Genomic DNA, 56593 nt, shown 5'->3' on the forward strand with positions numbered 1-56593 from the left:
AGCTCCGCGCACTCGTCCGCGAGGCGTCCGTGGCCGATCGTGCCACCCGCGTCCGTGCCCACGAGGATCTGGATGCCCGCCTCGTACAGCGCACGCGCCTGGTCGTACCGCCGCGCGTGCAGCCGTCGCATCCGGTCGGCGAACCGCGGGTACTTCCCCTCGGCCTGCCGCGCGATCGCGTCGAACCGGCCGACCTGCAGGAGCGTGGGCGTCACCGCGATCCCCCGCTCGGAGATCTCGTACATCAGGTCGGCGTCGATGCCCGTGCCGTGCTCGATGCAGTCGACGCCCGCCGCGAGCAACGAGGGGATCACCTCGTCGGAGAACGCGTGCACCGTGACGCGCGCAGCCTCGGCGTGCGCGGCGGCCACCGCCTCTGCGAGCAGGTCGTCGGGCCACAGCGGCCGCAGGTCGGCGTCGGCCCCCAGGTCGCGGTCGATCCAGTCGCCGACCAGCTTGACCCAGCCGTCGCCGCCGCGCGCCTCGCGTGTCACGGCCGCGGGCAGCTGCGCGATGTCGTCCAGCTCGAGCCCGTAGTGACGCAGGTAGCGCTTGGGGCGCGCGACGTGCCGGCCCGCGCGCACGAGCCGCGGCAGGTCCGGCCGCGACCGGACCCAGCGCGTGTCGAGCGGCGAGCCGGCGTCGCGGACGAGGAGCACGCCGCTGTCCCGGTCGGCGATCGCCTGCTCCTGGGCGGTCGCCGGGTCGACCGCACCGTCCGCGCCCAGACCGATATGACAGTGCACGTCGACGAGGCCGGGCAGCACCCAGCCCTCGAGGGAGACCATGTTGGTCCCGTGGGCGGACGGACGCGTGAGCGTGACGTTGCCGTCCTTCACCCACAGGTCGCCGACCTCACGGTCGTCGCCGACCAGGACGTGACCGCGCACGTGCAGCGTGGGGCCTGCCAGAGCGGACATGCGTCTCCTGGGTGGGTGCGACGGGGACGGTCAGCGGCCGAGCAGCTTGTCGAACCCCGGCGGGAGCTGGACCTCCTCGGCCGGCGTCTGCGGGGCGTCCGGGCGTCCGACGCCGAATGCCGACCCCGTGGGCGCGGCGGTGGACCGCTCGCCGGCGGCGCGGGCCGCCGCGGCGCGCTCCTGCTGGGCCCGCTTCGCCGGGTTGCCGGACTTGCCGCGCACCTTGCGCTGCGGGGCCTGCTTGCCGCGCGACTTCTTGCCGCCCATGCCGGGCAGGCTCCCCATCCCGGGCATCCCGGGCATGGAGCCCCCGCCCTTGTTCATCTGCCGCATCATCTTCTGCGCCCCGGCGAACCGCTCGAGGAGCTGGTTCACGTCGGCGGTCGTCACGCCGGAGCCGCGGGCGATGCGCGCGCGACGCGAGCCGTTGATGATCTTCGGGTTGTCCCGCTCCCCCGGTGTCATCGACCGGATGATGGCCTCGATGCGGTCGACCTCGCGCTCGTCGAAGTTCTCGAGAGCCTCGCGCATCTGACCCATGCCGGGCAGCATGCCCAGCATCTTCTTCATCGAGCCCATGTTCTTCATCTGCTGCATCTGCACCAGGAAGTCCGCGAGCGTGAAGTCCTGGCCCGACTCGAGCTTCTGGGCCATCTTCGCGGCCTCGTCGGCGTCGAACGCCTTCTCGGCCTGCTCGATGAGCGTCAGGACGTCGCCCATGTCGAGGATGCGCGACGCCATCCGGTCGGGGTGGAACGCCTCGAGGTCGGTGAGCTTCTCGCCCGTCGACGCGAACAGGATCGGCCGGCCCGTGACGCCGGTGACGGACAGTGCCGCACCACCGCGCGCGTCGCCGTCGAGCTTGGTGAGCACGACCCCGGTGAAGTCGACCCCCTCCTCGAACGCCTTCGCGGTCGTGACCGCGTCCTGTCCGATCATCGCGTCGATGACGAAGAGGATCTCGTCGGGCGTCACGGCGTCGCGGATGTCCGCGGCCTGCTGCATGAGCACCGAGTCGAGACCGAGACGGCCCGCGGTGTCGACGATGAGCACGTCGTGCTGGCGCTGGCGCGCGGTCTCGAGCCCGTCGCGCGCGACGGCGACCGGGTCGCCGATGACGTCGTCGACCTCGGTCCCGCTCTGGTTCCCCGGGTGGGGTGCGAAGACCGGGACGCCTGCGCGCTCTCCCACGACCGAGAGCTGCGTGACGGCGTTCGGGCGCTGGAGGTCGGCGGCGACGAGGAGCGGCGTGTGCCCCTGCTCGCGCAGGTGCAGCGCCAGCTTGCCCGCGAGCGTCGTCTTGCCCGCGCCCTGCAGGCCGGCGAGCATGATGACGGTCGGGCCGGTCTTCGCGAACCGCAGGCCGCGGCTCTCGCCGCCGAGGATCGCGACGAGCTCCTCGTTGACGATCTTGACGACCTGCTGTGCCGGGTTGAGCGCTCCGGACACCTCGGCCGAGAGCGCGCGGTCGCGCACGCTGGCGGTGAACTCGCGCACGACGGGCACGGCGACGTCGGCGTCGAGCAGCGCGCGACGGATCTCCCGGATCGTCGCGTCGATGTCCGCCTCCGACAACCGACCCTTCGAACGCAGGTTCTTGAAGGTCGAAGTCAGTCGGTCCGACAGCGTGCTGAACACCGCGTCATCCTCACCATTCGTCGGTCGTCTCGGGGACGGCGCGCGGGACCTCCACCGACCCTGGCCGGCTCCGGTCGTGCCCTGGTCACGCTCTGGCAGGGCTCGCCGGTGCGATCACGCGCATCCGCGAGGGTCCAGCCTACCCGGCGTCTCCCGGCGCACCGTCCGCGACCGCGGCCGTGCCGCCGTGACGGTCCGCCCCGGCGCCCGCGACCTCGGGCTGCAGGGCTCGCCGAGCTCCGTCGACGAGGCCGTCGACGAGCCGGGCACGCCAGGCGGTCCAGGCGCTCGGGCCCAGCGACGAGGAGTCGGCCTCGGTGAGTGCGCGCAGCACCTCGAGCAGCTCGACCCGGTGGTCGACGGCGTCCAGCAGCGCGGCGAGCGTGGCCGGGTCGTCCGGGTCCTCGCTCACCGCGAGACGCGACAGCGTGAGGTGGTGACGCACCAGGCGCTCGACGTCGGCCGCGACGTCCGCGGGGAAGCCCATGCGACCCAGCACGGCGGGGACGATCCGCGCACCCTCCACGGAGTGGTCGGCCGCCCCGGCGCGCTTGCCGATGTCGTGCAGGATCGCCGCGAGCAGCAGCAGGTCGCCGCGTGCGACGTCCTTGCGGTCCCTCGCGGCGCGGGCCGCGACCTCGACCAGGTGCCGGTCCACGGTGTGCCGGTGGATCGCGGCTCGCTGCGGCCGGTTGCGCACGCCGGCCCACTCGGGGATCCAGGTCGTGACGACCCCGGCGAGGTCGAGCGCCTCCCACACCGCGATCTGCGCCTGCCCCGTCCCGAGCAGCGCGAGGAAGGACGAGCGGGCAGCGCTCGGCCACGGCTCGGGCAGCGGCGGGCACTGCGCGAGGCTCGCGACGGACACCGGAGACAGGGTGAGCCCGGTGCGTGCCGCCGTGGCAGCCGCCCGCAGGGACAGGAGCGGGTCGTGCTCAGGGTGCGCGTCCACGGCGAGCACCAGCTCGCCGTCGTGCTCCACGAGCCCGTCGCCGACCGGGCGCAGCCGCGGCGCCGCGCGCCTGCCCCGGATGAACACCGGCCGTCGCGAGACGGGCCGCTGCAGCGCCTGGCGTGCACGACGCACCGTGGTGTCGAGCGCGTACGTGATCTCCCGGCCCGCCGCGGCTAGGCTCGCGAGAAGCTCGTCCGGGTCGTCGTACCCGGAGAGGTCGGCGACCTCCTCCAGGTCGGCGAGCACGAGTCGGCTCGTGTGGCGCCCGGTCACGACCTGCACCGTGTCGCGCACGTCCAGCAGGTGGGCGTACGCACCGTCGACGGAGCCGTGCGGACGGTCCGTCAGCCAGGTGGCGGCGAGCGCCGAGAGCACGACGGCGTCCCGGATGCCGCCCCGCGCCTCCTTGAGGTCCGGCTCGATGAGATAGGCGAGCTCGCCCGACCGTTCCGCCCGCTCGCGCGTGGACGCGAGCAGCTCGGGCAGCCGCCGCCGGGACGCGGACCGCCAGTCGGTCAGGACCGCCGACGACGCGCGGTGGACCACCAGCGCGTCCCCCGCGACAGCCCGCACGTCGAGCCACCCGACCGCGGCGGGGACGTCCTTGGACGCGACCTGCCGGCACTGGGCGAGGGAACGCACCGCGTGGTCGAGGTCCACCCCGGCGTCCCACAGCGGGTACCAGAGCCGCTGCGCCACCTGGCCGATCTCGTCGGTCGAGTGCGTGCGCCCGTCGTGGACGAGGACCAGGTCGAGGTCGCTCGCCGGTCCCATGTCGCCGCGGCCGAGGCTCCCGACGGCGGCGAGCGCGATGCCGGTGGGCGCGACGTCGGCGGTCGCCTCCGCCCAGAGCGTGGCCAGGCTGCTCGTGGCGAGGTCCACGACGGCCGCCCGGCGGGCGACGCCGCTACGGCCCCGACCGCTCATCGATCGTGCGAGGTCGAGCGTCCGCGCGCGGAGGTCCCGCACCCCGTCCGGGTGCGGGACCTCCACGCCGTCCGCCGATCCCCCTGCGCCCCCGTGCGTCGACGGGGTTCCGGCGTTCTCGCTCATGCGCTGGTCGACCGCCTCACAGCGCGCCGGGGCCGTGCTCGCCCGTGCGCACGCGGGCGACGTCGTCGACCGGGACGGTCCAGACCTTGCCGTCACCGATCTTGCCGGTCTGCGCCGCCGTGACGATCGCGCCGGTCACGGCCTCGGAGTCCGCGTCGTCCACGAGGACCTCGATACGGACCTTGGGGACGAGGTCGACCGTGTACTCGGCGCCGCGGTAGACCTCGGTGTGGCCCTTCTGGCGCCCGTACCCGCTGGCCTCGCTGACGGTCATGCCGCGCACGCCGGCTGCCTCGAGCGCCGACTTCACGTCGTCGAGACGGTGTGGCTGGATGATTCCCGTGACGAGCTTCATGCTCGCACCTCCCTGACGACGCTGCCCTGCTGGATGGTCTCGTACGCGGTCTCACCGTGCACCGCGAGGTCGATGCCCGCGACCTCGGTGTCCTCGCTGATCCGCCAGCCCATGGTGGCCTTGAGAGCGAGCCCGACGACCGTCGTGACGACGAGCGAGAAGACGACCGCGATGGCAGCGATGATGGCCTGGACCGCGAGCTGGTTGATGCCGCCGCCGTAGAAGAGCCCGGTGTCGGTCGCGAGGAACCCGATACCGATCGTGCCCCAGAGCCCGGCCACGAGGTGGACGCCGACCACGTCGAGCGAGTCGTCGTAGCCCCACCGGTACTTGAGTCCGACCGCGAGGGCCGAGAGCACACCGGCGATGGCGCCGAGGATCAGCGAGCCGACGGGGTTCAGCGCGCCCGCGGCAGGGGTGATGGCGACGAGGCCGGCGACGACACCCGACGCGGCACCGAGCGAGGTCGCGTGACCGTCGCGGATCTTCTCGGTCAGCAGCCAGCCGAGGATCGCAGCGGCGGTCGCGGCGGTGGTGTTGACCCAGGCGAGGCCGGCGAACCCGTCCGCCGTGAACGCGGAACCCGCGTTGAAGCCGAACCAGCCGAACCACAGCAGCGCGGCACCGAGCATCACGAACGGCAGGTTGTGCGGGCGCATCGGCTCCCTGCCGAAGCCCTTGCGCTTGCCGACGATGAGCGCCAGGGCGAGCGCGGCCGCACCGGCGTTGATGTGGACGACCGTGCCGCCCGCGAAGTCGATCGGCGTGGCGATCGAGGCGAAGGGCCCGTCACCCGACAGGAGGCCACCGCCCCACACCATGTGGGCCATCGGGAAGTAGCAGAGCGTCACCCAGATCGCGGAGAAGACCATCCAGGTGCCGAACTTGACGCGGTCGGCGATCGCGCCGGAGATGAGCGCGGTGGTGATGATGGCGAAGGTCGCCTGGAAGCCGACACCGACGATGCCGGGCACGCCGTAGTCGTCGATCGCGAACTCACCCGCGTCGTCGTAGATCGCGCCGGACAGGCCGAACTGGTCGAACGGGTTGCCGACGATGCCCCCGACGTCGGCACCGTAGGACATCGACCAGCCCCACAGCACGTAGACGACGCCGACGACCGCCATGGCGCCGAACGACATCATCATCATGTTCAGTACGGACTTGCCGCGGACCATGCCCCCGTAGAACAGCGCAAGCCCTGGTGTCATCAGGAGCACGAGCGATGCTGACGTCAGCATCCACGCGGTAGCTCCGGTGTCCAGCTCCATGTCATTCTCCCATCGCCAGCCGGGCGGCCGGTCGGGGACAACGTTGGTGGTCCGGGGTTTCCAGGGGTGTGTCTTCGTGTTACAGCCGTGTGACAGGGCCCGCAGCCACGTAAACGTTGCGTTACCCCGGGTGTGCCCGGGGTCACCCCGGGCGTGCCCCCCGTCCCGGGAGGCTCAGTCGCCGAGCAGCCCGTCGACGAACTGCGTGGGCTCGAACGGGGCCAGGTCGTCGGGTCCCTCGCCGAGGCCGACGAGCTTGACGGGCACCCCGAGCTCGCGCTGCACGGCCACGACGATGCCACCGCGCGCCGTCCCGTCGAGCTTGGTCAGCACGATGCCCGTGACGCCGACGACCTCGCCGAAGACCCGCGCCTGGGCGAGCCCGTTCTGGCCGGTCGTCGCGTCCAGGACGAGCAGCACCTCCGACAGCGGCGCCTCCTTGGTGATGACGCGCCGGATCTTGCCCAGCTCGTCCATCAGGCCCGCCTTGTTCTGCAGACGCCCCGCGGTGTCGACCAGCACGACGTCGGCGCCGTCCTCGCGGCCGCGCCGGACGGCGTCGAACGCGACGGCGGCCGGGTCGGCGCCGTCCCGGTCAGAGCGCACCGTCGGCACGCCGACCCGGGCTCCCCAGGTCTGGAGCTGGTCGGCCGCCGCGGCGCGGAACGTGTCGGCGGCGCCGAGGACGACGTCGCGGTCCTCCGCCACGAGGACCCGCGCGAGCTTGCCGACGGTCGTCGTCTTGCCCGTCCCGTTCACGCCCACGACCAGCACGACGGCGGGGAGGGTCGCGCCGTCGTCGGCCGTGTGCGGGGTCGTGGCGAGCGAGCGGTCCAGCGACGGGTCGACCAGCGCGACGAGCTCGTCGCGCAGGAGCGTCCGCACGCTCGCGGCGTCACGGACCCCGAGCACGCGAACCTTGGTCTGGAGGGAGGCGATGAGCTCCTCGGACGCGCTCGCGCCGACGTCGGCGACGAGCAGCGCCTCCTCGAGCTCGTCCCAGTCGTCCTGCGTGAGGTGGTCGCGCGAGAGCACGGACAGCAGCCGCGCGCCGAAGGGGGATCCCGAGCGCGCGAGCCGCTCGCGCAGCCGGACGAGGCGCCCGCCGACGGGTTCCGGCCGCTCGACGGTCGGGGTCGCCGGTGCCGCCGGCTCGACCACCTCGGTGCCGGCTGCGGTGGACGACGCCGGAGGTGCCGCGCCGTCGTCCGTCTCGACCGGGGGCGGCTCGAGGGTGCTCGTGCCGCCACCCCGCCGGCCGCGGACGCCGAGCGTGATCGCGGTGGTCAGGGCGCCCACGAGGACGACGCCGAGAAGTATCCAGATCCAGAGGAGATCGCTCACCGGGGCAGTCTCTCAGAACACGCCGCTCGTGGCGCCGGGTCGGCGGCGACGGCGACCGGAGCGCACGCCCGCCCGCGGCTCAGGAGCGGTGCCGGTTGCCGTGCAGGTGCAGCGGACGGGCCGCGCGCTCGCGCGCCCGGTGCAGGACGTCGGTCAGCTCCTCTGCGTCGACGTACGCCGGTGTGCTCACCTCGGTGGCGGCGAAGAAGTCGTCCATGCTCGTCTCGACCGGCCTCGGCCGCCGGACCGTCCCGACGTACAGCGCGCGCTCCTCGCGGCGCGCACGCCGGCCACCCAGCCGCAGGCCCGAGCGGAAGTCGCGCCAGAAGGCCCGGAGCCCCTGGTCGTCGGTCGTGTCCGACTCCGAGCGCGCGACGACGCTCGCGAGCAGGAACACCACCGCGGCAGCGCCGAGCGCCAGCCCGAGCCACACGAACATCCAGACCATGGCACAAGTATCGCCGCGCGGGAGGATCGCGCGCGCCGATTCGCGGCGCGCCGCGCAGTCACCACCAGACCTTCACAAGCCGCGGGATTGCAACGATCCTGGACGATCGTCCAGCCAGGGCCACGGCACGGCACGGGCGGGGTCGCACGTCACACGACGGCAGGGTCGCGGGAGTCGTCCGTGCCGTGGGCGCCCCGCGCGTCGCGCGTCTCGCGCAGCCGCTGGCTGATGACCGTCGTCACGCCGTCCCCCCGCATGGTGACCCCGTACAGCGCGTCCGCGATCTCCATCGTGCGCTTCTGGTGCGTGATGACGATGAGCTGGGAGTCCTCCTGCAGCTCGCGGAAGATCTCGAGCAGGCGACCGAGGTTGACGTCGTCGAGGGCCGCCTCGACCTCGTCCATCACGTAGAACGGCGACGGCCGCGCCTTGAAGATGGCCACGAGCAGCGCCACGGCCGTCAGCGAGCGCTCCCCCCCGGACAGCAGCGAGAGCCTCTTGACCTTCTTCCCGGCGGGGCGCGCCTCGACCTCGACCCCGGTCGCGAGCATGTCGTCGGGCTCCGTCAGCACGAGGCGCCCTTCGCCACCGGGGAACATGCGGGCGAAGACACGCTCGAACTGGACGGCGGTGTCCCGGTAGGCCTCGGAGAACACCTGCTCGACACGCTCGTCGATCTCGCGGACGATCTCCAGCAGGTCCGCGCGCGACCTCTTCAGATCGGACAGCTGCGTCGCGAGGAACGTGTGCCGCTCCTCGAGCGCCGCGAACTCCTCGAGCGCCAGGGGGTTGACCTTTCCCAGGCGCGCCAGGTCGCGCTCGGCCTCGCGCAGCCGCTTCTCCTGCGTCACCCGGTCGTAGGGCACGCCGGCCGGGGCCCGGTCGTGTTCGCCCGCCTCCGCACCCGGTCTGGAGTCCGACCCGCGGGTGCGCGTCTCGGCGCTCCCGTCCCGTCCGTCCTCCTCGTCCGCGCGGTCGACCGGCACCGGCACCGGCACGTGCGGTCCGTACTCCTCGACCAGGACCTCGGGGTCGATCCCGAGCTCGTCCACGCTGCGCGCCTGGAGCTGCTCGACCCGCAGCTGCTGCTGCGCGCGTGCGACCTCGTCGCGGTGCGCGGCGTCCGTGAGCTCGCGCGCCCTCGCGGCGAGCTCGTCGGTGCGCGCGCGGGCGGCGACGAGCTCGCCGTCACGCTCGGCCCGGGCCGACTCGGCGGCGTCGCGCTCGGCAGCAGCCGCCGCGAGGGAGCGCTCCAGGACCTCCAGGGCGCGTGCGGCACCGTCGTGCACGACGCGGGCGCGGGCCGACTGCCGGACCCGTACCGCCTCGCGGCGTGCAGCCCGCGCCCGCGCGTCGCGTTCCGCCTGCGCCGCACGCGCGAGCGACTGCGCCCGGCCGGCGACGGCGCGAGCACGCTCCTCGGCGGTGCGCAGGCCGAGCCGGACCTCGGTCTCGCGCGCCCGCGCGGCACGTGCGTCCTCGAGCGCCCGGTCGCGCTCGCCGGTCGCCTCGGCGACGGCGTCCTCCGTCTGCTCGGGGGACGCCTCTGCCACCTCGAGCCGGTCCGTGAGCCCGGCGAGCTCCTCACGCGCCTCCTGCAGGCCCTGCGTCGCCCGGCCGAGCGACGCCCGGACGCGGTCTGCCTCCGCCGCGGCGGAGCGCGCGCTCGCCCCCAGGTGGCCGAGCTGCTCGGCCACTGCCGCGAGCCGCGCGTCGGACTCGTTGAGCCGCTCCAGCGAGTCGTCGTAGCGCTCCTGCGCCGCGGTCCGTGCCTCACGTGCGCCTACCAGGCCGAAACGCGCGCGCTCGACGCGGGCCTCCGCCGCCGCCTGCTCCTCACGGGCTTCATCGAGCGCCGCCTGCAGGTGCAGCACCCCCGGTGCCGACGCCGAACCGCCCCACGCACGCGTCGCGCCGAGCAGGTCGCCCCCGCGCGTGACGGCGACGACGTCCGGCCTCGTCACGACGAGCGCGCGCGCCGCGGCGAGGTCGTCCACCACGACGACACCGCCGAGCAGCACCCGCACCGCCCCGCCGAGGCCCTGGGACGCCGTCACCACGTCCGCGGCCCAGCACGCGCCGTCGGGCAGTGCCGCACGAACGGTCGGCTCCCGGTCGGCGTCGCCGCCCGCGACGAGCAGGCCCGCCCGGCCGGCGTCCTGCGACCGCAGGAAGCGCAGGGCGTCCACCGCGGCGTCGACGGACTCGACCGCGACCGCGTCGACGGCGGACCCGAGCGCCGTCGCGACCGCGTCCTCGAACCCGGGCTCGATACCCAGCATCGCCGCGAGGGAGCCGAGCGTCCCCGGGCCGTCCGCGGCGAGCAGCGCCCCGGCGCCGTCCTTGCGGTCGAGGCCGAGCGCGAGCGCCTCGACGCGCGCCCTCCAGGTCGCGCGGTCGCGTTCGGCCCCGGCCTCCTCCGCGGTGAGCGCGGTGAGCGCGGTGGTCGTGCGCTCGAGGTCGTCGGCCGCGGCCTCGTGCTCCGCGTCGAGACCCTCCTCGCCCTCCTCGACCCCCACGACCTGCGTCTCGAGCGCCGTGAACTCCGTGCTCGCAGCCGTCCCGCGGCACTCGGCCTCGGCCAGCGACTCCCGCAGCCGACCGATCTCGGACTCCGCGGCCTCGACGCGGCTGCGCTGTGCCGCGACCTGGCCGGCGAGCCGCGCGAGTCCCTCGCGCCGGTCTGCGGCACCGCGCAGCAACGTCGCGACGTCGCGCTCGGCCTCGCCCGCGCGCTCCTCCAGGTGCTCGCGGTCCGCGACCGCCGTGGTCAGCGCCTGGCGCGCGTGCGCGACGTCCGACTCGAGCTCCGCCTCGGTCGCGCGCACGCGCTCGGCCTGGGCCTCCAGGTCGTCGGGATCCGCCCCGCGAGGCGCCTCCGCGGGCGTGCCGAGGTGCCGCATCCGCTCCTCGGCGAGGGTACGGGTCCCCCGCAACCGCTCGCGCAACGACGAGAGCCGGTACCAGACGTCCGCAGCGGCGGCCGACGCCGGTGCCGCCTGCGTGGCGGCGCGCTCGGCCGCGCCGAGCCGCTCCCGCGCCGCCACGAGCGCTCGCTCGACCTCGTCCTGCTGCTCGCGGACCGCGGACTCGTCCGCGATCTCCTGCTCGAGCGTCGCCGTGAGCCGTGCGAGGTCGTCCGCGAGGAGCCGGGCACGTGCGTCGCGCACGTCGGCCTGGATCGTCGCCGCACGCCGTGCGACCTTCGCCTGCCGGCCGAGCGGTCCGAGCTGGCGACGGATCTCGTCGGTCAGGTCCGACAGCCGGGTGAGGTTGGCCTGCATCGCGTCGAGCTTGCGCAGCGCCTTGTCCTTGCGCTTGCGGTGCTTCAGGACGCCCGCGGCCTCCTCGATGAACCCGCGCCGGTCCTCGGGGGTCGCGCGCAGGACGGCGTCGAGCTGCCCCTGACCGACGATCACGTGCATCTCGCGCCCGAGACCGGAGTCGGACAGCAGGTCCTGGATGTCGAGCAACCGGCACGACGACCCGTTGATCGCATACTCCGAGCCGCCGTTGCGGAACAGCGTGCGAGAGATGGTGACCTCGGTGTACTCGATCGGCAGCGCGCCGTCGGCGTTGTCGATCGTCAGCGTCACCTCGGCGCGTCCGAGCGGTGGCCGGCCCGACGTCCCGGCGAAGATGACGTCCTCCATCTTGCCGCCGCGCAGCGTCTTGGCGCCCTGCTCCCCCATCACCCACGCGAGCGCGTCGACGACGTTGGACTTCCCGGACCCGTTCGGACCGACGACGCACGTCACGCCCGGCTCGAAGCTCAGCGTCGTCGCCGAGGCGAACGACTTGAAGCCCCGGAGCGTCAGCGTCTTGAGGTGCACGCCCCGAGCCTAGTGCGGGGCGTGCACGATCCAGCGCATCTCGCACGCGCGGCCAGGTCCGCTTCCTCCACGCCCGCGTCAGCCCTCGCGGCGGCGGAGGTCACCGGGAGACGAGCAGGCTCAGAGACCGAGCCCAGGGAACCAGAGCGCGATCTCGCGCGCCGCGGACTCGTCGGAGTCCGACCCGTGCACGAGGTTCTGCTGGACCTTCAGACCCCAGTCACGGCCGAGGTCGCCGCGGATCGTGCCGGGAGCGGCCTCGGTCGGGTTCGTCGCGCCCGCGAGCGAGCGGAAGCCGGGGACGACGCCCTGGCCCTCGGCGACGACGGCGAGGATCTTGCCGGACAGCATGAAGTCGACGAGGGGCTGGTAGAACGGCTTGCCCTCGTGCTCGGCGTAGTGCGCGGCGAGGAGCTCAGGAGTGGCGTCGAGCAGGTGGGCGGCGGCGAGGGTGTAGCCCTTGGCCTCGATACGGCGCAGGATCTCGCCGGAGAGCCCGCGGCGGACGCCGTCGGGCTTGACGAGGACGAGGGTCCGCTCGATGGTCTCGGTGGCTGCGGGTGCGACATCGGTCATGGCCGCGAGCCTACCGGCCGGCGCGGCGCCGCTCAGCCGATGTTGGGCGCGGTGTCCGGGTGCTCGGCGTCGTAGGCGGCGCGTTCGCGGTCGATGCGCCCTCCGAGCCGGAGCGAGACGAACCACAGGACGACGAAGATGCCGCCCACGACGAACATCATCGGCACGACGAACCCGACAGCGAGCACGGGGAGCTGGACGACCGACCCCGCGACATAGCCCCCGGGCGAGCCGACCGCGCGCGACAGGATGATCAGCACGAGGGTCAGGACCCCGCCGACGAGCCAGATCGACCCGGCGCCGGGGAGCTCGTACGGCCCGCCCGCGGACGGCACACCGCGCAGCCCGTACGCGGCGAGCGTGGCGAACACCACGACGAACGCCTCGAGCAGGAGCGTCGTCGAGGCGAACTGCGACCGTGCCGACTTCTTCGGCGCGATGCGGTCACCTGGCGAGGGGCGCACCGGGCCCGACGAGCGGCCGTGACGTGACGGCTGCGCGGCGGGTCCCGGGGTCGGGGTGGTCGAGCTCACCCGGTCAGGATACCGGCGTGCCGGTGCGCGCCCTGTCGGTGCCGGGATCGGCTCCTGCTCCCGCGGCGGTCCCGGTCGGCGCGCCGGGACCTTCGCCCTCCGCGTCACGGACGGCGCTCTCGGGGCGCTCGAGGAGATCGTCGGCGGAGGTGACCGCCTCGCCGCGGGCGACCATCCCCGCGACGTCGGAGAGCTTGACCTCCTTGAGGAACAGGGCGAGGACGAAGCCCACGACGACGAGCGGCACGAGGTACCAGAACGACGGCGCGAGCGCGTCCGTGAACGCGTCGACGACGCCGGTGTGCAGCGGCTCCGGCAGCTGCTGGACGGCCTGCGGGGTCAGCGACGTCGCGTCGGAGCCGCCGCCCGCCGTGGACCCCGCCGGGACGACGCCGGCGAGGTTGTCGGCGAGGCGCGACGTGAAGATCGTCGAGAACAGCGCGGTGCCGACGGCGGCGCCGATCTCGCGGAAGAAGTTGTTGGCGCTCGTGGCCGTGCCGATCTCGCGCGGGTCCACGGAGTTCTGCACCGCGAGCACGATCGTCTGCATGACCAGGCCCATGCCGGCGCCCAGGACGACGAGCATCGCGCCGAACAGCCACATCGACATGTCGCCCGTGATCTGGGTGAGCCAGACGAGGCCACCGGCGGTGACGGCGAGACCCACCACGGGGAAGATCTTGTAGCGCCCGGTGCGGGTGATCGCGATGCCGGACCCGATCGCGGTGACCATGAGACCGACCATCATCGGGAGCATGAGGAACCCGGACTCGGTCACGCCCGCGCCCGTGGACATCTGCAGGAACGTCGGCAGGAACGCGAGCGCGGAGAACATGCCCATGCCGAGCACGAGCCCGATCAGGGTCGCGATCGTGAACGTCGAGTTCTTGAAGAGGTGGAGCGGCAGCAGCGGCTCCTCGGCGCGGTTCTCCACCATGACGAACGCGCCGATCGACACGACGACGGCGGTGACGAGACCGATCAGCCACGGGTCGGACCAGTCGTAGCCCTCCGCGGTGGTGAGCGACTCCCAGCTCGTGAGGAACACGATGCCTGCGGTCGCGATGACCATGAAGAAGATCCCGGCGACGTCGATCGCGCGGCGCGAGCGGTGCGAGGGCAGCCGCAGCGCGAACCAGGCGACGGCGAACGCCGCGAGACCGATCGGGATGTTGACCCAGAACGACCAGCGCCACCCCGGGCCCTCGGTGAACCAGCCACCGAGCAGCGGGCCCACGACGGCGGAGATCCCGAACAGGGCGCCCATCGGGCCCATGTACTTGCCTCGGTCCTTCGCCGGCACGATGTCCGCGATGATCGCCTGCGACAGGATCATCAGCCCGCCGCCACCGAGTCCCTGCACGGCGCGCCAGGCGACGAGCTCGGGGAAGGTCTGGGCGAAGCCGGCCCCGGCCGACGCGATCGTGAACAGCCCGATCGCGGCGAGGAACGGCCAGCGGCGACCCCACAGGTCACCGAACTTCCCGTACAGGGGCATGACGATCGCGACCGCCAGGATGTAGGCGGTCACCAGCCAGCCCTGGTGCTCGACGCCGTGCAGCTCGCCGACGATCGTCGGCATCGCGGTGCCGACGATGGACTGGTCGAGCGAAGCCAGGAACATCGACGCCATGAGAGCGCCGAAGATCACCCACACGGTGCGCGGGGTGAGCACGATGGGCGCCTTGTCGGCCGCCGTCGGAGGAAGGGCTGAGGTCGCCATGGAGCATTCCACTTCGATCGGGACGGTGACGCAGCGGGTGGTGACCCGGCGTCGGGTGCGGGGAAGGTGGGGAAGGTCGGTCGGTGTCGGTGGGGAGGTCCGGGGACGCTCAGGAGGTCCCGGGCGCGGCGGGCGCGGCGGGCGCGGGGTCGTCCAGCAGCGCACGCAGCTGGTGGGTGACGGACGGCAGGAGGTCGGACGGCGAGCCCCGCCGCTCGCGCCGGTGCCACTCCTCGCCGACGGCGCGCATCATGGTCAGCGCGACGAGGGCCACGAGCTCGGGGGCGGTGGTGAACGGATGAGCCTCGCGACGACGCACGCACAGGGCCACGAGCTCGACACGGTGCTCGTCGATCCAGGCGATGTGGCGGGCGATCAGCCGCGGCTCGCGCTCGACGAGCTCCAGCGCGCGGTGCATGCGCTCGGGCGAGACGGCCTGCTGACCGATGATGTCCTCGACCAGACGAGCGAGGTCGTCGAGCAGGACGCCGGTGGGGCCGCCGGCCTCGAAGTCCGCGGCGGCGTCGGTCGTGAGGACGAGGTCCTCCAGCCCGAGCACGGCGTCGTCCTTGCTCGGGAAGTAGTTGAAGAAGGTGCGCGGCGAGACGCCCACGGCCTCGCACACGTCCTCGACGGTCACGGCGTCCAGCCCGCGCTCGAGCACGAGCGACTGCGCCGCGTCGACGAGCGCGTCACGGCGGCGCCGCTTCTTGCGCTCGCGCAGACCACCGGGCGAGCCGGTGCCGAGGGACGTGGAGACCATGGATACATTCTTGCAGTCCACGCAATAATGCACCAGATGCATTGTCGGGTGATACCGGTCACACCCGCTCGTCGGACCGGACCACCGGTGCGGAGCGGGCTCAGACCTCCCCGAAGCCCTCGGTGATGGCCGCGACGACGGCGTCGACCGCGGCGTCGGCCTGCCGCCCCTCACCGGCCACGACGAGCTCCTGCCCCTGCGTCGCCCCGAGCTTCATGAGCTCGAGCACGCTCGCACCGTTCACCCCACCGATGGTGACGCTCGCGTCGTAGCCTGCGACGAGACGTGCGAGCACCGCCGCCGGTCGCGCGTGCAGACCGAGCGGGTTCGTCACGACGACGGTCGCACCCGGCGTCGCGCCCTGCCCCTCGCTCACCCTGTCCCCCTCCCGGGGCGCAGTGCTGCCCGCGCCCTCCTGCCCCCCCGCGCCGCCCGCGACGGCGAACGTCCCACCTGCGTGCTCCGCGGAGGTCAGCACCTCGAGCAGGTCCCCGCCGCCGTGGGCCGTGACCGCTGCGGCGACCGCACCCTCGACGAACGGGGCGTCGGCGAGACGCACCCGGCCGTCGAACCCGTCCTCCATGTCGAGCACGGACTCCACGGTCATCACCGCGGAACCGAGGTCGGCGAGCACCACGACGCCCTCGGCCTCCGCGAGCGCGTCGCCCACCGCCGTCGACACCCGCTCGAAGCTGGTCCCCAGACCGTCGTCGTCCGTCCCGCCCGCGGCGTGCAGCGCCACGCCGGGCGCCATCTGCGCAGCGAGCTCGACGGCCCCGCGGGCGAGCTGCTGGGAGTGCGACACGAGCACGAGCGCGATCCGGGCCCGACGGCGCGGGGCCGCGACCTCGTCCCCCGCGGCGCCGTCCACGCCGGGCTCGGCCCCGGCGTCGTGCACCGGCTGATCGCTCACCTGCCGTCCCCGACGTCGACTGCCGCCGCGTCCCGCGCGGCAGCGAGGAGGATGGCCGTCGACGTCGCGCCGGGGTCCTGGTGACCCACGCTGCGCTCCCCCAGGTAGCTGGCGCGTCCCTTGGTCGCCACGAGCGGGACGGTCGCCCGTGCGGCCGCGTCGGCTGCGGACGCCGCTGCGGCGAGCACGTCGACCGGCGAGCCGCCGTCGTTCGCGGCGGCCTCGGCGGCGTCGACCGCGGGCTGCCACGCGTCGACCATCGTCTTCTCGCCCACGACGGCCTTGCCGCGTGCGGTGATGCCCTCCAGGGCACCCTCGAGGAGCGCGACGACGGCGTGCGCGTCGAGCGTCTCGAGGCCGGTCACCTTCGCCGCGCGCAGGTACGCGGTGCCGTAGAGCGGACCGGATGCACCGCCGACCGAGGACATGAGGGTCGTCGCCACGAGCTTGAGGAGGTCTCCCACCTGCGCGAGGTCCCCCGCGTCGTCGAGCTTGGCGACCACCGCCCGGAAGCCGCGGTCGAGGTTCTCGCCGTGGTCCCCGTCGCCGATCTGGCGGTCCAGCTCGGTCAGCTCGTCCTTCGCTCCCGCGATCCGCTCGGCACTCAGTCGCGCCCACCGGTCTGCCCACGCCACGTCCAGCGTCATGCGCCACCTCTCCTCGCCGTGCGCCGGCGCGTCCCGCCGGTCCGGAAGACAGCGCGAGGCATCACCACCGCAGGGCGGCCGTGTGCACGGGCTCGTCCCACAAGGTGGTGAGCTCGTCGTCCAGCCGCAGGACCGTGATCGACGCTCCCTGCATCTCGAGCGACGTCACGTAGTTCCCGACGAGCGAGCGAGCGACGCTCGCGCCGCGTGCCTCGAGCAGTCTCCTCGCCTGACGATAGACGACGTACAGCTCGGACGACGGCGTCCCGCCCATACCGTTAACGAACAGCAACACGTCGTCGCCGTCGGAGATCCCCAGGTCGTCCGCGACCGGGTCGAGGAGCATCCGGGTGACGTCGTCGGCCGCGGCGAGCGGCACCCGGTGGCGCCCGGGCTCCCCGTGGATACCGATGCCGATCTCGATCTCGTCGTCCGGCAGGTCGAAGCTCGGCTTGCCGACGTGCGGCACCGTGCACGCCGTGAGCGCGACCCCCATCGACCGTACGTTCGCGACGACCTTCTCGGCGACGCGCGTGACCGCCGCAAGGTCGTCACCCCGTTCGGCCGCCGCACCGGCGATCTTCTCGACGCACACCGTGCCCGCGACCCCCCGGCGCCCGGCCGTGTACAGCGAGTCCTCCACCGCGACGTCGTCGTTGACGAGGACGCTCGCGACCTGGACGTCCTCGGCCTCGGCCAGCTCGACGGCCGTCTCGAAGTTCAGGACGTCCCCCGTGTAGTTCTTGACGATCGTCAGCACCCCCGCGCCCCCGTCCGCGGCCAGGATCGCGGGCAGGACCTGGTCCGGCGTCGGGGACGTGAAGACGGGACCGGGCACCGCCGCGTCGAGCATCCCGGTGCCGACGAACCCCGCGTGCAACGGCTCGTGGCCCGCACCACCCCCGGAGACGAGGCCCACCTTGCCGCGGGTCACCTCACCGGCCCGCGTGACGTACGGCGGGTCGAGATGGACCTCGACGAGGTCCGCGTGCGCGAGACCGAAGCCCTCGAGGGACTCCGCGACCGCGTCCTGGGGATCGTTGAGCAGCTTCTTCACCGGTCGTCCCTCCGTCGCTGGTCCTCCCATCAAACACCCGCCGACGACGCGCCGCGCGCCGGTCGTGCGACGCACGGCGCGCGACCCGGGCGGGCGCCGCCTCAGCGCCTGCCGAGCAGGGTGCGTGCGTCGGCGACGGTCACGACCGAGCCCGTCACCAGCACGCCCGTCCCGGTGCCGACGCCGACGGGGTCCGCCGCCTCGGCCAGGTCGGTCGCCACCTGGATCGCCTCGTCGAGGCGCTCGGTGCTGCGGACCCGGTCCTCCCCGAAGACCTCGACCGCGATCTCGGCGAGACCCGTCACGTCGGCGGACCGGTCCGAGCTGTTGCGGGTGATCACCACCTCGGCGAGCACGGGCTCGAGCGCCGCGAGCAGCGTCTCCGCGTCCTTGTCCGCCATGATCGACACGACGCCCACCAGGTGGCGCAGGTCGAACGCCTCGTCGAGCGCGGCGACGAGCGCCTCGGCACCCGCCGCGTTGTGCGCGGCGTCCACGAGGATCGGCGGGCTGGAGCGCACGACCTCGAGCCGTCCGGGAGACGTCACGTCCGCGAACGCCGTCTCCACGAGGCCGCCGTCGAGCGCACGCCCGCCGAGCAGCGCCTCGACCGCCGCGAGGCCCAGCAGCGCGTTGTGCGCCTGGTGCGCACCGTGCAGGGGCAGGAAGATCTCGGTGTACAGCGCGGCGGGCGTACGCAGGTCGACCAGCTGTCCCCCCACCGCGACGTGCCGAGCGGCCACCTCGAGGTCGACGTCCTCGCGCAGGACGCGCGCGCCGACCTGGCGCGCACGGTCGAGCACGACCTCGAGCACCTGGGGCTCCTGCTCGGCGACGACGGCCGTCGCGCCCTCCTTGAGGATGCCTGCCTTGTTGCCGGCGATCTCCTCGAGCGTGCTGCCGAGCCAGCGCTCGTGGTCGTGGGCGACGGGCGTGACGACCGCGACCTCGCCGTCGACGACGTTCGTGGAGTCCCACGTCCCGCCGAGACCGACCTCGACCACCGCGACGTCGACGGGCGCGTCCGCGAACGCGGCGAGCGCCATCACCGTGAGCACCTCGAAGAAGCTCAGGCGCGGGCCGCCCGCCTCCTGCGACTCGCGGTCGGCGACCCCCACGTACGGCGAGACGTCCTCCCACACCTCGACGAACCGGCGCGCGGACAGCGGCTCGCCGTCGACCTGGATGCGCTCGGTCACGCTCGTCAGGTGCGGGCTGGTGAACAGCCCGGTCCGCAGGCCGTGCTCGCGCACGAGCCGCTCGACCATGCGCGCGGTCGAGCTCTTCCCGTTGGTCCCCGTCAGGTGCACCACGCGGTAGTTGCGCTGCGGGTCGCCGAGCAGCTCGAGGACCCGCTGCACGCGCGCGAGCGTCGGGTCGATGTCGTGCTCGGGCGCCCGCGACATGATGTGCGCGTACACCTCGCGCAGCGACTCCTGCGCGGCGGCATCCTCGGCGGCCTCGCGTGCCACCGCGCCCGCCGGTCGTCGGTCCTTCGCGCTCATCGCGTCACCTCGTCCGTCTCGTTCGTGGTCGTGACCTTCTCCACGCGCACCGCGCGCGCATCGGTCGGCGAGGTCTCGATGCGGAGCTCGACGGCGAGGGTCTCGCGCGCGACCAGCTCGCGGTGCTCGTCGACGGCGGCGACCCACTCCCCCGGGATGTCGAGCGCCAGCCGGATCCGGTCGGCGACGTCCAGGCCCGCGGCCTTGCGCGCGTCCTGCACGTCGCGGACGACGTCGCGCGCGTAGCCCTCGGCGAGCAGCGCGTCGTCGAGCGTGAGGTCGAGCACGACGAACCCGCCCGCGTGCAGGACGGCGGCCGCGATGCTCGGGCCGCTGTCGGAGGCGTCGGCTCCCGCGCCGGTGGCGGGGGCGGTCGCCGCCACCACGGTGGACAGCTCGTACTCCGTCTCGAGCAGCGCGACGTCCCCGTCGGCCGTCGTCACGACGACGTCCCCGGAGTCCTCGACCCGCCACGCGCCGGCCTTGGCCGCCTTGATGACGGCCTGCACGCCGCGCCCCAGTCGCGGGCCCGCGGCGCGGGCGTTGACCGCGAGGCGCTGCGTGACGCCGAACCGCTCGGCGGCGTCCGAGTCCGTGGACTCCAGCTCGACGGCCTTGACGTTGAGCTCGCGCGTGAGCAGGTCGGTGTACGGGGCGAGCGCCGCCGGGTCGTCCACGACGACCGTCAGGCGCGCGAGCGGCTGGCGCACGCGGAGCTGGTTCGCCTTGCGCAGGCCGAGGGCCGACGACGCGACGGCGCGGACCTCGTCCATCGCGGCGACGAGCGCGGGGTCGGCCACCAGTCCCGCCTCGGGGACGTGCCGGACCGCGACCGCGTACCGTCCGTCGGCGCCCTCGAACCGATCGCCGACCTCTTCGGTGGTCGTCGGCCAGTCGGTCAGGTGCACGGACCGGCCCCCGGTCAGGCCGCGCCAGACCTCCTCCGACAGCAGCGGCGCGAGCGGCGCCATGACGCGGGTGAGGGTCTCGAGCGCGGTGTACAGGGTGTCGAACGCGTCGGCGTCCTCGCCCCAGAACCGGTCACGCTGCGTGCGCACGTACCAGTTGGTGAGCACGTCGAGGTGCTCACGCACCGACTCGCAGGCGCCCGCGATGTCGTACGCGTCGAGCTGGGCGGTCGCCGTGGCCACGAGGTCGTGCGTGCGGGCCAGCAGGTAGCGGTCCAGCGCGCCCATCCCGGCCACCCGCTCGGGGGTCACACGCTGCGCGACGTAGCCCCCGGCGTCGGGCGCTGCGGCACCGGACCTCGAGCTGTTCGCGTACAGGGTGAAGAAGTAGTAGGTGCTCCACAGCGGGAGCAGCACCTGGCGGACCGCGTCGCGGATGCCCTCCTCGGTGACGACGAGGTTGCCGCCGCGCAGGATGGGCGAGGCCATGAGGAACCAGCGCATCGCGTCGGAGCCGTCGCGGTCGAAGACCTCGTTGACGTCCGGGTAGTTGCGCAGGGACTTGCTCATCTTGCGGCCGTCCGAGCCGAGGACGATGCCGTGCGAGATCGCCGAGGAGAACGCCGGGCGGTCGAACAGCGCCGTGGACAGGATGTGCAGCATGTAGAACCAGCCGCGCGTCTGCCCGATGTACTCGACGATGAAGTCGGCCGGGTTGTGGTGGCTGAACCAGTCCTCGTTCTCGAACGGGAAGTGCACCTGGGCGTACGGCATGGACCCGGAGTCGAACCACACGTCGAGCACGTCCTCGACGCGACGCATGGTCGAACGGCCCGTCGGGTCGTCCGGGTTGGGGCGCGTGAGCCGGTCGACGAACGGCCGGTGCAGATCGGGGTTCCCGTGCTCGTCGCGCGGGAGCGTGCCGAAGTCGCGCTCGATCTCCTCGAACGACCCGTAGACGTCCAGGCGCGGGTGCTGCGGATCGTCCGACTTCCACACCGGCACGGGGCTGCCCCAGAACCGGTTGCGGGTGATGGACCAGTCGCGCGCGTTGGCGAGCCACTTGCCGAACTGCCCGTGCTGGATGTGCTCCGGCGTCCAGGCGATCTGCTCGTTGAGCTCGAGCATGCGGTCCTTGAACGTCGTCACCGCGACGAACCACGACGACACGCCCATGTAGATGAGCGGGCGCCGACAGCGCCAGCAGTGCGGGTAGGAGTGCGCGTACGACTCGCGGCGCAGCAGGACCGTGCCCTCGGTCACCGCGCCCATGCCACCGTGCTCGCCCTCGGCGCCCGCGTCGCGGCGCGTGCGTGCCTTGAGGTGGTCGATGATCACCGGGTTCGCGTCGAACACCTGCAGCGACTCGTAGTCCACGACGGGGAACATGAACTTCCCGTCCGTACCCACGGGCAGGACCGGCTCGATGCCCTCGCGGTCGGAGACGACCTTGTCGTCCTCGCCGAACGCGCCGGCGCCGTGCACCAAGCCTGTGCCGTCCGTCGTCGTGACGAAGTCCGCCTCGACGACGCGGTGTGCGTTCGCGTGGCCCGCGTAGTACGAGAACGGCGGCGTGTACGACCGGCCGAGGAGGTCCGCGCCCTTGAGCCGCTCGACGACCTGCGACGCGAGGTCACCCTCCGTGCCGTCCGGGCCGGCGTCGGTCAGCTCGCGCGCGTACGCCTCCAGGCGCGCCTCGGCGATGACGTACCGCTCCGCCCGCCCGGTCGCGGACGACTCCACGACGACGTAGTCGACGTCCGGGCCGACCATGACCACGAGGTTGGACGGGAGCGTCCACGGCGTCGTCGTCCACACGAGCGCGAGCTCGCCCGTCTCGAGGCGCAGCCCCACGGTGACGGCCGGGTCCTGGCGGACCTGGTACACATCGTCGTCCATGCGCAGCTCGTGGTTGGACAGCGGCGTCTGGTCGTTCCAGCAGTACGGCAGCACCCGGAAGCCCTCGTAGACGAGGCCCTTGTCGTACAGGGACTTGAACGCCCACATGACCGACTCCATGAACGTGGGGTCGAGGGTCTTGTAGTCGTGCTCGAAGTCGACCCAGCGCGCCTGGCGCGTCACGTAGTCACGCCACTCGCCCGTGTACTTGAGCACCGACGCGCGGCACGCCTCGTTGAAGCGCTCGATGCCGAGCTCGAGGATCTCCTCCTTGGTCTTGATCCCGAGCTGGTCCATCGCCTCGAGCTCCGCGGGCAGGCCGTGCGTGTCCCACCCGAAGCGCCGCTCGACGTGCTTGCCTCGCATCGTCTGGTAGCGCGGCACGACGTCCTTCGCATACCCGGTCAGCAGGTGCCCGTAGTGGGGCAGCCCGTTGGCGAACGGCGGGCCGTCGTAGAAGACGAACTCGTTCGCACCGTCCTCGCCGGCGGGGTTGCGCTCGACCGACGCGCGGAACGTGTCGTCGCCGTCCCAGTACGCCAGGATCCCGCGCTCGAGCGCGGGCAGGTCCGGCGATGCCGGGATGCCGAACGACGCTCCGGGGTACGAGCTGTCGGCGGACGAGCGGTGCAGCGGGTAGACCATGGTCGTCAGGACTCCTGGAGGGTGGCCCGCGGGTCGCGGACCGGACGGTGGTACGGGTCGGTCGTGCTCTCCTGCGAGGACGACTCCCGCCCCGGGCGGGCGTGGGTGCCGCGGTACCACCTCGCTTGCCGGCACGTGTGCCGGCCGCTCGTCGACGGCTGTGACGGGCCTGCCCCGTCCGGCTCTACTGAGGATGCCCGTTCGTCCGCACCGCTGGTGCCCGACGACGCGGGGTCCCGTTCTTCCGGAGGCTCGCCGGTGATCGCCGGGTCGATGCCGATGCCCCGATCGTACCCGCACTCCCCGTCGCACGCGGCTCCCTTACTTCACCCGGCCGACGACGTCACCGGACCCACCCCGAACGCTCTCTCCCGCCATGAGCACGTACGACCGGCTCGAGGTCGACGCGCGGGATCCTCTCGCCGGCTACGTCGCGGACTGCGCGGCGTCGTTGCGGCGCGTCATCGGGCACTTCGACGTCGAGACGGCGCTGCCCGACCTCGAGCTCCTCGCGGCCGATCAGCCCGGCCTGGACCTCAGCGACCTCGCCCGGGTGGCCGGGCGGACCGGGACGACGTTCTCCACGGACCTCGTCGCGGCCCTCGTCACCGCGCACCTGGTGAGCTGGGACGACGGCGGGGCACCGGCGCTGTGCCTCGCCTCGCTCTACGACCATGCGGGTCCGCCGGAGGGCGACGCGGCGAGCAGGGCGCTGCTGGACCGCTGGATCCAGGCCTGCACGTACGTCGCGCTCGTGGCCCGGCGGACGGGCACCGCCGAGGCGCGCGCCGTCGCGGCGCTGCGGAACCTCGCCGCGGTCCTCACGGAGACGGACCGGGACACCGCTGTCGCCTGCGCGCTCGACGCGATCATGCTGGCCAGCCTCGCCCCCGGCGGCGCAGCCACGCTCGATGCGGCACAGTGCCTGTCCGACGTCGCCCGCGGGCACGACGAGGACCTCGTGCGTCTCGCGCTGGCGTACCGGGCCGACGGCATGTCCCGGCTGCCCGCGCACGAGCGCGACGACCTCGCCCTGTGGGACGCGGTCGAGAGCGCGTGCCGGTACCGGCCGCAGGCCCTCACGCTCCACGACGCGGCGGCCCAGTCCCTGCGCGCTGCGATCGAGCGGGTCCCCGCGGTCCGCGACCTCCGCGCGACCTTCGCCCTCGGGTTCGACCACACCCCGGGGCGGGCGGCGACGTTCGCCCCGCTGCGCCCGTTCACGGATCCTGTCTGGACCTTCGACGCGACGACGCTCCAGCGCACGCTGGACGCCTTCCGGGGCATCAGCACGTCGTTCGACGAGCGCCGCCTCCGCCTGGTCCCGCCGCCGGAGTCGACCGTCGCGACGGCGGACATCGACGAGTGGTCCATCGACCACCGCGCCTTCCGCCACGCCGTCCCGTTCTCGACCGGGTTCCGACGCGAGGCGGACCGGAAGGAGCTGCTGCTCGTCCTCGGTCACGAGCTCGTGCACATCGACTCGACCTTCGGCTGGCTGGGGACGTCGCTCGCGGCGCTGCGGTCGGCGGCGACGGCGGACGAGATCCTGCACCACCTGCGCCAGGTCGACCACGACGCCCCGGACACCGACCGCATGGGACGGCTCTGCGAGCTCGAGCCCGAGGCAGCGCTGCTCCCCGTCGTCGAACGTCAGCTCGAGCTCGTCCGCAAGGCGCAGGTCCTGCGCTCCGTGTGGACGCCCTGGCTCGAAGGTCTCGCGATGTTCGGCGAGCTCGCCGCCGACCCGACGACCGACGACGAGCGCTCGACGGGCTTCGGCGGCGCGCTGGTCCACCTGGTGGACCGGCACCGCGACCCGGATCACGACCCGCCCCTGGAGCAGTGGTACGCGAGCTGTCGCGCCGAGGCGGAGCGCGGCTACGCCGACGCGCTCCACGAGCTGGCGAGGCCACGCCTCCGCGGCTACCTGGGCGCGCCCGTCGGACGGTATCTGGCCGGCTACCTCGCCGTCCGCGGGGTCACGTCCGCGTGGCGCGAGCACAGCCCCATGGACGGGGTCGAGACGTACCAGGCGCTGCTCGGCGCGACGAGGTCGACCACGCAGCACGCCGTCCCCGACCTCTCCCTCCCACCCGAGGAGTTCGAGGGACGCGCCGTGGCCCTGATGCGCGAGTGGGTGGCCGGGCTCGCGTCGCTCGACCGCGGGTCCGTGCAGCTGCTCGACCCGTACCGCGGCAGGACACCACGGGACGTGTTGACCGGCGAGCCGGTACGACCACCCAGCTCGGTCGACGCCGCGACCCTCGCGCGGGACGCCGGCGTCCCGCGCGCGGACCGGAGGCCGGAGCTGGCCGACCTGGCACCGGGTCCGCGCGAGGAGCTCGCACGCCTGCTCGACGCGGTCGCCGGCGGGCTCGGCACCCACGACGTCCACCTCCTCGGCGAGCTCACCTACGCACGGGCCCGCCGCATGCACCTCGTCCCGATCGGCCGGTTCGACGCCCTGTTCTGGCTCTGGGCCGACGCGGGCGGTTCGCGCGCGCACCTGTTCCTGCAGCTGCGCGTCACCCACGCCGCCGAGGACGCCGAGGGCCTGGCGGGCACAGGGGGCGGCGGCGACGCGGAGGACGGCCGGGACGCAGACTCCGGTGGCTACTCGCTCTACGGGGTCCCGCTCACCCTCGACGAGCGGTCCCGGCTCGTGGCGCAGATGGAGGCCGACCGGCGGGTGCGGATGGAGGTCCACCGACTGGTCGACCGGGCGAGCAGCCGGGAGGACGGGGTGACCTCCGGCCAGGTGCTCGCGCTGCGCTACGGAGACTTCGTGAAGGTGCTCTCCGGTGGGCTCCACACCGGTGTCGACCCCGCACCCTCGCTCGTCGAGGACGTCGAGGCGCGGCTCCGGCCCGAACCCCTCACACGGCTCGACCTGCACGTCAACGACGCCCACGCTCTCGCGGCGCGCGCCCTGACCTGGCTGGACACCCTCGACACCCTCGACGCGGGAGACGACCCACACCCGGCGCTCGCCACCTGGCGCGACCGGGTCGGGTCGCTCGCGCGCCAGGTCGCGGAGCCCGGGGGCGCGCAGCAGGTGGACCAGGCAGGCCTCACCCTGCTCGCGGCGCTCGGATGGTCCACGACCCAGGTCGCCGACGTCTCGCGGGACGGTCTGGCCGCCCTGGCCGACGACGAGCTCTCCTCCCTCGCGCCCGTGCTCGACGCACTGCTCGCGAGCGGTCGGGACGGCGCCCTGGCCGACCTCCAACACGTGGACCCCGGGCTGGCGCGCTCGATCTTCACCCACGGACCCCGCGGCTACGACGTCCGCCCGTTTCCCCAGGGGGCACCATGATCGAGGAGGCACCATGATCGCCGTCGGCGTGCTGGACCGGCAGGGCTTCGACGCGGCGCTCGCCCACGCCCGGCGGTTCGGCGACGGGGGCGACTTCCCGGGGCTGGCGGCACCGGCCGACGGCAGCTTCCTCGGCCGGGTCGCCGAGGCCTGGGAGTCGGTCGAGCGTGCGCTGCGGGAAGCCTTCGTGCACGGCCGGGACCGCGCCCAGGAGCTGAGCGAGGCGGCGGTGCGAGCCGCGCAGCGGTGCATGGACGAGGCCGGCCGCCGGGCCCGGGACGTCCACCAGGCGCTGCTCGGCAAGATCCAGGACTACCTCACCCGGCTCGTCGACACCGTGCTGGGCCGGCTCCGCCCGACGCTGCTGGTGGGCGGCGTCGCCATGTCGCTCGAGTCGGTCGACATGAGCCAGCGGCTCGCGCTCTCCGGGTCGTTGAAGGCCGCGATCACCGAGGTCGTCTCCCTCACGGCCGCGGGTGAGCTCACCGTGAGCGCGAGCTACCGCGTCACGCCGGTCTGAGCACCTCGCCCCGCCTCGCCTCGCGGCGTGCGGCACCGAGCACTCGGCCGCGTGCTCGACGCGCGGTGTAGGCCTCGATGTCGTGCGCGACCAGCCATTCCAGGGTCAGGCCGGGACCCGACGGCGGCAGCGAGGTCCCGGCGTCGGTCGCCGCGGGCCGTGCGCCAGGGTGACGCGTCGCGTCGCTCGAGGCCGTCGCGCGTCGAGGGGCGGCGGGGAGGTACGTGGTGGGGAGGTACATGGTCTGTTCGCGTCCTGTGTCGTGCGTCCTGGGTGTCGGGATGGCAGACCCGGGCCTGGCACGGAAGTCATCGCTCGTTGCGGGAGCGCCCGTGCGGGGACCGGCGACCGTCGCGCCCTGGCCGCGGTACGTCGTCGTACCGGGAGAGAGGGGCGGGAGGCTGCTCGCGGACACCTGGTCGACTGCGCGTGGTGCCGCGAGCCGTCAACAACAGGACGAGCGGGGGGCGACCTGCAGTCGCGCGCGGACGAGCACAGGGCTCGAGGTGCGCGCGGAGAAGGTCACGCGCACATCCTGCCAGCGCCGGTCGAGCCGGCGCAAGAGGTGCCCGTCAGCCGACGCTGACCTCGACCTCGTGCCAGCCGGTCGCCCCGTCCGGCGCGGGTGACGCGACGTCGGACGTCTGGACCTCACCGTCGGCGTCGGTGGCGCGGACCGTGAGCCGGTGCGCCCCGGTGCCCGCGCCCGCCGAGTCCCACGCGTAGGACCACTGGCGCCACGTGTCCGGTCCGACCGTGTCGGCGAGCGTCGCGGCCTGCCAGGGGCCGTCGTCGACCCTGACCTCGACCGCGTCGATGCCGGTGTGCTGCGCCCACGCGACCCCGGCCACCGTCACCTCGCCCTCGACGCCGGCGTTGGCCCGCGGCGTGTCGATGCGCGACGCGAGCTTGATGGGTCCACGCTCGGTCCAGCCACGGGTCGACCAGTACGCGACGTCGTCGGCGAAGGTCGTGACCTTGAGCTCGGTGACCCACTTGGTCGCCGAGACGTAGCCGTAGAGCCCCGGCACCACGAGCCGCGCCGGGAAGCCGTGCTCGGCCGGCAGCGGCTCGCCGTTCATGCCGACGGCGAGGAGGCACTCGCGGTCCGCGTCCTGCAGCACCTCGAGCGGGGTGCTCGCCGTCCAGCCGTCCGCGCTCGTGGACAGGACCATGTCCGCGCCGTCCTGCACGCCCGCGCGCTCGAGCAGCTCGCGCACCGGGTAGCCGAGCCACAGCGCGTTGCCCACGAGGTCTCCCCCGACGCCGTTCGACACGCACGTCAGGGTCAGGTGGTGCTCGACGAGCGGGAGGTCGAGCAGCTCCGCGAACGTCAGCTCGAACGGCTCGTCCACGCGGCCGGAGATCCGCAGCGTCCAGTCGGCCGGGTCCACCTGCGGCACGCGCAGCGCCGTGTCGATGCGGTAGAAGTCGCCGTTCGGCGTGACGTACGGCGCAAGTCCCGGCACGCCCAGGTCCGCGCCCGCGGGCACGGCGGGCGCGGTGACCGACGCCGCGGGGAGCCGCAGCGCGTCGCGCGCGGCGGTCACGACGCGGTTCCCGGCCGAGACGGCGCGCGACGTCGCCAGGGCCACCACCCCGGCTGCCACCGTGAGGCCGGTGACGAGCAGGAAGCGCCGCCGGTCGGGTCCGGTCGCGCGCACGACGCCGTCGCTCGTCGTGGACGCTGGTCGTAGCGTGCCGATCGACGCGCGCAGCAGCACCACGGCGATCCCGACGCCGACGAGGCTGGGGAGCGCCCACGCGACGCTCGCGCCCGGCCGCACGACGGCGACCACGGCCGCCACCGCGCCCACGACGGCCAGCAGCAGCGAGCCCACCGGCGGCCGGCGCAGCTCGAGCCACCCCGCGAGCGCCGCACCCGCTGCGAGCACGACGGCCATCGTGCCGAGCAGCACCGCCTTGTCCGCGGTGCCGAACGTCTCGACCGCGAAGTCCTTGAGCGGGGCGGGGACCGCGTCGACCACGCCCGCCCCGGCGGCGAACAGCGGGCTGGAGCCCGGTGCCACGAACGCCGCGACGAGCTCCGCGACCGCGAATCCCGCGGCCGCGGACGCGATCCCGGCCAGCGCGGCCCACAGGCCCGCGCGACGGCGTGCCGGGGCGGGCCCGGGTGCCGGCGCCCCAGGGCCTGGCCCGGTCGGGGACGCCGGGGCGGCGGGGGTCGAGGTGCTCACGTCACCAGGGTGCGCCGCGCAGGACGGCGGGCGCCACCCGCAGGCACCTGCGGGGCCGCTCCGTCAGGCACCCGTCAGGTGCGTACCGGGTTCAGTCGTCGACGCCCTTCGGCACGAGCGGCGCCCGCCACAGCGAGTAGGTCGACGCCTGCGCGACGGGACGCAGGACCAACGAGTCGATGTTCACGTGGTGCGGGCGCGTGACGGCGAACGTCACGACGTCGGCGACGTCGTCGGCGGTGAGCGGGTCCTCGACGCCCGCGTACACGGCGTCGGCCCCCGACCGGTCGCCGTGGTAACGGTGGAGCGAGAACTCGGGCGTGCGCACCAGGCCCGGCGCGATCTCGATGACACGGATCGGCTCGCCGACGAGCTCGAGCCGCAGCGTCTTCGCGACGCCGAGCAGCGCGTGCTTCGACGCGACGTAGCCGGAGCCGCCGACGTACGTGTCGTGCCCCGCGGTGGACGTCATGAGCACCACGTCGCCCCGGCGCGACGTGCGCAGGAGCGGCAGGACCGCCTTGGTCACGCGGACCGTGCCGAGCACGTTCGTCTCGTACATGTCCCGCCACTGGTCGATCTTCGCCTCGTCGACGTGGTCGACGCCGAGGCCGAACCCGGCGATGTTGAGCAGGGCGTGCACCGGACCGCGCGCGGACGCCTCGGCGACGAGGCGCGCGACGTCGTCGTCGGACGTGACGTCGCCCACGACCGCGTGCGCGCCCGTCCGTTCGGCCACCTCCGCGAGCCGGTCGGCGCGCCGCGCGAACGCGACGACGTCCCAGCCGCGGGCGCGCAGGTGGCGCACGCACGCCTCGCCGATGCCCGACGACGCGCCGGTCACGACGGCGCGCAGGGGGCCGGGTCCACCCGGGGCGGAGGCGGGAGGGGTGCGGTGCTGGGCGTCGTCGGGCGTGGTCACGACAGCACTGTGCCATGCCCACCGCTGTCGGTGCTCGCCGTCCGCAGGTCGTGCCGCCCCGCCGGTGTGTAGGCTGACGAGCGGACCGCGGGTCGCACGCCTTGACCCGCCGGGGCGGCCCCGAGCTCTGGGTCGCAGGTCCGGCGGCGCGAGATGACGCGCCACGCACAGTGCACACCCGTCACGGTCCTGCACGGACGCCTCCGGCGCGTCCGCCGGGTCGTGCGCCACCCCGGAGAAGCCCGCGTGCCCCTCGCACCCCAGGACCGTCGTCGTCCCGTCCGACCGTCCGTCGCGCTCGCCGCGACGGGCGCGCTCGCCCTCGCGCTCGGCGCCTGCTCCGCCGCCCCCGCGGGTGGCGGCTCGGGCTCGGCCGACCCCGCGGCGTCGAGCACCGCCGGCGCGACTGCCGGCCCGACGCCGTCGACCACGTACCCGCTGACACTCGACGACTGCGGGTTCCAGGTGACGTTCGACGCGGCACCCGAGCGGGTCGTGACCATCAAGTCGTCCACCACCGAGATGCTGCTCGCGCTCGGCCTGGGCGACCGGATCGTCGCGAGCGCGTTCCTCGACGGCCCGGTGCCGGACTCGCTGACCGACGCCGCGGCGTCGGTCCCGGCGGTCGCGAAGCCGATGTCCGACCAGGTACCCGGCGCCGAGGCGGTGCTCGAGACGGAGCCGGACCTCGTCTACGCGGGCTGGGAGTCGAACCTCACGGCCGACGGGGCGGGCGACCGCGACACGCTCGCGCAGCTCGGGGTCGCGACGTACGTCTCGCCGTCGGCCTGCAAGGCTCCGGAGTACATGCCGGACCCGCTGACGTTCGACGACGTGTTCGCCGAGATCACCGAGGTCGGCGAGATCTTCGACGTGCCCGACGCCGCGGCGGACCTCGTCGCCGACCAGCGGTCGACGCTCGACGGCGTCGAGCGCGACGACCGCGGCCTCACCGCGCTCTGGTACTCCTCGGGCGACGACATCCCGTACGTCGGTGCGGGAATCGGCGCACCGCAGATGATCATGGACGCGGTCGGGCTGGAGAACGTCGCGGGCGACGTCGAGGACACGTGGACCTCGTACGCGTGGGAGGAGGCGATCGCGGCCGACCCGGACGTGATCGTGCTCGTCGACGCCGCGTGGAACACCGCCGACGCGAAGATCGAGCGGCTGGAGTCCAACCCCGCGACGGCCGAGATGACGGCCGTGCGCGAGGGGCGCTACCTGCGCGTCCCGTTCCCGGCGAGCGAGGCGGGGGTACGCAACGTCGACGCCGTCGTCGACCTCGCCGCGCAGCTGGAGGCGCTCGACCTGTGACGGCGCTGCGCACGCGTGAGGCGCCTCGACCCGCCCCCGTCTCGACGGGGGCGGGTACGGCCGCGCCCGCGCGCCGCGGCGCGGCCTGGTGGGTGCCGGTGAGCGTCGCCGTCCTCGTGGTCACCGTGCTCGTCGCGGTGACGATCGGGCCCGCCGACCTCTCGGTGGGCGACGTGTGGCGGTCGATCGCGGGTCACCTCGGGCTCGGCGGCGCGCTGGGCCTCGAGCCGCTCGGCGCGCTGCAGGACGGCATGGTGTGGCAGCTGCGGCTGCCCCGGATCCTCACGGCCGCGGCGGTGGGCGCGGGCCTCGCGGTGTGCGGCGTCGTCATGCAGTCGCTCACGCGCAACCCGCTCGCGGACCCCTACCTGCTGGGCCTGTCGTCGGGGGCGTCGCTCGGGGCGGTGCTCGTGCTCGTCGTGGGCTGGACGGTGCTGCTGCCCGTCGCGGCGTTCGGCGGCGCGGTCCTCGCGCTGGTGGCCGCGCTCGGGCTCGCCGGGGCGATCGGGACGATCACGCCGACGCGCACGGTCCTCGCCGGGCTCGCGGTGAGCCAGCTGGCCGCCGCGGCGACCAGCTTCGTCATCTTCTGGTCCGCGACGGGCGACTCCTACCGCGAGATCCTGTCGTGGCTCATGGGGTCGGTCGCGGGCGCGACGTGGACGTCGGTCGCGGTCGCGGGCATCGCGACCCTCGTGCTGGGCACGCTGCTCGCGTCCACCGGTTCGGTCCTGGACGCGTTCACGTTCGGCGACACCGCCGCCTCGGCGCTCGGCGTGAACGTGCCGCGCGTGCGGTGGCTCCTGCTCGTCGGGGTCGCGCTGCTCACGGGCGCGCTCGTGTCGCAGTCGGGCTCGATCGGGTTCGTCGGACTGATCCTCCCGCACGCGGTGCGCATGCTGACCGGTGCGCGGCACCGGCTGCTGCTGCCGCTGTCCGCGCTGTTCGGGGCGTCGTTCCTCGTGTGGGCGGACACGCTCGCGCGCACGGTCTTCGCTCCGCGCGAGCTGCCCGTCGGGATCGTCACCGCCGCGATCGGCGCGCCCGTCTTCGCACTGCTGCTGTGGCGCGGGAGGAGGATCGCATGACGGACGTCCGGACCGACGTCGCCCGTGACCTCGCACACGATCTCGCGGGCGGACCCGGGGCCACGGGTGCAGACGGCCAGGGCGGGATCGACGCCCGGCGGGTCTCCTGGACCGTCGACGGCCGCCTGATCCTCGACGGAGTCGACGCGACCGCCCCGCCCGGGGCGGTGAGCGGACTCCTGGGCCCGAACGGCTCCGGCAAGTCCACGCTCCTGCGCGTGCTGGCGGGCGTGGAGGCACCGTCCGACGACGCGACCCGGGTCGCGTTCGACGGCGCGGACCTGCTGGGGCTGGGGCGACGGCGTCGGGCACGGGTCCTCGCGCTCGTGGAGCAGGACGCGACGACGGACCTGCCACTGACGGTGCTCGACGCGGTCCTGCTCGGCCGCATCCCCCACCGCTCTCTGCTCGCCGGCGACTCCGCGCGCGACCACGAGGCGGCGCGGGCCGCGCTCGAGACGGTCGGCACGTCCGCGTTCGCCGCCCGCGAGGTCGCGACGCTCTCGGGCGGCGAGCGCCAGCGCGTGCACCTGGCGCGCGCGCTCGCTCAGGAGCCCGCGCTGCTCATGCTCGACGAGCCGACCAACCACCTCGACATCGCCGCCCAGCTCGACACGATGCGCGTGCTGCGCCGCCTCGCCGACGACGGCGTGACCGTTCTCGCGGCCCTGCACGACCTCTCGCTCGCGGCCCAGACGTGCGACCACGTGGTGCTGCTCTCCGGTGGCCGGGTCGTCGCTGCGGGCGACGTGCACGACGTCCTGGTCCCGGACGTCCTGGACGACGTCTACGGCGTGCGGACCGAGGTGCTCACGCACCCGCGCACGGGACGCCCGGTCCTGGCATTCTCGCCGCGGGACTGACGCTCACGACCCGGCGGCCGTTGCTCGCGGTTCAGAACCCGCGCACCCGCTCGGGCGTGATCCGGACGGTGACCGAGTAGTCGGCGTGGAAGTCGTCGGCGGTCATGTTCAGGCCCCGGAGGCCCACGGCGTACTTGCCGTCGTACGCTGAGCGCTCGTCCGAGGTCAGCCCCGCGTCGTCGATACGGGCCGAGCCGGTCAGGACGACGACGTCGCCGCCGCCGGGCGTGCTGTTCAGGTGGACCGCGACGCGCGGCTGGGCACGGACGTTGCGCAGCTTCGCCGTGCGGGGCTGGGACTGCACCACGAGCTCGCCCGTGCCCTCGTCCCACCAGAACCACACCGGGGTCGGCTGCGGGGTCCCGTGCGGGTCGACGGACACGAACCAGACGACCTGGTCGGCGGACAGGCGTTCGGCCGCGCGGCGACCGTGCTCGGTGGACCGGTCGACGACGCTCATCGTGCACCTTCCTCGAGGCGCGCCAGCTCGATCGCGGGACAGCGGTCCATGACCATGTCGAGGCCGGCGTCGCGCACGCGCTGGGCCGCCTCCTCGTCGATCACGTCGAGCTGGAACCACACGCCCTGGGCGCCGATCGCGACCGCCTGGTCCGCGACCTCGCCAGCGAGCTCGGACCGCACGAACACGTCGACCACGTCGACCGGGAACGGGACGTCGGCGAGCGAGGCGTAGCCCTGCTCGCCGTGCACCGTCTCGGCCGCCGGGTGCACGGGCACGACGCGCTTGCCGTGCCGCTGGAGCCGGCGCGCGACGCCGTACGCCGCGCGCGCCGTGTTGTTCGACAGCCCGACGACGGCCCACGTCGTCGTGCCGTCGCCCAGCAGCCGCCGGATCGTCTCGTCGTCCGTACCGGGCACAGTCTTCGAAGTGGTGTGCGTCATCTCCGGTGAACGCACCCCGGGTCCGGGCTGTTCCTCGGCACCGGGTAGATGCCTGACGCACTCATGGCCGACTCGCCCGCCGCCGCCCGGGCGACGAAGAGGTTCGACCCGTACGCGCTCACGCTCTCTGGGCATCAGGCCAGCCCGACCACCAGCAGCACCGAGGCGAGCGCGCCGGCCGCCGTGCGCACGTGGTTGTGCGCGAGCCAGCGCGGCACGAACCGTGCCCACTCGTCCGCCGGGTCCGGGCTCGCGTCGAGCCGCTCGTTGAGCGGCACGTTGCCCGCGCCGGTCACCCCGAGGACGCCGACCACCGAGACGACCGCGCCCGCGAGCGCCCAGCCCGCACCGGAGTCGCCGCTCACGAGCCCGACGACGGACGCCGCGACCGGGAGCACGACGGCCGCGAGCAGCAGCAGCATGAGCGGAGGCCGCAGCGCCGCCCGGTTGATCGCGATCATCGCGGCCGCACCGGCGGCCGGCGGCAACCGGCGCAGGCCGTGCATGACGAAGGCGGAGAACGCATAGAGGACGCCACCCGCGAGACCCGTCGCGACGGCCGCCGTGACGACGAGGACCTCGAACACGCTCACCGCTGCGGCGCCGCGTCGAGGGCCGCCGTCGACCAGATGCCCGACTCGCGTCGGACGAACTCGCGGAAGTCCCGGGGCTCACGCCCGAGCGCGCGCCGCACGCCGTCGGTCACGTGGGCGCCGCGACCGTCGAGCACCTCGGCGAACAGGTACCGCATGAGGTCGACGACGTCCCCGGGCAGGCCCGCGGCGCTCAGCCTGCCGGTGAACTGGTCCAGGGTGATCGGGTCGTACTCGAGGTCTCGCCCGCTCGCGGACGCGATCTCCGCGACGGCGTCGGCGAAGGTCAGCAGGCGCGGACCGGTGAGCTCGTACACCTCGCCCGCGTGGGCGTCGTCGGTCAGCGCGGCGACCGCGACGTCGGCGACGTCCTCGAGGTCGACGAACGGCTCGGCGACGTCGTGCACCGGCAGCGCGAGCGTGCCCTCGAGCACGGGCTCCAGGAGGAAGCTCTCGCTGAAGTTCTGCGCGAAGAACGCGCAGCGCACGACGACCCGGGGCGGGAAGACGTCGGCGACAGCCGCCTCGGCGCGCTCCGCCTCCGTCTCCCCGCGCCCGGACAGCAGGACCAGGCGACGCACGCCGACGGACTGCGCGAGAGCGGCGAGTCGGGTCACGGTCTCCGGGGCACCGGGGACGGCGAGGTCCGGTGCATACGCGACGTGCACCGCCTCGGCGCCGTCGAGCGCGCGAGCCCAGGTGGCCTCGTCGTCCCAGTCGAACGGCACGGTTCCGGGCGCGCCGCCGCGTGAGGCGCGTCGGACGGGCACGTCGAGCGCGTCGAGGCGGTCGGCGACGCGGCGGCCCGACTTGCCCGTGGCGCCGAGGACGAGCACGGTGCCGTCGGCCGGTGAGTTCAGGGCGGTCATGGTGTTCTCCAGTCGTGGGTGCGGTTCGTGGGTGCGGAGCCAGTCAATCCGTCCCGAGCGAGACGATCCATCGTCGAGACGCTCGCTGGCATACGGGATCGTCTCGACGTCGCGTGCTCGCGCAGCTAGCCTGAACCCCATGGACGTCGTCGCCGGACTCCTCGACGGGCCTCGCGCCCGGGGCGCCTTCCTCCTGCGGAGCCACCTGAGCGCGCCGTGGGGGATGCGCATCGAGGACGAGGCGCCGTTGACGATCGTCCCGGTGCTGCGCGGCTCCGGCTGGGTCGGTGCGGCCGTGAGCGCGTCGGGGCACGGGCGCGACGTGGATCGGGGTGTCCAGGTCGAGGAGGGCGACGTCGTCCTCCTCCGCGGACCCGACCACTACGTGGTGGCCGACTCCCCGGCGACCGCGCCCCAGGTGGTCATCGGGCCGACCGAGGTGTGCCGCGCGATCGACGGCGGCCCCTCCCCCATGACCGTGCTGGGCGTGCGCTCGTGGGGCAACGATCCCGACGGCGAGACCGTCATCGTCACGGGCACCTACCCGCTCGACGGGGAGGTCGGTCGCCGCATCCTGCGGGTGCTGCCTCCGCGGGTGGTGCTGCGGAGCGGACAGGTGGACACGGTCCTCGTCGAGATGCTGGCACGCGAGGTCGTGCAGGACCTGCCCGGCCAGGAGGCCGTGCTCGACCGCCTGCTCGACCTGCTCCTCATCTCGTGCCTGCGGACGTGGCTCTCGGGGCCCGACGCCCCGGGCTGGTACCGCGCCGACGCGGACCCCGTCGTCGGCGCCGCGCTGCGCCTCATCCATCACGACCCGGCGCGCGCATGGAGCGTGGAGTCGCTCGCGCGCGAGGTCGGGCTCTCGCGCGCGGCGTTCTCCCGGCGCTTCACCGAGCTCGTCGGCGAGCCTCCCATGGCGTACCTGACGGGGTGGCGGCTCGACCTCGCGGCGGACCTGCTGCTCGCGGACGACGCGACGGTCGCGTCCGTCGCACGCGCCGTCGGCTACGGCACGCCGTTCGCGCTGAGCTCAGCGTTCAAGCGGGTGCGCGGCGTGAGCCCGGCGGTCCACCGCGCACGCGCCCGGGCCGCCTGAGCGATCGGGTCAGCGCTCGACCGGCACGAGCTCGACGTCGCGCAGCACACCGTCGTCGACCGTCGCCGTGAGGTAGGTGCCGACCGGCTGGCGGCGGCGGTCCGTCGGCGAGCCCGGGTTGAGCAGACGCATCCCGCCCGGCGACACGGTGTCCCACGGGATGTGGCTGTGCCCGAAGACGAGGAGGTCCACGCCCGGGTACGCCGCGTCCGCCCGCCGCTCACGCCCGTCCTTGCCGCCCGTCTCGTGCACGACGGCGACGAGCAGCCCCTCGAACGTCGCCCGGGCCACCTCCGGCAGCCGGGCGTGCAGCTCCGGCCCGTCGTTGTTCCCCGCGACGCCGACGAGCCACGCGGCGCACCCTTCGATCTGGTCCAGGAGCCCGACGGACACCCAGTCGCCCGCGTGCACGACGACGTCCGCGGCGTCGACGGCGCGCCACACCTGGTCGGGGAGCGCGCGGGCGCGCGCGGGCACGTGCGTGTCGCTGAGGAGCAGCAGTCGGGTCGGCACCCGGTCACGATAGGTCGCGCGACCTCGCCCCGCCGCGCGACCATGGGGCATGCCGATGCCGCACTGGGTCACCCGGACGAACAAGCACCTGCTCAACCCGGTCATGCTGCGCGTCGCGACGGGGATCGGCCCGATGGCCGTCGTCCACCACGTCGGACGTCGCAGCGGTCGCGAGTACGCGACACCGGTCTTCGCGTTCGCGTACCGGGACGCGCCCGACAGCCCCGACGTGCGCGTGGTGTTCGCGCTCACCTACGGGCCGGACGTCGACTGGGTGCGCAACGTCGAGGCGGCGGGGACGTTCGTGCTCGAGCGCCGTGACGAGCGGTACCAGGTCGACGACGTCGCCCGATTCACCGGCGAGGACGGCCTGCGGCTCCTGCCGGGCTGGACGCAGTCGCTCCTGCGGCTCGCCGGGGTGGACGAGTTCCGCACCGGACGCCTGCGCCGCGCCCTGCCATGATGGACGGCATGAGCGACCAGCTGTGGATCACCGGCGACACCGACACCGACGGACTCCTCTCGAGCGACCCGTTCGCCCTGCTCGTCGGCATGCTGCTGGACCAGCAGTACCCCATGGAGCACGCGTTCGCCGGACCGCGCAAGATCCGTGACCGGCTCGGGTCGATCGACCCGCACGCCGTGGCGGACGCCGACCCGGACGCGTTCGTCACGCTCGCCACCACGCCGCCGGCGATCCACCGGTACGGGAGGTCCATGGCGGGTCGGGTGCAGGCGCTCGCACGCGTCGTCGTCGACGAGTACGACGGCGACGCGACGCAGATCTGGACGACCGACGGGGCCGACGGCGACGCGACCGGCAGCGAGGTCCTCGCGCGGCTCCGGGCACTGCCCGGCTTCGGCGAGCAGAAGGCGAAGATCTTCCTCGCGCTGCTCGGCAAGCAGCGCGGCGTGGAGCCCAGCGGGTGGCGCGAGGCGGCGGGTCACTACGGCGACGACGGGTCGCGACGATCCATCGCCGACGTCACGAGCGCGGAGAGCCTGCAGGAGGTCCGCGCGTTCAAGAAGGCGCAGAAGGCCGCGGCCAAGGACGCGACGAGCCCGGCCCCGCGCGGCTAGTCTCTCGCCGCCCGCCTCCACGGCGGCGCCGGACGACGCGGAGCCTGCAGTTGCGGCCCGGCCCGGCCCTCGTCAGGGTGGACCGACAAGAGCGACGGGCACCGTCCCGCCGTGACCGTCGACGAGGGGTTCCGTCATGGAGAAGCAGCTCGACGTCCTGGCGAAGCGGCTGGGCCTGCGGACGAACCCGACGATCTTCTTCGTGTCGGCCGGGCTCATGGTGCTGTTCCTGGTCCTGCTGCTCCTCTTCCCGGTGCAGATCGGCGACGCGTTCGGCAACAGCCGCGAGTGGATCGTCACGAACCTCGGCTGGTTCTTCATCCTCGGCGTGACGGTGTGGCTCGTCTTCCTGGTCGTGATCGCCTTCAGCAGGTACGGGCACCTGCGCCTCGGGGACGACGACTCCCGCCCCGAGTACGGGAACGTGTCCTGGTTCGCGATGCTGTTCGCGGGCGGTATCGGGACCGTCCTCATGTTCTGGGGCGTGGCCGAGCCGATCTCCCACTTCGGCGCCCCGCCCTTCGCCGGCGTGGAGCCGTACTCCGCGGCGGCGGCGGAGGACGCCATGTCGATCTCGCTCTACCACCTCAGCTTCCACACGTGGGCGATCTTCACGCTGCCCGGCCTGGCGTTCGGCTACTTCATCTACCGCTACAAGCTGCCGCTGCGGGTCAGCTCGGTGTTCTACCCGTTCCTCAAGGACCGCATCTACGGGCCGATCGGCAAGACGATCGACATCTTCGCGGTCCTCGGCACGCTCTTCGGCCTCGCGGTATCGCTCGGGCTCGGGACGTCGCAGATCGGTGCGGGGATCAACACGCTCATGCCCGACGTCGAGAACGGCATGTGGCTCCAGGTCGGCATCATCACGGTCCTGACGGCCGTCGCGGTGTCCTCGATCGTCGCCGGGCTCGACAAGGGCGTCAAGCGCCTGTCGAACCTCAACATCCTCATGGCCGTCGGGCTCATGATCTTCGTGCTCGTGAGCGGCGACACCGTGTTCCTGCTCCGGCAGATCCCCCAGAGCATCGGCACCTACCTGCAGGACCTCACCGGGCTCGCCTTCTGGAACGACGCGATGTCCCCCTTCGTCAAGGAGTCCGGCTGGGGCTGGCAGGGCGGCTGGACCGTCTTCTACTGGGCGTGGACCGTGACCTGGGCGCCGTTCATGGGCGTGTTCCTGGCCCGCATCTCGAAGGGCCGCACGATCCGTCAGTTCGTCGGCGGGGTGCTCGTCGCACCGTCGGTGTTCACCGCGGTGTGGTTCGTCGTGTGGGGCTGGTCCGCGATGGAGCTCGACGGGATCGGCGGCGACGGGGGCCCGATCTCCGAGGCCGTCTCGGAGAACGTCGCGACGGCGATGTTCACGTTCTTCGACAACTTCCCCGCGACGACCCTGGTCTCCGGGATCGCGATCGTCGTCGTCGCGCTCTTCTTCGCGACGTCGTCCGACTCCGCGTCCCTCGTGGTGGACATGCTCTGCGTGGGGACCGCCGAACCGGGTCCGACGCACCAGCGCGTCTTCTGGGGAGTGAGCGAGGGCGCGCTCGCGGCGTCGCTGATCGTCCTGGGTGGGCTCACCGGCAGGGACGGGCTCGCCGCGCTCCAACAGGTCATCACCGTCATCGGCCTGCCCATCTTCATCCTGGTCTTCCTCATGATGTTCAGCCTGCTCAAGGGATTGAAGCAGGACCGCGTCGCAGCGATCGAGGCGCAGTTCGCCGGAGTCCTGGCCAAACGGGACAAGGGCAGGGTCCGACCGAGCGTCGCAGGGCAGGGCCGCAGCAAGCCACGGGTGGCGGGCACCGGACGAGCACCGGCCACGGCGGAACGGGTCGAGGACGACGCGACGCTGGTCCGCGACGCGGAGTCCACCTGACCCCGGACCCGCTCAGAGCGTGACGCTCGTCCCCACCAGGACGAGGTCCGACGTGTGCGACCCGGCCGCGCCGACGTCGTCGGGCCGCTGGACGAAGCCCGGCAGGTCCTCGAGACCGCCGCCGGCGACCACGACTCGCAGGTCGAGGTCCTGCCCGGCGGGCACCGCCACCGTCGCCTCGACGCCGTCCGGCCCGGGCGCGTAGTACCGGGTGTCCAGGACGGCGTCGTCGGCCACCGGGACCTCGCGTCCGGCGAGCGTCGCCGACGTGACGCCCTCCGCGTCGAGCTCGACGTACCGCAGGGCGTCGGCCGTCCCGATCGGCGCGCCCTCACCGGGCCGGACGGCCAGGGTCAGCACGCGCTCGTCACCGGACGTCTCGTCGGACACGACCTCGACCACCGGCGCGGGCAGGTCCGCGGCCTCGGCGGGCCCCGCCCACACGTCCTCGCCGAACATCGGGAACGAGGCGGACAGGTCCTGCTGCGCGTCGACGTACTGTGCGGTCCAGTCGCTCGGGCTGACCTCGTCGGACACCCAGTGCGCCTCCCCGCGGTCCGCGTCGACCGCGTACGCCAGCCTCGTCGGCTCGGGGTGCTCGGCGTCGAACGGGTCGGTGACGAACCCGACCAGCAGCGCGACCACGGCGAGCGCCCCGGCGCCACCCACCGTCCAGCCGCCGACGCGTCGCGTGCGTGGCAGCAGCACGGCCAGCACCGGGACGAGCGCGAGACCGAGGAGCACGGCCACGACGGCCGGTGCAGCACCGGTCGCGAGCCCCAGCGCAGGGAAGAAGAGCAGCACGATCGGCGCGAGGACGAGCACCCCGACGCCCGCACCCAGCGTCACGACGACGCGTCGGGCCGCCTGGCCCCGAGCGACCGTGAGCGCCAGGATCCCTGCCACCGCACCCGCGAGCGCCGGCAGGGTGGCGAGGTACGAGCCGCCGGGCGTGAACGCTGCGAGCGCCAGGCCGAGCACGGCGAGCCACCCGAGCGCGCCGACGGCGAGCGGTACCGCGCCCACCCGTCGCCGCAGGCCCACGAACCACCCGAGCAGCACGGTCGCGACGATCCCGAGCAGGGCGACGCGGAAGCTCCACGGCCGCCACGGGTCGAGCATCTCGTCGTAGCCCGGCCGCACGGCGACCATGACCCACCACAGGGCCACCGAACCCAGCACGGCACCGGCGAGCGGGATCACCCCCGAGACGAGACCGAGCACCAGCCGGCCCGCGCCGACGCGCTCGCCCAGCACCTCGCGCCGTCGGGCCACGAGCACCCCGAGCGCGCCGACCGCGACGAGCGCCAGACCCGCGAGCGGCCACACGAGCCGGCCCGGGTACCGGGCGAGGGCACCGCCGGGCAGCGGGAAGTACGTCGCGTCGTACGCCGCGGGCTCGGCGAGCGCGGCGGCGTCGGCGTCCCCGAGCTCGCGGACCAGCGCGAGCATGTTCGAGCCGTGGTGCTGCAGGCTCGCGAGCGACATCCGCCCGGGCGTGTCCTGCGGCGCGTGGTAGGTGGCCGACCCGTCGATGTACGCGGCGTTGAGGCCCGTGAAGCGACCCTCCGGGTCGTCGAGGAACGGCGAGAAGTCGGTGTCGTTCGGCAGGATCCGGTACACCTCGACGGCGAGCGAGCTGCCCACCGGGTAGGGCACGGACGCGTACGCGTCCACGAGCGCGGCGTTGCCGTCGGACGTCTCGAACATGATCGCCGGCCCCGACGAGCCGCGAGCCTCGACGTTCAGGACGACGCCGCCGCCCGCGGCCCGGGGGTCGGCGTCGGCGAAGGCCTCGGCCCCGCACAGGCACGCCTCCTCCGCATCGGTGAAGACGAGCACGACGTCGTTGCGCAGCGCCGGTCCCTCGCGCAGCGCTCGCGCGGTCTCGAGCAGGGTCGACACGCCCGCGCCGTCGTCGTTGGCGCCGTGGGAGACCTCGGCCGAGTCGTAGTGCGCGACGAGGAAGATCGGACCGGTCGAGCTCGTGCCCTCGACCGTGGCGACGACGTTCGTCGTGGTCGCGACCCGGCTCTGGCCGCCGAGCCGGCCCGACATCCCGACGCCGTCGACCACGTCGGGTTCGAGCCCGAGGCCCCGGAGGTCCGCCTCGATCAGGTCCCGGACCTGGCGCGCGGCGCCCGTCCCGTGCGGGTGGACCTCGGTGCCGACCGCCTCGACGGTCGTGAACGCGCGCCCGGCGCTGAACTCGTCGGCCGGGGCGTCCGCACCGCGCGGGGCCGGCGGCAGGACCGCCCACACCGAGAGGACCGTCAGGGCAGCGAGGAAGAGGGTGCACGCGAGCGTCGTCACCCGCGAACGTGTCGTGGTCACCCGCGGCACGCTAGACCTGCCCCGCGGACGAGACCCAATCGAGACCGTCGCCGGCGAACCCGATCGTTCATGCACCGCACCCTCCGGGTTCACCGGACGTCGACGCGGCCGTGACCTGCGCCGCCTAACGTCCCTGGGCATGCCCTCGACCACGCGACCGCTGCGCCTGCTGCACCTCGACCTCAAGACCGTCTACAGCTACGGCGACCAGCTGTTGTTCGAGCTCGTCCGCCACACCTTCAACGGGTACGGCGGTGGGTCGCTGTTCGACCTCACGGCGAGCCACCCGTTCCGGGAGCCGGCGACCCGCGCCTGGGTCGACCGTGTCAACGACACCTTCGACGGCGTCGTGATCGGCGGGGGTGGCATCTTCCCGCGTCGTACCAACGCCGCGAGGTCCTCGGGGTGGCAGTGGGACATCCGCACCGAGCTGCTCGAGCGCCTGCGGGTCCCGATCGTGGTGTTCGGCGCCGGTAACCCGCCGGTCTACGACCCGGACGACCACAACCCCGTCTTCCGCCGCCACATCAACGCGACGGTCCGCCGGTCGGTGTTCGTCGGCCTGCGCAGCACGGGCGCCGCAGACTCCTTGCGCGCCTACCTCGACGACCCGCAGGACGCACCGGTCACGGTGCAGCCGTGCCCGACGACGATCGGTCGGCACCTGCTGCCGTCGCTCGCCGCGGGGCCCGACGACGGCGTGCGCCGTCTCGGTCTCCAGCTCGGTCTCGAGGGCGCGCACGTCGAGAGCGGGCTGCGCCCCCAGGACGTCTTCCCCCGGTACGTCGCACTCGTGCGAGCCCTGCAGGAGGACGGGTGGGACGTCGAGATGGTCGCCCACAAGCGCACCGACGCCGCGTTCCACCGCGCGCACGGTGCCGAGCTGGGCATCCCTCTGAAGCGCCTGTACGGGTCGCCCGACGTCCTGTTCCGCGGCGTGCAGGACTATGCGCGCTACCCGATCGTGCTCGGCGCACGCGGACACTCCCAGATGATCCCCTTCGGTCTCGGCAACGTCCCGCTCTCGCTCTCCACGAACGACAAGATCCGCTACTTCGCCCGGGAGATCGGGCACCCCGAGCTCCTCGTCGACCCCTGGGCGGACGACCTGACCGATCGTGCGCTCGCCGCCGTGCACCGTGCCGACTCCGACCTCGGCGCGCTGCGGGCAGACCTCGCCGGCACGCAGGAACGGTTCGTGCGGACCACGACGGACAACCTCGCGCAGATCTACGAGCGCATCTCCGGTCGCCCGGTCGACGCCGGCATCGAGCCGTACTCCGCGCGCGAGCTGCGCCTGGCCGAGGCGTCGTACGCCGCGGACTACGCACGCCGCGAGCTCGCCGCCGACCTCGCCCACGAGCGCGCCGGAGGCGGGACGCCGCGCCCCGAGGGCACGGCTGCGGCCGCTCGGACGGGCTCGGACCGGCCCGCCACGAAAGGCCCCGCGACGGCGTCGACCTCCTCGAGCGCACGTCCCGCGAGCTCGTCGCTGCGGCGCGTGGTCTCCGGTGCCCGCCGGCGCGCCGCCCGGCTCCTGAGCTGACCGCCGTGCGGCGGCGGCGACAGTCCGTACGCTCGGGAGCATGACGAGCGAGGACTCCGCACAGGACGGGCACGACGAGCACGAGCGCGGCGGGACGTACTCCGTCCCGGGCAAGGAGTTCACGCGCGACACCCGGTACATCACGACGCGGATCACCGCGGACGGGCGCGACGGGTTCGCCGTCGAGCCCGGCCGGTACCGCCTCGTCGCCGCCCGCGCGTGCCCGTGGGCGAACCGCGCGATCATCGTCCGCCGCCTGCTGGGCCTGGAGGACGTGCTGTCGATGGGGCTCGCGGGGCCCACGCACGACGAGCGCTCGTGGACGTTCGACCTGGACCCGGGCGGGCGCGACCCGGTCCTCGGCATCGAGCGCATCCAGGAGGCCTACCTCGCACGCGACCCGCACTACCCGCGCGGGATCACGGTCCCGGCGATCGTCGACACGACGACGGGCGCGGTCGTGACGAACGACTTCGCGCAGATCACCCTCGACCTGTCGACGCAGTGGCGCGCGTTCCACCGCGAGGGCGCCCCGGACCTCCTCCCGTCCGAGCACCGGGACGAGCTCGAGGAGGTCATGCGGCACGTGTACACCGAGGTCAACAACGGCGTGTACCGCTGCGGCTTCGCGGGGTCGCAGGACGCCTACGACGCCGCGTACGTGCGGCTGTGGGACGCGCTCGACGCGCTCGAGGCGCGCCTCGCGGGTCGACGCTACCTGGTGGGCGACACGCTGACCGAGGCCGACGTCCGCCTGTTCACCACGCTCGTGCGCTTCGACGCCGTCTACCACGGGCACTTCAAGTGCAACCGCCAGAAGCTCACCGAGCTCCCGGCTCTGTGGGGCTACGCGCGCGACCTGTTCCAGACCCCCGGCTTCGGCGACACGGTCGACTTCGCGCAGATCAAGCAGCACTACTACGTGGTGCACCGCGACCTGAACCCGTCGGGCATCGTCCCGGCCGGTCCCGACCTCGCCGGCTGGCTCACCCCGCACGGCCGCGAGTCGCTGGGTGGTCGCCCGTGGGGCGACGGGTCTCCGCCCGGACCGGTGCCCGACGCCGAGCGCGTCCCGGCCGGCCACGGCCCGCCGGCACGCTCGGCTGACGCAGCGGGTACTCTCCGCGCATGACTCTCCTCACCGTCCAGGGCCGGGCGACCCAGCACCACCCTGCCGAACGGGGCACGCTGCGCCTCCAGGTCAAGCTGGTCGGTGCCGACCGGTCGGCGGTGCTCGACCAGGCGACGGGGCTCCACGGCCGGCTGGTCGCGCAGGCACGGTCGTTCGCCCAGGACGGCAGCGCGACCTGGTGGGGCAGCGAGAGCGTCGTCGCGTGGTCGTTCGTCCAGTGGGTCAAGCCGCACCCCGACCAGGAGCAGGTCCGCGTCACCCGCTTCCGGGCAGGAGCAGACCTCCGGGTCAAGTTCCGTGACTTCGGCGCGCTCTCCCGCTGGGCGGCCGACGCCGCCACGCTGCACGGCGTCGAGATCGCGGGCGTGGACTGGGCGCTCACTCAGGCACGGCGCGACGCCGTCGTCCGCGAGGTGCGGACCGCCGCGACGCAGGACGCGGTCGAGCGCGCCCGCGCGTACGCCACGGCTCTGGGGCACGACGACGTGCACGCCGTCGCGTTGTACGAGCAGGGGCTGCGCCCCCACGTGGGAGGCGGGGACCAGGCCGTGACGGTCGGGCTGCGGGGAGCCGCGGCAGGCAGCTCGGCCGGCTCCACCGGCTTCGAGATGCGTCCCGAGGACATCGAGGTCGCGGCCTCGGTCACCGCGGACTTCGAGACGCTCTGAGGACCACGTTCCGGCTCGGCGAACCACCCCCGCGCTAAGGTCTGCGGGTGACCTCACCGACCCTGGACCGCGGTTCGGCCCCCGCCACCCGCACGCTCGTGACCCTCGCCGCCGGTGTGGTGGTCCTCGCCGGGGTGTGGGCGGCAGCCGACGTCCTCGCCCCGATCCTGCTCGCCGCGGTGATCGTCATCATCTGCCACCCGGTGCGCTTCCCCCTCGAGGCCCGCGGCTGGCCGCGGTGGGCCGCGACGACGGCCGTCATCGTCGTCGCGTACCTCATCCTCGCCGCGCTCCTCGCGATGCTCGTGTTCGCCGGGTTCCAGTTCGCCGGGCTCGTACGCGACTACCTGCCGGAGCTCCAGGAATCGGTGACGGACGCCATCGCGCAGCTCGCGACCCTGGGGATCGACACGGACGTCGCCGACGCCGTGTCGAACTGGCTCGAGCCGTCGCGCGTGCTCGCGCTCGCGGGCGACGTGAGCGGCATCGTCATCGGCATCGCCACCGCGCTGTTCTTCGTGCTCGCCTACGCGATCTTCATGGCCGCGGACGCCGCGCGGTACTCCACCGCGACGTCGGTGTTCGGTGCGGGGCGCGCCGGTGAGATCGACCGCGCGAGCCGGTTCAGCTCGGGCGTCCGCCGCTACTACGTCGTCAACGCGACGTTCGGCGCGATCGTCGCGATCGTCGACGGCGTGGCGCTCTGGATGCTCGGCGTGCCGGCGCCGGTCGTGTGGGCGATCCTCGCCTTCGTCACCAACTTCATCCCCAACGTCGGCTTCGTCCTGGGGCTGATCCCGCCGACGATCATGGCTTTCGTCGTCGGTGGCTGGCCCCTCGCCCTGGCGGTGATCGCGCTCTACTGCGTCGTCAACGTCGTGCTGCAGGTCCTGGTGCAGCCCAAGTTCGTCTCGGACGCGGTCAGCCTCAGCCTCACCCTCAGCTTCGTGTCGGTCGTGTTCTGGACCTTCGTCGTCGGACCGCTGGGCGCGATCCTCTCGATCCCCCTGACGCTGCTCGTGCGCGCGGTCCTGCTCGAGGGCGACCCCCGCTCGAGCTGGCTGCGGTGGCTGTCCGGGGACACGGTGCGTCCCGACACCGACACCGACCCTGCCCAGGCCGGGGTCCTCGCACCGACGGACACGGGCCCGGGGGCCGGGTCGGACGACGACGCCGACGACGGGCGCGAGACGGACCCCGACCGCGACGAACCTGCGACGACCTCTCGCCAGGGTCCGGACCCGGACGTAGCCTGAGAACGGGCGGGGCGTCCTCGCGGCGACCACCGCCGACCCGGCGAACGTCCCAGGAGGCATCGTGGCGCACGGAGACATCACGCACATCGACATCCCGGTCAGCGACACCGGACGGGCCACGCAGTTCTACGCCGGCCTCTTCGGGTGGCAGATCGCCGAGGTCCCCGGCTTCGAGGGGTACCCGATGTGGCAGGCACCGAACAAGATCAGCGGGGGCGGGCTCGCGCCCCGGTCCGACGGGTTCTCGAGCCCGCGCAGCTACGTCGAGGTCGACTCCATCGAGGACTCGCTCGAGAAGGTCACCGAGCTCGGCGGGAAGGTCGTCATGGGGAAGGAACCGATCAGCCCGACGAGCTGGTGGGCGATCTTCGAGGACGTCGACGGCAACCAGATCGGCCTCTACGAGGGCACGACGGACGCCGGCTGACCGCGCAGCGCCGCGGGATCGCCCGCCGACTCGCCGACTGGCCCGTCACCGTCCGTGCAGCACGCGACCGTCGGGGTCACCCGGACGCTGTGGCCGCAGCGCGGGCGGTGGCGGCCACGGGAGTGCGTACCGTTCGACCGGGACGTCGATCGCGCCGAAGTCGTCGGTCTGCACGACCACCCCGTCCGGCGTGACCTCGACGAGACGGACCCGCAGCGGGTCCGCGTCCTCGCGCTCGAGCATCCACACCTCGGCGAGCCACGCGAGCGAGGAGGCGTCGAGCGCCTCCTCCGCCGCGAGCCAGTCGACCGGACCGGTCAGCTCGTGCCCGAGCAGGTTCAGCGCGACCCAGTCGTCGCCCGCGGGGCGGATCCAGCCGACGTGCTCGCGGTCGTCCGGGCGGCGGTGAGGGATCCAGTCGGTGGGGAGCATCCCGCCAGGGTAGGGGCCGCTCCGTCTCGAGACACAGGTCATATCTCGTCGGGCACGGGGACCTCGTCGCGCTTCGCGTCCCGGTAGCCCTCGGCGTAGCCGTCGCGGAGACCGACCTCGTAGCTCTCCTCCGAGTCGTCCTCCGTGCCGTCGGCGAACCCGCGGGCGTACGCCTCCGCCGTACCCTCCCGGAACATGTCGTCGCTCCCGGCACGCACGAGCGTGCGCGCGCCGGGACCGTCCTGCGTCCCGACGTACCGCTCGAGCCCGCGCACGACGGCCACCGGACGCCCCGCAGTCTTGCCGCGCACCAGCTCGGCGGCGGACGCGATCTCGTCCGCGACGGCGGTGACCGTCGCGGTCAGCGCACGCCCGTGCGTGTCGGTCCCGCCGCGCAGGTCCTCGACCACCACGAGGCCGGCCGCCCCGATCGCGATGTCCACGAGGCCGTCGCGCCACGCGCGACCGGCCGTATCCGTCACGACGACGCCCAGCCGGTCGAGGCCGAACCGCTGCCGCAGCGCGGCGCGCAGCGTCCGCGCGGTCGCGTCCGGGTCGACGGGAAGCAGCAGCACGGTGCCTTCGGGAGTGTTGGAGGCGTCGACGCCGGCCGCCGCCATGACCAGTCCGAGCCGGTTCTCCACGATGCGCAGCGGTGGCAGCCCCGGTCGTTCGCGCGTCGCGACGACCCGCACCGTCTCGCCCGTGATCGCCTGCTCGCGGTCCTCGGCCGCGACCGCACGCCCCTCGGCCTTGGACACCACCTTGCTCGTCACGACGACGACGTCGCCCTCGGTGAGCGACTCGCCCGCAGCGAGCGCGTCGCCCACCAGCGCGGCAAGGTCGTCACCGGGCCGGACCTCGCCGATGCCCGACGGCGCCCATGCGCTCAGCACGCCGCTCACCGGACCAGCTGGGGCAGGACGTCGCGACCGAAGACCTCGATCCACTCGCGCTGGTTACGGCCGACGTTGTGCAGGTAGATGCGGTCGAAGCCCAGGTCGACGTACTTCTGGATCGCGGCGCGGTGGGCGTCCGGGTCGGACGAGATCACCATGCGGCCCTCGAAGTCCTCGGGCCGCACCAGCTTGGCCATCTGCTCGAAGTCGTGGGGGGACCGGATGTCGGCCTTGGGGAACTTCATGCCGCCGTTGGGCCACTCGCGCATCGCGTTCGCCATGGCCTCCTCGTCCGTCGGAGCCCACGACAGGTGGACCTGCAGCACCTTCGGCATGTCCTGCGGGTCGCGGCCCGACTCGCGCACGCCGTCGTCGAACTTGCCGAACAGCATGGAGATCTTCTCCAGGGGCGCCCCCACCGTGATGAGCCCGTCCGCGTGCTTGCCCGCCCGCTTCGCGGTGATCGGTCCCGCGGTCGCGACGAGGATCTCCGGCGGCACCGGCGGCATCGTCCACAGCCGGGTGGACTCCATCTTGTAGAACTGCCCGGAGTGCTTGACGTCCTTGCCCGCGAGCGACGCGGCGAACAGCTTCTTGATGACGTCGATGGCCTCGAACATGCGGTTGATGCGCTCCGGCGCCTCCGGCCAGTATCCCGCGACCACGTGCTCGTTGAGCGCCTCGCCGGACCCGAGACCCAGCCAGTGCCGACCGGGGTACATCGCCGCGAGCGTCGCGGAGGCCTGCGCGACCATCGCGGGATGCCAGCGGAACGTCGGCGCCGTGACCCCCGGGCCGAGGTCCCCGCTCGTGCGCTCGCCCAGGGCGGTGAGCACGTTCCACACGAAGGACGACTGCCCCTGCTGCGGCACCCAGGGCTGGAAGTGGTCGGCCGCCATGGTTCCGGAGAAGCCGTGCTGCTCCGCATGGGCGGCCAGCTCGACGGCCTCGGTCGGGTGGAACTGCTCGAGCATCGCGGCGTAGCCGACGGTCAGGTCTGCGGACATGCTCCCGAGCCTATGCCGCGATCACGAGACGGGCGTCCCGCGCCCCTCCCGGATCTGGGAGAATGACCGACCATGAGCGACTTCCCGACGAACGCGCCGACCGGTGCGACCGATGACCTGCACGCCACGACCACCGCGACCGGCACGGTAGCCGGCGAGGTCGTCCGCGCGGTGGTCACGGGAGTACCGGACCGGGTCAGCACCGACGGGCTCGAGGCCAAGTACGACGCCCTCTGGGCGGAGCAGGGCACGTACGCGTTCGACCGGACGCGCACGCGCGAGCAGGTGTTCTCGATCGACACGCCGCCGCCGACCGTCTCCGGCTCCCTGCACGTGGGACACGTGTTCTCCTACACGCACACCGACGTCGTCGCCCGCTACCGCCGCATGCGCGGGCTCGAGGTCTTCTACCCGATGGGCTGGGACGACAACGGCCTGCCCACCGAGCGCCGCGTGCAGAACTACTACGGCGTGCGGTGCGACCCGACGCTCGCCTACGTGGAGGGCTTCGAGCCGCCGCAGGTGGGCGGCGAGGGCAAGTCCGTCAAGGCGGCGGACCAGGTCCCGGTGAGCCGACGCAACTTCATCGAGCTGTGCGAGCGGCTGACCTCCGAGGACGAGAAGCAGTTCGAGGCCCTGTGGCGTCGGCTCGGCCTGTCCGTCGACTGGGCCCAGCACTATCAGACGATCGACGCCCGCTCGCGCACGGCGGCCCAGCGCGCGTTCGTGCGCAACCTCGCGCGCGGCGAGGCCTACCAGGCCGAGGCGCCGGGGCTGTGGGACGTCACGTTCCAGACGGCGGTCGCGCAGGCCGAGCTCGAGGCGCGTGACTACCCGGGACACTTCCACAAGGTCGCCTTCCACCGCGGTGCCGCCGGCGACGGCACGGTGCCGGCGGAGAAGGTCTTCATCGAGACGACGCGCCCCGAGCTGCTCGCGGCGTGCGTCGCCCTGATCGCCCACCCGGACGACGAGCGCTACCAGCACCTCTTCGGCACCACCGTGCGCTCTCCGCTGTTCGACGTCGAGGTGCCCGTCCTCGCGCACCCCGCAGCCGAGCCCGACAAGGGCGCCGGCATCGCGATGTGCTGCACGTTCGGCGACCTCACGGACGTGCAGTGGTGGCGCGAGCTGCAGCTCCCCACGCGGTCCATCATCCAGCGCGACGGGCGCCTGGTCCGCGAGACACCGGACTGGATCACCGCCGAGAGCGGCCGCGCGGTCTTCGCCGAGATCACCGGCAAGACGACGTTCTCCGCGCGGCAGGTCGTCGTCGACGGCCTCCGGGAGTCGGGCGACCTGGACGGCGAGCCCGTGGCCACCCAGCGCAAGGCCAACTTCTTCGAGAAGGGCGACAAGCCGCTCGAGATCGTCACCTCTCGCCAGTGGTACGTCCGCAACGGGGGGCGTGACTGGACGCGGCCGGGCGTGACGAGCGACCTGCGCACCGAGCTGCTCACGCGCGGGACCGAGCTCGAGTTCCACCCCGACTTCATGCGCGTGCGCTACGAGAACTGGGTCGGCGGCCTCAACGGCGACTGGCTCGTCTCGCGCCAGCGGTTCTTCGGCGTGGCGATCCCGCTGTGGTACCCCGTGCTCGAGGACGGCACCGTGGACCACGGCCACCCCCTGGTTCCCTCCGAAGACGTCCTGCCCGTCGACCCGTCGTCCGACGTCCCCGCGGGGTACACGGCGGACCAGCGGGGCGAGCCGGGCGGCTTCGTCGGCGAGAACGACATCATGGACACCTGGGCCACGTCGTCCCTGACCCCTCAGATCGCGGGGGGCTGGGAGGTCGACCCCGACCTGTTCGAGCGGGTGTTCCCCATGGACCTGCGCCCCCAGGGCCAGGACATCATCCGCACGTGGCTCTTCTCGACCGTGGTGCGCTCGCACCTCGAGTTCGGGACGCTGCCCTGGAAGAACGCGGCGATCTCGGGCTGGATCCTCGACCCCGACCGCAAGAAGATGTCGAAGTCCAAGGGCAACGTCGTCACACCCATGGGCCTGCTCGAGGAGCACGGGTCCGACGCCGTGCGCTACTGGGCCGCCTCGGCGCGCCTCGGGACCGACGCGGCGTTCGAGGTCGGGCAGATGAAGATCGGCCGCCGCCTCGCCATCAAGATCCTCAACGCGTCGAAGTTCGCGCTCTCGTTCGGCCTCGACGCCGAGTCGGGCACCGGGGAGATCGTCCTCGACCCGGCGCACGTCACGCAGACGCTCGACCGGGCGATGCTCGCCGGGCTCGCGGACGTCGTCGAGAGGGCCACCGCGGCGCTCGAGTCCTACGACCACACGCGCGCGCTCGAGATCACCGAGACCTTCTTCTGGACGTTCTGCGACGACTACCTCGAGCTCGTCAAGGATCGCGCCTACGGGGCCGGGGCCACCGCGTCCGACGTCTCCGACGAGACGCGCTCCGCACGGGCCGCGCTCGCGATCGCGCTCGACACGCTCCTGCGCCTCTTCGCCCCGTTCGTGCCGTTCGCGACGGAAGAGGTCTGGTCGTGGTGGCGTGCGTCCGAGGGCTCGATCCACCGCGTCGCCTGGCCCGTGCCCGACGCCGCCCGCGCCGCCGCGCAGGGCGCCGACCCCGCCGTGCTCGCGTCCGCAGGGCACGCGCTCGCCGCGCTGCGCAAGGTCAAGTCGGCCGCGAAGGTCTCGATGCGCACCCCGATCCTCGCCGCGAACGTCGCCGTCCCTGCCGTCTCGCTGGCAGGGGTCCAGGCCGCGGTCGTCGACGTCCGCAACGGCGGGCGCGTCACCGGCACGCTCGAGCTCGTCGAGGCGGCCGAGGGCCAGGGCGACGCAGCCGTCCAGGGTGGGATCGTCGTCGTGGCCTGCGAGCTGGGAGAGCCCGAGGCACGTCGCAAGGCGTAGGAGCGGCATGACGAGAGCCGCCCCGGCCGCTGTTCGGGCGGGGCGGCTCTCGTCGTGCTCACGCGGTCAGATGACCTCACCGCGCAGGCGCGCGTCGTCCCCCGACATGGTCGCCGCGACCTCGCGAGGTGTCCCCTCGTCGGTCCAACGCAGAGTCGCCCCGACGCCCTCGATCAGCTCGACGCTCCCCTCGGGTGCGAAGGTCAGCCCGGCGTCCTGACCGATCGCCGCCCGCACGAGCGCGACCGTCGCCGGCAGCTCCTCGATGCTCTCGCTCACCCCGAGGTCGCGGAGCTGCGCCTTGGAGACCGCGATGTGCAGCGGGCTCGGCCCGATCCACAGCGTCCGGCTGTCGAGCTCGGAGTCCTGCCCGTACTCGTCCGCCAGGACGAGCTCGGTGACCTGACCGCGGGAGAGCACGGTCGCGACGTCGTCCACCGACGTGACGGCGCCCGACTCCCGGCCCTGCTCCTGCCGGAACTCTGCCAGCACCTTCTCGCGCCGTCGCTCGCGAAAGCTGTCGAGCGCGTCGCTGACGTTCGCCTCGAACGCGGCGGTGTTGATGCCCGCTCCGCGGCCTCCCCCGGGCACCTCGACGACGAGGTCCTCGACGTTCTTGTTCAGCGCGCCGCGCACGAGGGGCACCGCGCGCACGTCCCCGGTCAACAGGACCAGCTCGGGGCGGAGGTCGGCCGCCTGGCGCTCGAGCTCGGTCGCGACCGCTTCCGCGTTGCGCTCCCACGAGTCCTCGGCCCGCGCCTCGATCCGCTTGTGCGACAGGCCGCCGGTGCGGACCTTGTTGATGACGTCGTGGCCACCCTCGACGCTCTCCGCCTCCTGGTACGGCAGGTGGCCCCCGGCGACGGACCACGTGAGGTCGGCGCCCTGCCGGTCCACGACGACCCGCACGTAGTCCACGGACTCGTCCGCGGCTCGCGCCGCCTGCAGCAGGGCCGGGACGTGGCTCCACGTCCCCTTGGTCTGGGCGGGCGGGTCCTTGAGGACCCGGTCGACGAGGATTCCCCCGTCGTCCGCGATCAGCACGCGCCCGTGCGTACCGGGAACGCGCGTGGGGCGCAGGACCGCGTCCTCCACGGCGTCGAGCACGGCGTCGGGCGCGCCGTCGTGGTGGAGCTGACGACGCACGCCCTTCCACCTGTTCTCGACCTCCCGGTCGCCGGCCTCGTTGGCACGCGTCGCGTCGATGTAGACGGTGGCGAAGGGGCCCGGGTGGCCGAGCAGAGGCTTGAGCCAGTCGATCTTCATGCGAACACCTCGAGACGTCCGTCGGCTGGGGCGGAGATGCTTCCCGCCCTCGGTCCGTCCCAGCGTCCGTCATCACGGGTGCGGTCGCCACCGCGCGGCCGACGGTTCGCCACGAGCGGATCAGGAGTACGTGTCCAGCACGGGCGGGCCGTCGCCCGACGCCGCGTGCTCGGCAGCGATGATCTCGTGGTGCCGGATGACCTCTCCGACGATGAACTCGCGGAACTTCTCGGCGAACTCCGGATCGAGGCCGGAGGCGTCCGCGATCTGCGTCAGGCGCGCGATCTGCTGGCGGTCCCGCTCGGGGTCCGCGGCGGGGAGGCCGCCCTCGGCCTTGAGCTGACCGACCCGTCGGGTGCACGTGAACCGCTCGGCGAGCAGGTGCACGAGGGCTGCATCGATGTTGTCGATGCTGCGCCGCAGGGTCAGGATCTCGGGTGGGACAGGGTTGTCTCTCGTCACGGTCCGATCGTAGGCGCGAGCACGGTCGCGACGGACCACGCGCGGTAGGGTGCACGCAGTCCCAGCCGATCGTCCCGCACCGGAGACCGCCCATGACGGAACACGCGACACCGAGCCTCGTCGAGGTCGGTCCGTCCGCGACCATCAGCACGCTCCTCACCGACCGTGTCGCACGCGCGGGCTCCGAGCCGATGATCGAGTACCGCGCTGCGCAGGACGGCCCGTGGTCGTCGCTCACGGTCCAGGAGTTCGCGGACGACGTCGTCGCGGTGGCGCGAGGGCTCGTCGCGAGAGGGCTCGAGGCGGGCGATCTCGTCGCGATCATGTCGCACACCCGCTACGAGTGGACCCTTCTCGACCTGGCCCTGTGGTCGGTCGGCGCGGTCCCGGTCCCCGTGTACGAGACCTCGTCAGCGGAGCAGGTGCACTGGATCTGCTCCGACGCCGGCGTGCGGTGGGCGATCGTCGAGAACGCGGAGCTCGCGGCGACCGTGGGTTCGGTCCGCGACCGGCTGTCAGGTCTCGAGGACGTCCTCGTCATCGACGACGGCGCGGTCGACGGGCTGCGCACGGCGGGTGCCGACGTACCCGTGGTCGAGGTGGAGCGTCGTCGCGCCGCCCAGCACGCCGACGACCTCGCGACCGTCGTCTACACCTCGGGCTCGACGGGACGTCCCAAGGGGGTCGAGCTCACCCACCGCAACTTCGTCCATCTCGCGCTCAACGCTCGCGCGGGACTCGCCGAGGTGGTCGACGCCCCGGGTGCGCGGACGTTGCTGTTCCTGCCGCTCGCCCACGTGTTCGCGCGCCTGATCCAGGTCGTCGTCGTCGCGTCCGACGCCGTGCTCGCCCTCAGCTCGGACACGAAGCACCTGGTGCGCACCCTCGGCGAGGTGCGTCCTACCTTCCTGCTCGCGGTCCCACGCGTGTTCGAGAAGGTCTACAACGGCGCCGAGCAGTCGGCTGCCGGGCGTGGGCAGCGGCAGGTGTTCCGCTGGGCGGCGAAGGTCGCCATCACCTACTCGCGCGCGCTGGACACGCACGGCGGTCCGTCGCTGCTCCTGCGGTTCCAGCACGGTGTCGCGGAGTCGCTCGTCTACCGCACCCTGCGCCATGCGATGGGCGGCCATCTCACGCACTCCATCTCCGGCGGCGCACCGCTGGGCGAACGGCTCGGGCACTTCTACCGTGGCGTCGGCCTCACCATCCTCGAGGGGTACGGCCTCACCGAGACCACGGCGCCGACGGCGGTGAACCTTCCCGGCCGCACGAAGATCGGCACGGTCGGCCCCGCCTTCCCGGGCACGGCACTGCGCGTCGACGACGACGGGGAGCTCTACGTCAAGGGCGACCACGTGTTCCGCGCGTACCGCAACCGGCCCGACCTCACGGCAGAGGTGCTGCAGGACGGATGGTTCCGCACCGGTGACCTGGGCGAGCTCGACGACGACGGCTACCTGCGCATCACGGGCCGCAAGAAGGAGCTCATCGTCACGGCCGGCGGCAAGAACGTGGCACCGGCGGTGCTCGAGGACAGGCTGCGCGGACACCCGGTGGTCAGCCAGGTCGTGGTGGTGGGCGACCAGCGTCCGTTCATCGGCGCGCTCGTCACGCTCGACGAGGAGATGCTCCCCGGGTGGCTCTCCTCGCACGGGCTGCCCGAGATGGACGTCGAGACCGCGGCGACGGACCCGGAGGTGCTCGCGGCCCTGGACCGCGCGGTCGCGCGTGCGAACGAGGCGGTCTCTCGTGCGGAGTCGATCCGCAAGATCACGGTCCTCACGACGGACTTCACCGAGCAGAACGGGTACCTCACGCCCTCGCTCAAGGTGAAGCGTGCCGCGGTCGTCACCGACTTCGCGAGCACGATCGACGAGCTCTACGGCTCCCACCTGCCCTCGGACGACTGACCTCCCACGCCGCGGGCTCGCGGCCCGGAGCCGGGGTACGGCCGCGACTCCCGGGTCGTACGCCGAGTGGTGGTCAGGCGGACTTCTCGCGTGGTGCGCGCGACCGTGCACCGGTGCTGCGCGGCACGATCGTGGGATTGACGTTGTCCAGCACGACCTCGCGCGAGATCACGACCCGCTCCACGTCATCACGCGACGGCACGTCGAACATCACCTGCTGCAGCA

General features: G+C 73.3%; 47 protein-coding genes and 1 pseudogene (1 of these 48 cut by a window edge). 16 read left to right on the top strand and 32 right to left on the bottom strand.

What is annotated here, in order from left to right; all coding sequences use genetic code 11:
- From IF651_RS09565 to ileS, 17 genes are all read right to left on the bottom strand, one after another.
- A protein-coding gene (locus IF651_RS09565) for an amidohydrolase family protein (protein ID WP_191828872.1) crosses the window boundary here: on the bottom strand, nt 1–920 show its 5' portion. Its footprint begins 205 nt before the window's first position; the window shows 920 of its 1125 coding nt (coding positions 1–920); it begins with the start codon at nt 918–920; its stop codon lies off the left edge, out of view.
- A gap of 30 nt (nt 921–950) precedes the next feature.
- Entirely contained in the window at nt 951–2558 is a 1608-nt protein-coding gene (ffh, locus tag IF651_RS09570; protein WP_191828873.1) for a signal recognition particle protein, read from the bottom strand.
- 139 nt (nt 2559–2697) lie between these two features.
- A complete protein-coding gene (locus tag IF651_RS09575) occupies nt 2698–4566 on the bottom strand; it encodes a [protein-PII] uridylyltransferase (protein ID WP_191828874.1) in 1869 nt (622 codons plus the stop codon).
- A gap of 16 nt (nt 4567–4582) precedes the next feature.
- On the bottom strand, nt 4583–4921 hold the full coding sequence (locus IF651_RS09580; protein WP_191828875.1) for a P-II family nitrogen regulator: 339 nt from the start codon (nt 4919–4921) through the stop codon (nt 4583–4585).
- Nucleotides 4918–6192 carry an ammonium transporter gene (locus tag IF651_RS09585; protein ID WP_191828876.1) on the bottom strand — a complete coding sequence of 425 codons (1275 nt, stop codon included), beginning with the start codon at nt 6190–6192 and terminating at the stop codon, nt 4918–4920. Before IF651_RS09585 ends, IF651_RS09580 begins: the two co-directional genes overlap by 4 nt.
- Nucleotides 6193–6366: 174 nt before the next feature.
- Nucleotides 6367–7536 (bottom strand): signal recognition particle-docking protein FtsY, encoded by a 1170-nt coding sequence (gene ftsY, locus IF651_RS09590; RefSeq protein ID WP_191828877.1) that lies wholly within the window; start codon nt 7534–7536, stop codon nt 6367–6369.
- 79 nt (nt 7537–7615) lie between these two features.
- Nucleotides 7616–7984 carry a hypothetical protein gene (locus IF651_RS09595; protein WP_191828878.1) on the bottom strand — a complete coding sequence of 123 codons (369 nt, stop codon included), beginning with the start codon at nt 7982–7984 and terminating at the stop codon, nt 7616–7618.
- 149 nt (nt 7985–8133) lie between these two features.
- Entirely contained in the window at nt 8134–11817 is a 3684-nt protein-coding gene (gene smc, locus IF651_RS09600) for a chromosome segregation protein SMC (protein ID WP_191828879.1), read from the bottom strand.
- A 120-nt stretch (nt 11818–11937) separates the two neighbouring features.
- Entirely contained in the window at nt 11938–12393 is a 456-nt protein-coding gene (ndk, locus tag IF651_RS09605) for a nucleoside-diphosphate kinase (RefSeq protein WP_191828880.1), read from the bottom strand.
- Nucleotides 12394–12425: 32 nt separating this feature from the next.
- Nucleotides 12426–12926 carry a DUF4233 domain-containing protein gene (locus tag IF651_RS09610; protein WP_338403875.1) on the bottom strand — a complete coding sequence of 167 codons (501 nt, stop codon included), beginning with the start codon at nt 12924–12926 and terminating at the stop codon, nt 12426–12428.
- A 4-nt stretch (nt 12927–12930) separates the two neighbouring features.
- A complete protein-coding gene (locus IF651_RS09615) occupies nt 12931–14649 on the bottom strand; it encodes an MDR family MFS transporter (RefSeq protein ID WP_191828881.1) in 1719 nt (572 codons plus the stop codon).
- Between the two features lie 109 nt (nt 14650–14758).
- Nucleotides 14759–15412: a TetR/AcrR family transcriptional regulator gene (locus IF651_RS09620; RefSeq protein ID WP_191828882.1), complete on the bottom strand. Its 654-nt coding sequence runs from the start codon at nt 15410–15412 to the stop codon at nt 14759–14761.
- 100 nt (nt 15413–15512) lie between these two features.
- Nucleotides 15513–16325: a dihydroxyacetone kinase phosphoryl donor subunit DhaM gene (dhaM, locus tag IF651_RS09625; protein ID WP_338403876.1), complete on the bottom strand. Its 813-nt coding sequence runs from the start codon at nt 16323–16325 to the stop codon at nt 15513–15515.
- The gene (gene dhaL / locus IF651_RS09630) at nt 16322–16972 is read right to left on the bottom strand and encodes a dihydroxyacetone kinase subunit DhaL (protein ID WP_191828883.1); all 651 of its coding nucleotides are present in this window, start codon (nt 16970–16972) and stop codon (nt 16322–16324) included. Before dhaL ends, dhaM begins: the two co-directional genes overlap by 4 nt.
- 61 nt (nt 16973–17033) lie before the next feature.
- The gene (gene dhaK / locus IF651_RS09635; protein WP_191828884.1) at nt 17034–18029 is read right to left on the bottom strand and encodes a dihydroxyacetone kinase subunit DhaK; all 996 of its coding nucleotides are present in this window, start codon (nt 18027–18029) and stop codon (nt 17034–17036) included.
- A gap of 101 nt (nt 18030–18130) precedes the next feature.
- Complete coding sequence (locus IF651_RS09640; RefSeq protein ID WP_191828885.1) at nt 18131–19534, bottom strand: bifunctional folylpolyglutamate synthase/dihydrofolate synthase; 1404 nt, start codon at nt 19532–19534, stop codon at nt 18131–18133.
- On the bottom strand, nt 19531–22986 hold the full coding sequence (ileS, locus tag IF651_RS09645; protein ID WP_191828886.1) for an isoleucine--tRNA ligase: 3456 nt from the start codon (nt 22984–22986) through the stop codon (nt 19531–19533). The genes IF651_RS09640 and ileS overlap by 4 nt, the downstream gene beginning before the upstream one ends.
- 376 nt (nt 22987–23362) lie before the next feature.
- Between ileS and IF651_RS09650 the strand changes: the two genes are divergently transcribed.
- Together IF651_RS09650 and IF651_RS09655 are read left to right on the top strand one after the other, a co-directional pair.
- Nucleotides 23363–26305, top strand: coding sequence for a hypothetical protein (locus tag IF651_RS09650; protein ID WP_191828887.1), 2943 nt, complete (start codon nt 23363–23365; stop codon nt 26303–26305).
- A 13-nt stretch (nt 26306–26318) separates the two neighbouring features.
- Nucleotides 26319–26825: a hypothetical protein gene (locus IF651_RS09655; protein ID WP_191828888.1), complete on the top strand. Its 507-nt coding sequence runs from the start codon at nt 26319–26321 to the stop codon at nt 26823–26825.
- On the opposite strand, the gene IF651_RS09660 is transcribed toward IF651_RS09655, so the two are convergent.
- The 3 genes from IF651_RS09660 to IF651_RS09670 all read right to left on the bottom strand — a co-directional run bounded on the left by IF651_RS09660 (nt 26812) and on the right by IF651_RS09670 (nt 29945).
- A complete protein-coding gene (locus IF651_RS09660) occupies nt 26812–27066 on the bottom strand; it encodes a hypothetical protein (RefSeq protein WP_191828889.1) in 255 nt (84 codons plus the stop codon). The genes IF651_RS09655 and IF651_RS09660 overlap by 14 nt on opposite strands.
- 331 nt (nt 27067–27397) lie before the next feature.
- Entirely contained in the window at nt 27398–29023 is a 1626-nt protein-coding gene (locus tag IF651_RS09665) for a molybdopterin-dependent oxidoreductase (protein ID WP_422110470.1), read from the bottom strand.
- Nucleotides 29024–29114: 91 nt separating this feature from the next.
- Nucleotides 29115–29945 carry an SDR family NAD(P)-dependent oxidoreductase gene (locus tag IF651_RS09670; RefSeq protein WP_191828890.1) on the bottom strand — a complete coding sequence of 277 codons (831 nt, stop codon included), beginning with the start codon at nt 29943–29945 and terminating at the stop codon, nt 29115–29117.
- A 246-nt stretch (nt 29946–30191) separates the two neighbouring features.
- Between IF651_RS09670 and IF651_RS09675 the strand changes: the two genes are divergently transcribed.
- The 3 genes from IF651_RS09675 to IF651_RS09685 are packed head-to-tail and all read left to right on the top strand — an operon-like array spanning nt 30192 to nt 33213.
- The gene (locus tag IF651_RS09675) at nt 30192–31262 is read left to right on the top strand and encodes a putative F420-0 ABC transporter substrate-binding protein (RefSeq protein WP_338403877.1); all 1071 of its coding nucleotides are present in this window, start codon (nt 30192–30194) and stop codon (nt 31260–31262) included.
- A 5-nt stretch (nt 31263–31267) separates the two neighbouring features.
- Nucleotides 31268–32350, top strand: coding sequence for a putative F420-0 ABC transporter permease subunit (locus IF651_RS09680; protein WP_191828937.1), 1083 nt, complete (start codon nt 31268–31270; stop codon nt 32348–32350).
- On the top strand, nt 32347–33213 hold the full coding sequence (locus IF651_RS09685; protein WP_191828892.1) for a putative F420-0 ABC transporter ATP-binding protein: 867 nt from the start codon (nt 32347–32349) through the stop codon (nt 33211–33213). The genes IF651_RS09680 and IF651_RS09685 overlap by 4 nt, the downstream gene beginning before the upstream one ends.
- A gap of 31 nt (nt 33214–33244) precedes the next feature.
- Here IF651_RS09685 and IF651_RS09690 read toward each other — a convergent pair whose 3' ends face one another.
- The 4 genes from IF651_RS09690 to IF651_RS09705 form a co-directional block, all read right to left on the bottom strand.
- Nucleotides 33245–33673: a TIGR03667 family PPOX class F420-dependent oxidoreductase gene (locus IF651_RS09690; protein ID WP_191828893.1), complete on the bottom strand. Its 429-nt coding sequence runs from the start codon at nt 33671–33673 to the stop codon at nt 33245–33247.
- Nucleotides 33670–34116, bottom strand: a complete 447-nt coding sequence (locus tag IF651_RS09695; protein WP_191828894.1) for a CoA-binding protein — start codon at nt 34114–34116, stop codon at nt 33670–33672. Before IF651_RS09695 ends, IF651_RS09690 begins: the two co-directional genes overlap by 4 nt.
- A gap of 134 nt (nt 34117–34250) precedes the next feature.
- Nucleotides 34251–34709: an anthrone oxygenase family protein gene (locus tag IF651_RS09700; protein ID WP_206715249.1), complete on the bottom strand. Its 459-nt coding sequence runs from the start codon at nt 34707–34709 to the stop codon at nt 34251–34253.
- Entirely contained in the window at nt 34706–35578 is an 873-nt protein-coding gene (locus tag IF651_RS09705) for a Rossmann-fold NAD(P)-binding domain-containing protein (protein WP_191828895.1), read from the bottom strand. The genes IF651_RS09700 and IF651_RS09705 overlap by 4 nt, the downstream gene beginning before the upstream one ends.
- Before the next feature lie 139 nt (nt 35579–35717).
- Between IF651_RS09705 and IF651_RS09710 the strand changes: the two genes are divergently transcribed.
- Nucleotides 35718–36677: an AraC family transcriptional regulator gene (locus tag IF651_RS09710; protein ID WP_191828896.1), complete on the top strand. Its 960-nt coding sequence runs from the start codon at nt 35718–35720 to the stop codon at nt 36675–36677.
- 9 nt (nt 36678–36686) lie between these two features.
- On the opposite strand, the gene IF651_RS09715 is transcribed toward IF651_RS09710, so the two are convergent.
- A complete protein-coding gene (locus IF651_RS09715; RefSeq protein WP_338403878.1) occupies nt 36687–37190 on the bottom strand; it encodes a metallophosphoesterase family protein in 504 nt (167 codons plus the stop codon).
- A 49-nt stretch (nt 37191–37239) separates the two neighbouring features.
- Between IF651_RS09715 and IF651_RS09720 the strand changes: the two genes are divergently transcribed.
- The 3 genes from IF651_RS09720 to IF651_RS09730 all read left to right on the top strand — a co-directional run bounded on the left by IF651_RS09720 (nt 37240) and on the right by IF651_RS09730 (nt 40149).
- Nucleotides 37240–37653 (top strand): PNPOx family protein, encoded by a 414-nt coding sequence (locus tag IF651_RS09720; protein ID WP_191828898.1) that lies wholly within the window; start codon nt 37240–37242, stop codon nt 37651–37653.
- 8 nt (nt 37654–37661) lie between these two features.
- Complete coding sequence (locus IF651_RS09725; RefSeq protein ID WP_191828899.1) at nt 37662–38270, top strand: HhH-GPD-type base excision DNA repair protein; 609 nt, start codon at nt 37662–37664, stop codon at nt 38268–38270.
- A 136-nt stretch (nt 38271–38406) separates the two neighbouring features.
- The gene (locus IF651_RS09730; protein ID WP_191828900.1) at nt 38407–40149 is read left to right on the top strand and encodes a BCCT family transporter; all 1743 of its coding nucleotides are present in this window, start codon (nt 38407–38409) and stop codon (nt 40147–40149) included.
- A gap of 12 nt (nt 40150–40161) precedes the next feature.
- Here the strand turns inward: IF651_RS09730 and IF651_RS09735 are convergent, their stop codons facing one another.
- Nucleotides 40162–42483 carry a M28 family peptidase gene (locus IF651_RS09735; protein WP_206715251.1) on the bottom strand — a complete coding sequence of 774 codons (2322 nt, stop codon included), beginning with the start codon at nt 42481–42483 and terminating at the stop codon, nt 40162–40164.
- 139 nt (nt 42484–42622) lie between these two features.
- Between IF651_RS09735 and IF651_RS09740 the strand changes: the two genes are divergently transcribed.
- The 5 genes from IF651_RS09740 (at nt 42623) to IF651_RS09760 (ending at nt 47512) form a co-directional block, all read left to right on the top strand.
- Nucleotides 42623–44029 carry a polysaccharide pyruvyl transferase family protein gene (locus IF651_RS09740; protein ID WP_191828902.1) on the top strand — a complete coding sequence of 469 codons (1407 nt, stop codon included), beginning with the start codon at nt 42623–42625 and terminating at the stop codon, nt 44027–44029.
- 40 nt (nt 44030–44069) lie between these two features.
- On the top strand, nt 44070–45161 hold the full coding sequence (locus tag IF651_RS09745) for a glutathione S-transferase family protein (RefSeq protein WP_191828903.1): 1092 nt from the start codon (nt 44070–44072) through the stop codon (nt 45159–45161).
- Nucleotides 45158–45829 (top strand): SIMPL domain-containing protein, encoded by a 672-nt coding sequence (locus IF651_RS09750; RefSeq protein ID WP_191828904.1) that lies wholly within the window; start codon nt 45158–45160, stop codon nt 45827–45829. Before IF651_RS09745 ends, IF651_RS09750 begins: the two co-directional genes overlap by 4 nt.
- A gap of 47 nt (nt 45830–45876) precedes the next feature.
- Nucleotides 45877–47085, top strand: coding sequence for an AI-2E family transporter (locus IF651_RS09755; protein ID WP_338403879.1), 1209 nt, complete (start codon nt 45877–45879; stop codon nt 47083–47085).
- A gap of 61 nt (nt 47086–47146) precedes the next feature.
- Nucleotides 47147–47512 carry a VOC family protein gene (locus IF651_RS09760; RefSeq protein WP_191828905.1) on the top strand — a complete coding sequence of 122 codons (366 nt, stop codon included), beginning with the start codon at nt 47147–47149 and terminating at the stop codon, nt 47510–47512.
- Nucleotides 47513–47557: 45 nt separating this feature from the next.
- Here the strand turns inward: IF651_RS09760 and IF651_RS09765 are convergent, their stop codons facing one another.
- From IF651_RS09765 to IF651_RS09775, 3 genes are read right to left on the bottom strand one after another with little or no spacing between them, the layout of a single operon-like run.
- The gene (locus IF651_RS09765) at nt 47558–47944 is read right to left on the bottom strand and encodes a hypothetical protein (protein WP_191828906.1); all 387 of its coding nucleotides are present in this window, start codon (nt 47942–47944) and stop codon (nt 47558–47560) included.
- A gap of 38 nt (nt 47945–47982) precedes the next feature.
- A complete protein-coding gene (gene cofE, locus IF651_RS09770; protein ID WP_338403880.1) occupies nt 47983–48849 on the bottom strand; it encodes a coenzyme F420-0:L-glutamate ligase in 867 nt (288 codons plus the stop codon).
- Nucleotides 48846–49850: a TIGR03557 family F420-dependent LLM class oxidoreductase gene (locus IF651_RS09775; RefSeq protein ID WP_191828907.1), complete on the bottom strand. Its 1005-nt coding sequence runs from the start codon at nt 49848–49850 to the stop codon at nt 48846–48848. Before IF651_RS09775 ends, cofE begins: the two co-directional genes overlap by 4 nt.
- A 72-nt stretch (nt 49851–49922) precedes the next feature.
- Here IF651_RS09775 and valS point away from each other — a divergent pair, with 72 nt between their 5' ends.
- Nucleotides 49923–52730, top strand: coding sequence for a valine--tRNA ligase (gene valS, locus IF651_RS09780; protein ID WP_191828908.1), 2808 nt, complete (start codon nt 49923–49925; stop codon nt 52728–52730).
- A 66-nt stretch (nt 52731–52796) separates the two neighbouring features.
- Here valS and IF651_RS09785 read toward each other — a convergent pair whose 3' ends face one another.
- Complete coding sequence (locus IF651_RS09785; protein ID WP_191828909.1) at nt 52797–53996, bottom strand: baeRF2 domain-containing protein; 1200 nt, start codon at nt 53994–53996, stop codon at nt 52797–52799.
- 120 nt (nt 53997–54116) lie between these two features.
- The gene (locus IF651_RS09790) at nt 54117–54458 is read right to left on the bottom strand and encodes a chorismate mutase (RefSeq protein WP_191828910.1); all 342 of its coding nucleotides are present in this window, start codon (nt 54456–54458) and stop codon (nt 54117–54119) included.
- A 92-nt stretch (nt 54459–54550) separates the two neighbouring features.
- On the opposite strand from IF651_RS09790, the gene IF651_RS09795 reads away from it, so the two are divergent.
- Complete coding sequence (locus IF651_RS09795) at nt 54551–56368, top strand: AMP-dependent synthetase/ligase (RefSeq protein ID WP_191828911.1); 1818 nt, start codon at nt 54551–54553, stop codon at nt 56366–56368.
- Nucleotides 56369–56441: 73 nt separating this feature from the next.
- Here the strand turns inward: IF651_RS09795 and IF651_RS17725 are convergent.
- A pseudogene (locus IF651_RS17725) lies at nt 56442–56593 on the bottom strand (ATP-dependent Clp protease ATP-binding subunit ClpX); the annotation flags it as partial.

The sequence above is a fragment of the Cellulosimicrobium arenosum genome (genome assembly GCF_014837295.1).
GTDB classification, from domain to species: Bacteria; Actinomycetota; Actinomycetes; order Actinomycetales; family Cellulomonadaceae; genus Cellulosimicrobium; species Cellulosimicrobium arenosum.

Excerpts from the sequence above, each read along its gene's own strand:
- IF651_RS09710 (WP_191828896.1), top strand. The coding sequence starts at position 35,718 with ATGGACGTCGTCGCCGGACTCCTCGACGGGCCTCGCGCCCGGGGCGCC.
- IF651_RS09580 (WP_191828875.1), bottom strand. The coding sequence starts at position 4,921 with ATGAAGCTCGTCACGGGAATCATCCAGCCACACCGTCTCGACGACGTG.
- IF651_RS09650 (WP_191828887.1), top strand. The coding sequence starts at position 23,363 with ATGAGCACGTACGACCGGCTCGAGGTCGACGCGCGGGATCCTCTCGCC.
- IF651_RS09685 (WP_191828892.1), top strand. The coding sequence starts at position 32,347 with ATGACGGACGTCCGGACCGACGTCGCCCGTGACCTCGCACACGATCTC.
- IF651_RS09725 (WP_191828899.1), top strand. The coding sequence starts at position 37,662 with ATGAGCGACCAGCTGTGGATCACCGGCGACACCGACACCGACGGACTC.
- IF651_RS09585 (WP_191828876.1), bottom strand. The coding sequence starts at position 6,192 with ATGGAGCTGGACACCGGAGCTACCGCGTGGATGCTGACGTCAGCATCG.
- IF651_RS09640 (WP_191828885.1), bottom strand. The coding sequence starts at position 19,534 with ATGAGCGCGAAGGACCGACGACCGGCGGGCGCGGTGGCACGCGAGGCC.
- IF651_RS09740 (WP_191828902.1), top strand. The coding sequence starts at position 42,623 with ATGCCCTCGACCACGCGACCGCTGCGCCTGCTGCACCTCGACCTCAAG.
- dhaL (WP_191828883.1), bottom strand. The coding sequence starts at position 16,972 with ATGACGCTGGACGTGGCGTGGGCAGACCGGTGGGCGCGACTGAGTGCC.
- IF651_RS09695 (WP_191828894.1), bottom strand. The coding sequence starts at position 34,116 with ATGACGCACACCACTTCGAAGACTGTGCCCGGTACGGACGACGAGACG.
- IF651_RS09730 (WP_191828900.1), top strand. The coding sequence starts at position 38,407 with ATGGAGAAGCAGCTCGACGTCCTGGCGAAGCGGCTGGGCCTGCGGACG.
- IF651_RS09660 (WP_191828889.1), bottom strand. The coding sequence starts at position 27,066 with ATGTACCTCCCCACCACGTACCTCCCCGCCGCCCCTCGACGCGCGACG.
- ileS (WP_191828886.1), bottom strand. The coding sequence starts at position 22,986 with ATGGTCTACCCGCTGCACCGCTCGTCCGCCGACAGCTCGTACCCCGGA.
- IF651_RS09765 (WP_191828906.1), bottom strand. The coding sequence starts at position 47,944 with ATGCTCCCCACCGACTGGATCCCTCACCGCCGCCCGGACGACCGCGAG.
- IF651_RS09595 (WP_191828878.1), bottom strand. The coding sequence starts at position 7,984 with ATGGTCTGGATGTTCGTGTGGCTCGGGCTGGCGCTCGGCGCTGCCGCG.
- IF651_RS09655 (WP_191828888.1), top strand. The coding sequence starts at position 26,319 with ATGATCGCCGTCGGCGTGCTGGACCGGCAGGGCTTCGACGCGGCGCTC.
- IF651_RS09690 (WP_191828893.1), bottom strand. The coding sequence starts at position 33,673 with ATGAGCGTCGTCGACCGGTCCACCGAGCACGGTCGCCGCGCGGCCGAA.
- IF651_RS09575 (WP_191828874.1), bottom strand. The coding sequence starts at position 4,566 with ATGAGCGAGAACGCCGGAACCCCGTCGACGCACGGGGGCGCAGGGGGA.
- valS (WP_191828908.1), top strand. The coding sequence starts at position 49,923 with ATGAGCGACTTCCCGACGAACGCGCCGACCGGTGCGACCGATGACCTG.
- ndk (WP_191828880.1), bottom strand. The coding sequence starts at position 12,393 with ATGACCGATGTCGCACCCGCAGCCACCGAGACCATCGAGCGGACCCTC.
- IF651_RS09620 (WP_191828882.1), bottom strand. The coding sequence starts at position 15,412 with ATGGTCTCCACGTCCCTCGGCACCGGCTCGCCCGGTGGTCTGCGCGAG.
- IF651_RS09785 (WP_191828909.1), bottom strand. The coding sequence starts at position 53,996 with ATGAAGATCGACTGGCTCAAGCCTCTGCTCGGCCACCCGGGCCCCTTC.
- IF651_RS09615 (WP_191828881.1), bottom strand. The coding sequence starts at position 14,649 with ATGGCGACCTCAGCCCTTCCTCCGACGGCGGCCGACAAGGCGCCCATC.
- IF651_RS09745 (WP_191828903.1), top strand. The coding sequence starts at position 44,070 with ATGACGAGCGAGGACTCCGCACAGGACGGGCACGACGAGCACGAGCGC.
- IF651_RS09775 (WP_191828907.1), bottom strand. The coding sequence starts at position 49,850 with ATGTCCGCAGACCTGACCGTCGGCTACGCCGCGATGCTCGAGCAGTTC.
- IF651_RS09750 (WP_191828904.1), top strand. The coding sequence starts at position 45,158 with ATGACTCTCCTCACCGTCCAGGGCCGGGCGACCCAGCACCACCCTGCC.
- IF651_RS09795 (WP_191828911.1), top strand. The coding sequence starts at position 54,551 with ATGACGGAACACGCGACACCGAGCCTCGTCGAGGTCGGTCCGTCCGCG.
- IF651_RS09705 (WP_191828895.1), bottom strand. The coding sequence starts at position 35,578 with ATGACCGCCCTGAACTCACCGGCCGACGGCACCGTGCTCGTCCTCGGC.
- IF651_RS09720 (WP_191828898.1), top strand. The coding sequence starts at position 37,240 with ATGCCGATGCCGCACTGGGTCACCCGGACGAACAAGCACCTGCTCAAC.